This window comes from Kitasatospora sp. NPDC049285, from assembly GCF_040678815.1.
Taxonomy (GTDB): Bacteria; Actinomycetota; Actinomycetes; order Streptomycetales; family Streptomycetaceae; genus Kitasatospora.
Genome location: NZ_JBFAQR010000011.1, coordinates 1 through 57,671 on the forward strand (window position 1 = coordinate 1; position 57,671 = coordinate 57,671).

51 protein-coding genes and 1 pseudogene (1 of these 52 running past the window's edge) are annotated in these 57,671 nt (G+C 72.5%); 25 read left to right on the forward strand and 27 right to left on the reverse strand.

Going from position 1 to position 57,671, the window contains the following annotated elements; translation table 11 throughout:
* Positions 1-91 precede the first annotated feature (91 nt).
* The 4 genes from AB0K51_RS10350 to AB0K51_RS10365 are packed head-to-tail and all read right to left on the reverse strand — an operon-like array spanning position 92 to position 2,634.
* The gene (locus AB0K51_RS10350) at positions 92-445 is read right to left on the reverse strand and encodes a hypothetical protein (protein WP_363452689.1); all 354 of its coding nucleotides are present in this window, start codon (positions 443-445) and stop codon (positions 92-94) included.
* A gap of 15 nt (positions 446-460) precedes the next feature.
* A complete protein-coding gene (locus AB0K51_RS10355) occupies positions 461-790 on the reverse strand; it encodes a hypothetical protein (protein WP_363452691.1) in 330 nt (109 codons plus the stop codon).
* Between the two features lie 9 nt (positions 791-799).
* On the reverse strand, positions 800-2,047 hold the full coding sequence (locus tag AB0K51_RS10360) for an FAD-dependent monooxygenase (protein WP_363452693.1): 1,248 nt from the start codon (positions 2,045-2,047) through the stop codon (positions 800-802).
* Positions 2,044-2,634, reverse strand: a complete 591-nt coding sequence (locus AB0K51_RS10365; RefSeq protein WP_363452695.1) for a hypothetical protein — start codon at positions 2,632-2,634, stop codon at positions 2,044-2,046. The genes AB0K51_RS10360 and AB0K51_RS10365 overlap by 4 nt, the downstream gene beginning before the upstream one ends.
* Positions 2,635-2,841: 207 nt before the next feature.
* Between AB0K51_RS10365 and AB0K51_RS10370 the strand changes: the two genes are divergently transcribed.
* Positions 2,842-3,486, forward strand: coding sequence for a DUF2461 domain-containing protein (locus AB0K51_RS10370; RefSeq protein ID WP_363452697.1), 645 nt, complete (start codon positions 2,842-2,844; stop codon positions 3,484-3,486).
* 40 nt (positions 3,487-3,526) lie between these two features.
* On the opposite strand, the gene AB0K51_RS10375 is transcribed toward AB0K51_RS10370, so the two are convergent.
* Entirely contained in the window at positions 3,527-4,468 is a 942-nt protein-coding gene (locus AB0K51_RS10375; protein ID WP_363452699.1) for a heme o synthase, read from the reverse strand.
* Between the two features lie 402 nt (positions 4,469-4,870).
* Between AB0K51_RS10375 and tkt the strand changes: the two genes are divergently transcribed.
* The 6 genes from tkt (at position 4,871) to AB0K51_RS10405 (ending at position 13,579) form a co-directional block, all read left to right on the forward strand.
* Positions 4,871-6,967, forward strand: a complete 2,097-nt coding sequence (tkt, locus tag AB0K51_RS10380; protein WP_363452701.1) for a transketolase — start codon at positions 4,871-4,873, stop codon at positions 6,965-6,967.
* 96 nt (positions 6,968-7,063) lie between these two features.
* On the forward strand, positions 7,064-8,197 hold the full coding sequence (gene tal / locus AB0K51_RS10385) for a transaldolase (RefSeq protein ID WP_363452703.1): 1,134 nt from the start codon (positions 7,064-7,066) through the stop codon (positions 8,195-8,197).
* A gap of 88 nt (positions 8,198-8,285) precedes the next feature.
* Complete coding sequence (gene zwf / locus AB0K51_RS10390; RefSeq protein ID WP_363452896.1) at positions 8,286-9,830, forward strand: glucose-6-phosphate dehydrogenase; 1,545 nt, start codon at positions 8,286-8,288, stop codon at positions 9,828-9,830.
* Positions 9,827-10,954 (forward strand): glucose-6-phosphate dehydrogenase assembly protein OpcA, encoded by a 1,128-nt coding sequence (gene opcA, locus AB0K51_RS10395; RefSeq protein WP_363452705.1) that lies wholly within the window; start codon positions 9,827-9,829, stop codon positions 10,952-10,954. The genes zwf and opcA overlap by 4 nt, the downstream gene beginning before the upstream one ends.
* Entirely contained in the window at positions 10,951-11,703 is a 753-nt protein-coding gene (pgl, locus tag AB0K51_RS10400; protein WP_363452707.1) for a 6-phosphogluconolactonase, read from the forward strand. The genes opcA and pgl overlap by 4 nt, the downstream gene beginning before the upstream one ends.
* Before the next feature lie 67 nt (positions 11,704-11,770).
* A complete protein-coding gene (locus AB0K51_RS10405) occupies positions 11,771-13,579 on the forward strand; it encodes a hypothetical protein (RefSeq protein ID WP_363452709.1) in 1,809 nt (602 codons plus the stop codon).
* A gap of 24 nt (positions 13,580-13,603) precedes the next feature.
* Here AB0K51_RS10405 and AB0K51_RS10410 read toward each other — a convergent pair whose 3' ends face one another.
* From AB0K51_RS10410 to uvrA, 13 genes are all read right to left on the reverse strand, one after another.
* Positions 13,604-13,891 carry an RNA polymerase-binding protein RbpA gene (locus AB0K51_RS10410; RefSeq protein ID WP_014138616.1) on the reverse strand — a complete coding sequence of 96 codons (288 nt, stop codon included), beginning with the start codon at positions 13,889-13,891 and terminating at the stop codon, positions 13,604-13,606.
* A gap of 161 nt (positions 13,892-14,052) precedes the next feature.
* Entirely contained in the window at positions 14,053-14,289 is a 237-nt protein-coding gene (gene secG, locus AB0K51_RS10415; RefSeq protein WP_363452711.1) for a preprotein translocase subunit SecG, read from the reverse strand.
* A gap of 89 nt (positions 14,290-14,378) precedes the next feature.
* Entirely contained in the window at positions 14,379-15,164 is a 786-nt protein-coding gene (gene tpiA / locus AB0K51_RS10420; RefSeq protein WP_363452713.1) for a triose-phosphate isomerase, read from the reverse strand.
* 7 nt (positions 15,165-15,171) lie between these two features.
* On the reverse strand, positions 15,172-16,377 hold the full coding sequence (locus AB0K51_RS10425) for a phosphoglycerate kinase (protein WP_363452715.1): 1,206 nt from the start codon (positions 16,375-16,377) through the stop codon (positions 15,172-15,174).
* A gap of 159 nt (positions 16,378-16,536) precedes the next feature.
* Positions 16,537-17,544, reverse strand: a complete 1,008-nt coding sequence (gap, locus tag AB0K51_RS10430; RefSeq protein ID WP_363452717.1) for a type I glyceraldehyde-3-phosphate dehydrogenase — start codon at positions 17,542-17,544, stop codon at positions 16,537-16,539.
* Between the two features lie 231 nt (positions 17,545-17,775).
* Positions 17,776-18,756, reverse strand: a complete 981-nt coding sequence (whiA, locus tag AB0K51_RS10435; RefSeq protein ID WP_363452719.1) for a DNA-binding protein WhiA — start codon at positions 18,754-18,756, stop codon at positions 17,776-17,778.
* Positions 18,747-19,718 (reverse strand): uridine diphosphate-N-acetylglucosamine-binding protein YvcK, encoded by a 972-nt coding sequence (gene yvcK, locus AB0K51_RS10440; protein WP_363452899.1) that lies wholly within the window; start codon positions 19,716-19,718, stop codon positions 18,747-18,749. The genes whiA and yvcK overlap by 10 nt, the downstream gene beginning before the upstream one ends.
* A 151-nt stretch (positions 19,719-19,869) precedes the next feature.
* On the reverse strand, positions 19,870-20,748 hold the full coding sequence (gene rapZ, locus AB0K51_RS10445) for an RNase adapter RapZ (RefSeq protein WP_363452901.1): 879 nt from the start codon (positions 20,746-20,748) through the stop codon (positions 19,870-19,872).
* 2 nt (positions 20,749-20,750) lie between these two features.
* Complete coding sequence (gene uvrC, locus AB0K51_RS10450; protein ID WP_363452721.1) at positions 20,751-22,769, reverse strand: excinuclease ABC subunit UvrC; 2,019 nt, start codon at positions 22,767-22,769, stop codon at positions 20,751-20,753.
* Between the two features lie 45 nt (positions 22,770-22,814).
* Positions 22,815-22,967, reverse strand: a complete 153-nt coding sequence (locus tag AB0K51_RS10455) for a hypothetical protein (protein WP_363452722.1) — start codon at positions 22,965-22,967, stop codon at positions 22,815-22,817.
* Positions 22,968-22,983: 16 nt separating this feature from the next.
* Positions 22,984-23,745, reverse strand: a complete 762-nt coding sequence (locus AB0K51_RS10460) for a hyaluronoglucosaminidase (protein ID WP_363452723.1) — start codon at positions 23,743-23,745, stop codon at positions 22,984-22,986.
* A gap of 38 nt (positions 23,746-23,783) precedes the next feature.
* On the reverse strand, positions 23,784-24,215 hold the full coding sequence (locus tag AB0K51_RS10465) for a Rieske (2Fe-2S) protein (protein WP_363452724.1): 432 nt from the start codon (positions 24,213-24,215) through the stop codon (positions 23,784-23,786).
* A gap of 73 nt (positions 24,216-24,288) precedes the next feature.
* Positions 24,289-27,165, reverse strand: a complete 2,877-nt coding sequence (gene uvrA, locus AB0K51_RS10470; protein ID WP_363452726.1) for an excinuclease ABC subunit UvrA — start codon at positions 27,163-27,165, stop codon at positions 24,289-24,291.
* Positions 27,166-27,401: 236 nt separating this feature from the next.
* Between uvrA and AB0K51_RS10475 the strand changes: the two genes are divergently transcribed.
* Together AB0K51_RS10475 and AB0K51_RS10480 are read left to right on the forward strand one after the other, a co-directional pair.
* Positions 27,402-28,154, forward strand: a complete 753-nt coding sequence (locus AB0K51_RS10475; RefSeq protein ID WP_363452728.1) for a maleylpyruvate isomerase family mycothiol-dependent enzyme — start codon at positions 27,402-27,404, stop codon at positions 28,152-28,154.
* Between the two features lie 52 nt (positions 28,155-28,206).
* Positions 28,207-28,860: an MBL fold metallo-hydrolase gene (locus AB0K51_RS10480; protein ID WP_363452730.1), complete on the forward strand. Its 654-nt coding sequence runs from the start codon at positions 28,207-28,209 to the stop codon at positions 28,858-28,860.
* Between the two features lie 52 nt (positions 28,861-28,912).
* Here AB0K51_RS10480 and AB0K51_RS10485 read toward each other — a convergent pair whose 3' ends face one another.
* The 4 genes from AB0K51_RS10485 to zapE form a co-directional block, all read right to left on the reverse strand.
* Entirely contained in the window at positions 28,913-29,893 is a 981-nt protein-coding gene (locus AB0K51_RS10485) for a TerC family protein (RefSeq protein WP_363452732.1), read from the reverse strand.
* 243 nt (positions 29,894-30,136) lie between these two features.
* A complete protein-coding gene (locus tag AB0K51_RS10490) occupies positions 30,137-30,718 on the reverse strand; it encodes a TerD family protein (RefSeq protein ID WP_363452734.1) in 582 nt (193 codons plus the stop codon).
* A gap of 161 nt (positions 30,719-30,879) precedes the next feature.
* Positions 30,880-32,970 carry an excinuclease ABC subunit UvrB gene (gene uvrB / locus AB0K51_RS10495; RefSeq protein WP_363452736.1) on the reverse strand — a complete coding sequence of 697 codons (2,091 nt, stop codon included), beginning with the start codon at positions 32,968-32,970 and terminating at the stop codon, positions 30,880-30,882.
* 57 nt (positions 32,971-33,027) lie between these two features.
* Positions 33,028-34,077 carry a cell division protein ZapE gene (gene zapE / locus AB0K51_RS10500; RefSeq protein ID WP_363452738.1) on the reverse strand — a complete coding sequence of 350 codons (1,050 nt, stop codon included), beginning with the start codon at positions 34,075-34,077 and terminating at the stop codon, positions 33,028-33,030.
* Positions 34,078-34,179: 102 nt separating this feature from the next.
* Here zapE and AB0K51_RS10505 point away from each other — a divergent pair, with 102 nt between their 5' ends.
* From AB0K51_RS10505 to AB0K51_RS10530, 6 genes are all read left to right on the forward strand, one after another.
* Complete coding sequence (locus tag AB0K51_RS10505) at positions 34,180-34,956, forward strand: pyrimidine reductase family protein (RefSeq protein ID WP_363452740.1); 777 nt, start codon at positions 34,180-34,182, stop codon at positions 34,954-34,956.
* 103 nt (positions 34,957-35,059) lie between these two features.
* Positions 35,060-35,524: an indole-3-glycerol phosphate synthase gene (locus AB0K51_RS10510; RefSeq protein WP_363452742.1), complete on the forward strand. Its 465-nt coding sequence runs from the start codon at positions 35,060-35,062 to the stop codon at positions 35,522-35,524.
* A 109-nt stretch (positions 35,525-35,633) separates the two neighbouring features.
* The gene (gene murC / locus AB0K51_RS10515; RefSeq protein WP_363452744.1) at positions 35,634-37,040 is read left to right on the forward strand and encodes a UDP-N-acetylmuramate--L-alanine ligase; all 1,407 of its coding nucleotides are present in this window, start codon (positions 35,634-35,636) and stop codon (positions 37,038-37,040) included.
* Between the two features lie 25 nt (positions 37,041-37,065).
* Positions 37,066-37,470, forward strand: a complete 405-nt coding sequence (gene msrB, locus AB0K51_RS10520; RefSeq protein WP_363452746.1) for a peptide-methionine (R)-S-oxide reductase MsrB — start codon at positions 37,066-37,068, stop codon at positions 37,468-37,470.
* A gap of 112 nt (positions 37,471-37,582) precedes the next feature.
* Positions 37,583-39,664, forward strand: a complete 2,082-nt coding sequence (locus AB0K51_RS10525) for a restriction endonuclease (protein WP_363452748.1) — start codon at positions 37,583-37,585, stop codon at positions 39,662-39,664.
* Between the two features lie 55 nt (positions 39,665-39,719).
* The gene (locus tag AB0K51_RS10530; RefSeq protein WP_363452903.1) at positions 39,720-40,517 is read left to right on the forward strand and encodes a methyltransferase domain-containing protein; all 798 of its coding nucleotides are present in this window, start codon (positions 39,720-39,722) and stop codon (positions 40,515-40,517) included.
* Between the two features lie 32 nt (positions 40,518-40,549).
* Here AB0K51_RS10530 and AB0K51_RS10535 read toward each other — a convergent pair whose 3' ends face one another.
* Positions 40,550-41,737, reverse strand: coding sequence for an NAD(P)/FAD-dependent oxidoreductase (locus tag AB0K51_RS10535; protein ID WP_363452750.1), 1,188 nt, complete (start codon positions 41,735-41,737; stop codon positions 40,550-40,552).
* 74 nt (positions 41,738-41,811) lie between these two features.
* Between AB0K51_RS10535 and AB0K51_RS10540 the strand changes: the two genes are divergently transcribed.
* The gene (locus AB0K51_RS10540) at positions 41,812-42,396 is read left to right on the forward strand and encodes a PadR family transcriptional regulator (RefSeq protein ID WP_363452752.1); all 585 of its coding nucleotides are present in this window, start codon (positions 41,812-41,814) and stop codon (positions 42,394-42,396) included.
* A 40-nt stretch (positions 42,397-42,436) separates the two neighbouring features.
* Here the strand turns inward: AB0K51_RS10540 and AB0K51_RS10545 are convergent, their stop codons facing one another.
* Positions 42,437-43,348, reverse strand: coding sequence for a GNAT family N-acetyltransferase (locus AB0K51_RS10545; RefSeq protein WP_363452754.1), 912 nt, complete (start codon positions 43,346-43,348; stop codon positions 42,437-42,439).
* Between the two features lie 200 nt (positions 43,349-43,548).
* Here AB0K51_RS10545 and AB0K51_RS10550 point away from each other — a divergent pair.
* The 3 genes and pseudogenes from AB0K51_RS10550 to AB0K51_RS10560 all read left to right on the forward strand — a co-directional run bounded on the left by AB0K51_RS10550 (position 43,549) and on the right by AB0K51_RS10560 (position 46,795).
* Positions 43,549-44,842, forward strand: a pseudogene (locus AB0K51_RS10550) (DUF692 domain-containing protein).
* Between the two features lie 55 nt (positions 44,843-44,897).
* The gene (locus tag AB0K51_RS10555; protein ID WP_363452756.1) at positions 44,898-45,953 is read left to right on the forward strand and encodes a TIGR04222 domain-containing membrane protein; all 1,056 of its coding nucleotides are present in this window, start codon (positions 44,898-44,900) and stop codon (positions 45,951-45,953) included.
* Between the two features lie 80 nt (positions 45,954-46,033).
* On the forward strand, positions 46,034-46,795 hold the full coding sequence (locus AB0K51_RS10560) for a TIGR04222 domain-containing membrane protein (RefSeq protein ID WP_363452758.1): 762 nt from the start codon (positions 46,034-46,036) through the stop codon (positions 46,793-46,795).
* Positions 46,796-46,965: 170 nt separating this feature from the next.
* On the opposite strand, the gene hemQ is transcribed toward AB0K51_RS10560, so the two are convergent.
* Together hemQ and hemG are read right to left on the reverse strand one after the other, a co-directional pair.
* On the reverse strand, positions 46,966-47,676 hold the full coding sequence (hemQ, locus tag AB0K51_RS10565) for a hydrogen peroxide-dependent heme synthase (protein WP_363452760.1): 711 nt from the start codon (positions 47,674-47,676) through the stop codon (positions 46,966-46,968).
* Positions 47,673-49,091 (reverse strand): protoporphyrinogen oxidase, encoded by a 1,419-nt coding sequence (gene hemG, locus AB0K51_RS10570; protein ID WP_363452762.1) that lies wholly within the window; start codon positions 49,089-49,091, stop codon positions 47,673-47,675. Before hemG ends, hemQ begins: the two co-directional genes overlap by 4 nt.
* Before the next feature lie 205 nt (positions 49,092-49,296).
* Between hemG and AB0K51_RS10575 the strand changes: the two genes are divergently transcribed.
* A complete protein-coding gene (locus AB0K51_RS10575; protein ID WP_363452764.1) occupies positions 49,297-50,274 on the forward strand; it encodes a DUF4349 domain-containing protein in 978 nt (325 codons plus the stop codon).
* Between the two features lie 206 nt (positions 50,275-50,480).
* Here the strand turns inward: AB0K51_RS10575 and hemE are convergent, their stop codons facing one another.
* Positions 50,481-51,563, reverse strand: a complete 1,083-nt coding sequence (gene hemE, locus AB0K51_RS10580) for a uroporphyrinogen decarboxylase (protein WP_363452766.1) — start codon at positions 51,561-51,563, stop codon at positions 50,481-50,483.
* Positions 51,564-51,777: 214 nt separating this feature from the next.
* Here hemE and AB0K51_RS10585 point away from each other — a divergent pair, with 214 nt between their 5' ends.
* The 5 genes from AB0K51_RS10585 to AB0K51_RS10605 form a co-directional block, all read left to right on the forward strand.
* The gene (locus AB0K51_RS10585) at positions 51,778-52,425 is read left to right on the forward strand and encodes a DUF3000 domain-containing protein (RefSeq protein ID WP_363452768.1); all 648 of its coding nucleotides are present in this window, start codon (positions 51,778-51,780) and stop codon (positions 52,423-52,425) included.
* Positions 52,426-52,782: 357 nt separating this feature from the next.
* Positions 52,783-53,508, forward strand: coding sequence for a response regulator transcription factor (locus AB0K51_RS10590; RefSeq protein WP_363452770.1), 726 nt, complete (start codon positions 52,783-52,785; stop codon positions 53,506-53,508).
* Positions 53,509-53,729: 221 nt separating this feature from the next.
* Complete coding sequence (locus AB0K51_RS10595) at positions 53,730-54,965, forward strand: ribonuclease D (protein ID WP_363452772.1); 1,236 nt, start codon at positions 53,730-53,732, stop codon at positions 54,963-54,965.
* 180 nt (positions 54,966-55,145) lie between these two features.
* Positions 55,146-56,363, forward strand: a complete 1,218-nt coding sequence (locus AB0K51_RS10600; RefSeq protein WP_363452774.1) for an acetyl-CoA C-acyltransferase — start codon at positions 55,146-55,148, stop codon at positions 56,361-56,363.
* A gap of 2 nt (positions 56,364-56,365) precedes the next feature.
* Positions 56,366-57,671, forward strand: partial view of a 3-hydroxyacyl-CoA dehydrogenase NAD-binding domain-containing protein gene (locus AB0K51_RS10605; protein ID WP_363452776.1) — the 5' portion only. The gene runs 821 nt beyond the window's last position; only the first 1,306 of its 2,127 coding nucleotides appear in the window; it begins with the start codon at positions 56,366-56,368; its stop codon lies off the right edge, out of view.

Here is a 57,671-nt window from a genome sequence, read left to right on the forward strand (position 1 = left end):
TCCTCCACGCCTACAACTACCATCGCAGCCACACCGCACTCGGAGGCCAACCGCCGATCAGCCGCGTCAACAACGCTTCAGGTCAATACACCTAGCGGGCGGGCCCGACGAACGCCAGGGCCTCCTCGGCCAGTGCGTCCCAGTCGAGCTGCGACCCGGGGTCCAGGCTCAGCCACTCGCGCATGAGCCGCCCGTGCCCCGGGTCGAAACGCTCGCCCTCACCGGCCGCCACCAGCTCGTCGACCCGGGCGCGCGGGAGCTTCACCACCAGGCGGCCGTGCGCGAGCATCGCGAAGATCTTCCCGCCGACCTTGAGCGCGGCGGCGCCGAACCTTCCCTCCCGCCCCGGCTCGTCACCGGGCACGGTCACCCCGTCCAGCTCCGCGAACCGGGCGACCAGCTGCTCGTACCGCTGCTCGGGTGGGACTGCTCGGCGCCGCCGCATCGGCTCCTCGATTCGTCAGATCTGGATGCCCGCCATCCGCTTCCACTCGTACGGGCCGGTCTTCACCTTCAGGCCGAGCTCGCCCTCGAAGTCCTCGTGCAGGGTCAGCCCGGCCAGCTCGGCGGCCCGGCGGCCGATCGCGTAGGTCGGCGCGACCTGGTCGCCCCAGGTGCCGTCGGCGCCCACCACGACGATCCGGGTGGCGGTGGCGCCGACGTACTCGACGACGCCGTCGGCGCTGCCGCCGTGCTGCGCGGCGAAGCTGCTGAGGTGCTTGGCGATGCGCTTGGCGCGGCGCTCGGCGCGGGCGTCCGGCGCGGCGGTGGTGGCGGTGTCTGCGCTCATGCCCGCATGCTACCGACCGGTAGCGGAGCTGGCGACGGCAGCGTGCTGTGCCGACGGCCACACGGGCGCGGGCGGCGGGGTCAGCTCGCCGGCTCCGGCGTAGGCGCGGGCGAAGTCGACGCCCTCCGGGCCCGGCGCGGCGATCCGGTGGATCCGCTCCAGCCGCAGCCGCAGCGCGAACTCCCGCTCCTGCGGCGGGCACCCGGCCGGCAGGTGCAGCAGGTCGAGCAGCCGGTCGGAGAACTCCTGGACCTGCCAGGCCGCGGCCAGCCGGCGCCGCTGGTAGCCGTCCAGCACGGCGTCGTCGCCGTCCCGGTCGTGGGCGACCAGCACGGCGGCGAGGTCGGCGGCGTCGGCGACCGCCGAGTTGAGGCCCTTGGCACCGGACGGGGTGACGGTGTGCGCGGCGTCCCCGGCCAGGAACAGCCGGCCGGCCCGCAGCTGCCGGGCGACCCGGCCGCGCATCCGCAGCATGCCGGTCTCCAGCAGGCCGCCGATCGCCGGGTCGTCGGCGTCGAGCTCGAGGCGGCGCTCCAGTTCGGCGCGGATCCGCGGCTCGTCCCAGCCGTCCAGCCGCTCCCCGGCGGGCACCTCCAGGTAGAACCGGCCGACGTCGGCGGTGCGCGGCATCATCCCGGCGAAGCCGTCGGTGTGCACCGCGTAGCGGATCCCCTCGACCGGGCGGGAGATCCCGGCCAGCACGGTCAGCCAGTCGTACGGGTAGCGGCGGCCGGGCCCCTCCGCGCCGGGCGGGAAGGCGGTGGCGACCACGCCGTGGGCGCCGTCGCAGCCGACCGCGAAGTCGGCCCGCAGCTCGCCGGCGGCGGTGTGCAGCACCGGGCGGCCGTCGCCGTCCGCGGTGACGGCGGTGACCGGCGAGTCGAAGGCGATCTCGCCGCCGGCCCGCAGGTACGAGTCGATCAGGTCGCGGACCAGCAGCTGCTGCGGGTACACCCAGTGCCGGATCCCGCCGGACAGCGCCCCGTAGTCGACCAGCACCCGCTCGCCGAGGCAGGCGATCTCGCACCAGCCGTGCCGCTCGCCCGCGGCGGTCAGCCGGTCGGCGAGGCCCAGCGTCCGCAGGTACTCCACCACCCGGTGCTCCAGCACCCCGGCCCGCGGGGTCTGCTCCAGCACGGTGCGCGGCAGCCGCTCGTGCACGGTCACCGCGAGGCCGGCGCGGTGCAGCACGTGGGCGAGCACCAGTCCGGCGGGTCCGGCGCCGACCACGGCGATCCGGGTGCTGCGGGTGGTCATCGGTGTCCTCCGGCGGTGAGCAGCGGGGCGGTGCGGGCGGCGGGCACGACGGCCGGGTTGAACACCTCGGTGATCGCGGCCAGCGGCCACGACCCGTGCCACATCAGATAGGTCTTGTAGGCGGCGGGCTCGCCGTCCCAGTCGAGCACCCCGGCGTCCAGCACGGTGCGCCGGTACGCGGTGCCGGCGGCGTGCAGGCCGGGGCCGATCGGCGCGCTGGTGTCGGTGAGGTGCCGCTCGGCCACGCCGGACAGCCCGGGGCGGGCGACCACGACGTTGCGCGACAGTTCGGTGCCGTCGCCGGCGGCCAGCACCGAGCGGCGCACCAACAGCTCCTCCTCGGGCGGGCACTCCAGCAGGCCGGCCGAGCCGCCGGGCGCGTCGGCGGCACGTACCCGGCGGTGGTCGGCCTGCGCTATCCGGGCGGGCGCGCCGGTCCAGGCCTCCAGCAGGGTGGTGGTCAGCCCGTCGGCGGCGAGCAGCATCCGGGTCGGCGCGGCGACGAAGGCCTGGATCCGCACCGCCGTCTCGGCGGGTCTGCGGGCCGCGAACTCGTGCGCGGACGCGACGATCGACTGCAGTGGCATGGCTCCCCCAGGTGTGGCGTCGGTGTGCGCGGACGCGGCGGAGCGGCCGCACCGCGCCCCCGACAGGGCCCGGCCACCCCCCGTGACTCGGCCATCCCGCCTGGTGACGGCGGGTGCAGCCCGAATCTACCCGACGAAGGTTTCAGCTGACGCACCGTCACCCGCCAGGAGTACCCGCCCGGTCGGTGCGGGCGGGATACTGGGCGGGTGACCGAATTCCGCGGCTGGCCCGCCGAGGCGCTCGAGTTCTACGAGCACCTGGAGGCCGACAACTCGAAGTCCTTCTGGAGCGCGCACCGCGCGGTGTACGACGAGGCGGTGCGCGCGCCGATGGAGGCGCTGCTGGTGCGCCTGGAGCCGGAGTTCGGGCCCGGCAAGGTGTTCCGGCCCAACCGGGACGTCCGCTTCAGCGCCGACAAGTCGCCGTACAAGACGCACATCGGCGGCTACCTGGAGTCCGGCGGCTACGTGCAGCTCTCCGCCGACGGCCTGGCCTGCGGCCTCGGCTACTACCAGCTGGCCACCGACCAGCTGGCCCGCTACCGCACCGCGGTCGCCGAGGACGTGGCGGGCGCCGAGTTGGAGCGGGTGGTGGCGCGGGTGCGCGCCGACGGGCCCGCGGTGGTCGGCCGGGACAGCCTGAAGACCGCCCCGCGCGGGTTCCCGAAGGACCACCCGCGGATCGAGCTGCTGCGCCACAAGGGCCTGATCGCCTGGCAGGAGTGGGAGCCCGCGGCCTGGCTGGGCACCCCGAAGGCGTACGACCGGATCACCGGCTTCCTGCACGCCGCCCGGCCGCTGCACGAGTGGCTGGAGAACCACGTCGGCCCCAGCGAGCTTCCGCCGCGCTGAGGCCGAGGGGGGTGTCCCGAGGGGGTGTCCTGAGGGGGCGTCAGCCCACGAACGGGTCGATCGCGACGACCAGGAACAGCAGCGTCAGGTAGGTGATCGACCAGTGGAACAGCCGCATCTCCTTGAGCTTGGCGCCCACGATGCCGGCCTTGGCGCGCGCCTGCAGGGCGTACGCCTCCTTCATCCACAGTCCGCCGAGGACCGCGGCGACCGTCGGGTACAGCCAGCTGGTGTGCGCGGCGGGCCACAGCAGCATCGAGGTGGCCACCATCACCCAGGAGTAGACGACGACCTGCTTGGCCACGCCGATGTTGCCGCGGATCACCGGCAGCATCGGCACCCCGGCCTTGGCGTAGTCGTCGCGGACCTTCATCATCAGCACCCAGGTGTGCGGCGGGGTCCAGAAGAACACCACCAGGAACAGCACCAGGGCCGCCCAGGACAGCGAGTTCGTGACCGCCGACCACCCGACCAGCACCGGCATGCAGCCGGCGATGCCGCCCCAGACCACGTTCTGCGAGGTGCGGCGCTTGAGGCCCAGCGTGTAGACGAAGACGTAGAAGAGGAGCGCGCCCAGCGCCAGCGCCGAGGACAGCCAGTTCACCAGGGTGCCCAGCCAGATCGTGGAGACCACGGCCAGGGTGACGCCGAAGACCAGCGCCTCGCGCGGGGAGACCATGCCGGTGACGATCGGCCGCCGCTCGGTGCGGGACATCACCGCGTCGATGTCGCGGTCGATGTACATGTTCAGCGCGTTGGCGCCGCCCGCGGACAGGTAGCCGCCGACCACCACCGCGAGGACCCGCAGCAGGTCGGGGACGCCGCCCTGGGCCAGGAACATCACCGGCACCGTGGAGATCAGCAGCAGCTCGATGATCCGGGGCTTGGTCAGTGCGACGAACGCCCCGATGCGGGCCCCGATCGGCCGGCGCGCGGTCCTCGTCCCTACCACCCCGGCGGGGCGGGATTCGACGGCGGTCACGGACACCTCAACAGTTGATGAACTTCCACAGGCGACCCGGAGACCCGCAGGGTGCCCGCCGTCCGCGCTGCGCGTACCAGGACACCATAGGCGCTCCATATCTCCCGATCCGCCCCGGGGTCCCCCGGCGAGCCGCCCGCCGACTCGTCTTGCCCCTCGGACGGGCAAACCCTCCCTGGTCGGGTGAAGGTAGGACAGAGCAGTTGACGCCCCGGCAGGGGAATCCCGCGCCGCGCGCTCACGTTGGCCCAGCACGCAGGGTGAGGTGCCCCGGTGACGGTAGGCTCGCACAGAGAAGCGGGATGAACCCTCCGTGATCGGCATCAGCCACAGCGGCGTGGCCGACGGATCCCCTTCACGGGGTGACACTTCACAAAATTCCGGAAGGAGCCCTGAGTCAGGGTGAGCACGACGCCGAACGTATTCGAGTGGAGCGAGCTGGACCAGCGAGCCGTCGACACGGCCCGAGTCCTGGCCATGGACGCCGTGCAGAAGGTGGGGAACGGGCACCCCGGCACCGCGATGTCACTTGCCCCCGCTGCGTATCTGATTTTCCAGCGCTTCCTGCGCCACGACCCGACCGACCCGACGTGGGTCGGCCGCGACCGCTTCGTGCTCTCCCCGGGGCACACCTCGCTGACGCTGTACACCCAGCTCTTCCTGTCCGGTTACGGACTTTCGCTGGACGACCTGAAGGCGTTCCGCGTCGCGGGCAGCCGCACCCCGGGACACCCCGAGCACGGCCACACCGCCGGTGTCGAGACCACCACCGGCCCGCTCGGCCAGGGCATCGGCAACGCGGTCGGCATGGCGATGGCCGCCCGCTACGAGCGCGGCCTGTTCGACCCGGAGGCCGCCGAGGGCGCCTCCCCGTTCGACCACACCATCTGGGCGATCGTCTCCGACGGCGACCTGGAGGAGGGCATCTCCGCCGAGGCGTCCTCGCTGGCCGGCCACCAGAAGCTCGGCAACCTGGTCGCGCTCTACGACGACAACCACATCTCGATCGAGGGCGACACCGCCACCGCCTTCTCCGAGGACGTGCTGGCCCGCTACGAGGCCTACGGCTGGCACGTGCAGCGGGTCACCCCGAAGTCCGACGGCGACATCGACGTGCACGCCCTGGCCACCGCGCTGGACGCCGCCCGCGCCGAGACGACCCGTCCGTCGATCATCGCGATGCGCACGATCATCGCCTGGCCGGCCCCGAACGCCCAGGACACCGCCAAGGCGCACGGCTCCGCGCTCGGCGACGCCGAGATCGCCGCCACCAAGAAGGTGCTGGGCTTCGACCCGACCAAGACCTTCGAGGTCACCGAGCAGGTCATCGACCACGCCCGGATGGTCGTGCAGCGCGGCAAGGCCGCCCGCGGCGAGTGGGAGCAGGCGTTCCGCGGCTGGCGCGAGGCCAACCCGGAGCGCGCCGCCGAGTTCGACCGGATCCAGATCGGCGAGCTGCCGGACGGCTGGGAGAAGGCGATCCCGTCCTTCCCGGCCGGCAAGGACATCGCCACCCGCAAGGCCTCCGGCGACACCCTCGCCGCGGTCGGCAAGCTCGTCCCCGAGCTGTGGGGCGGCTCGGCGGACCTCGCCGAGTCCAACCTGACCACGATCGACGAGGAGTCCTCCTTCCTCCCCGAGGGCAACCCCCTCAAGAGCGCCTCGCCGTACGGCCGGACCATCCACTTCGGCATCCGCGAGCACGCCATGGGCTCGATCATGAACGGCATCGCGCTGCACGGCGGCACCCGCGTGTACGGCGGCACCTTCCTGGTGTTCTCCGACTACATGCGCCCCGCGGTCCGGCTCGCCGCGCTGATGAAGCTGCCGGTCACCTACGTGTGGACGCACGACTCGATCGGCCTCGGCGAGGACGGCCCGACCCACCAGCCGGTCGAGCACCTGGCCGCGCTGCGCGCCATCCCCGGCCTCTCGGTGGTCCGCCCGGCGGACGCCAACGAGACCGCCGTGGTGTGGCGCACCGTGCTGGAGCGGCAGACCAGCCACCCCGGCCCGGTCGGCCTGGCGCTGACCCGCCAGGGCGTGCCGACCTTCGACCGCGAGGTGTTCCACTCGGCCGAGGGCGCGGCCAAGGGCGGCTACGTGCTGGCCGAGGCCTCCGGGTCCTCCCCGAAGGTGATCCTGATGGGCACCGGCTCCGAGGTGCAGCTGGCCGTCCAGGCCCGCGAGGCGCTGGAGGCCGACGGCATCCCGACCCGGGTGGTCTCGATGCCGTCGATCGAGTGGTTCAACGAGCAGGACCAGGCGTACCGCGACAGCGTGCTGCCGCCGAACGTCCGGGCCCGGGTCTCGGTCGAGGCGGGCATCGCCCAGGGCTGGCGCGAGCTGGTCGGCGACGCCGGTCGGATCATCAGCCTGGAGCACTTCGGTGCCTCCGCCGACTACAAGGTGCTCTACCAGGAGTTCGGCATCACCGCCGACGCGGTCGCCGGCGCGGCCCGCGCCTCGCTGCGCACGGTCGAGGCCGTCTCCCGCTAGCGCGGCACCCCGGCCCGGGGGACCGCACTCCCCCGGGCCGGGCCCCGAACTCCACCAGACCGGACGAAAACAGCAGAAGAAGAGGGACTGAGCACCATGACTGACGCATTGAAGCGCCTCAGCGACGAAGGCGTGGCGATCTGGCTGGACGACCTCAGCCGGGAGCGGCTGAACACCGGCAACCTGGCCGAACTGGTCCAGGAGAAGCACGTCGTCGGCGTCACCACCAACCCGACCATCTTCCAGAAGGCGATCGGCGGCAACGGCGCCTACGCCGCCCAGCTGGAGGACCTCGCGGTGCGCAAGGTCACCACCGACGAGGCCGTCCGCATGATCACCACCTCCGACGTCCGGGACGCCGCCGACGTGCTGCGCCCGGTGTACGACGCCTCCAACGGCCGCGACGGCCGGGTCTCCATCGAGGTCGACCCGCGGCTGGCCCACCAGACCGCGCCGACCGTCGCCGAGGCCAAGCAGCTGTGGTGGCTGGTCGACCGCCCGAACGTGCTGATCAAGATCCCCGCCACCCTGGCCGGCCTGCCCGCGATCACCGCGGTCCTCGCCCGGGGCATCAGCGTGAACGTCACCCTGATCTTCTCGCTCGAGCGCTACAAGGCCGTCATCGACGCCCACCTCACCGGCCTGGAGCAGGCCAAGGCCGCCGGCCTCGACCTCTCCCAGATCGAGTCCGTCGCGTCCTTCTTCGTCTCCCGCGTGGACACCGAGATCGACAAGCGCCTCGACGCGATCGGCGGCGCCGCCCTCGACCTGCGCTCGAAGGCCGCCGTCGCCAACGCCCGCCTCGCCTACCAGGCCTACGAGGAGGTGTACGGCTCCGTCGACGGCGCCAAGCCCGCCTCCGCCCGCTGGCAGGCCCTGGAGGCGGCCGGCGCCAAGCCGCAGCGCCCGCTGTGGGCCTCCACCGGCGTCAAGGACCCCAAGCTCCCCGACACCCTGTACGTCACCGAGCTGGTCGCCCCCGGCACCGTCAACACCATGCCCGAGGCCACCCTGGACGCCACCGACGACCACGGCCAGATCACCGGCGACACCATCACCCCGAACTACGCCGACGCCCAGGCCGTCCTGGACGCCGTCGCCGCGGCCGGCGTCGACTACGACGACGTCGTCAAGGTGCTGGAGGAGGAGGGCGTGTCGAAGTTCGAGGTCTCCTGGACCGAACTGCTCGACACCGTCACCGCCGCGCTCGCCGCGCACGGCGCCAACTGACTCCCCCTGCTCACGATCTGACGCACGGAAAGCGGAGCACACCACAGTGAGCAACACTGAGCCGTACCCGGACGTGGTGGGTCCGGACCTGACCGAGGTCGACGCCCCCAGCCGGCCCGCCAACCCACTGCGCGACCCGGTCGACCGGCGCCTGCCGCGCATCGCCGGCCCGTCCGGGCTGGTGATCTTCGGCGTCACCGGCGACCTGTCGCGCAAGAAGCTGATGCCGGCCATCTACGACCTGGCCAACCGCGGCCTGCTGCCGCCGGGCTTCTCGCTGGTCGGCTTCGCCCGCCGCGAGTGGGAGGACGAGGACTTCGCCAACGAGGTCCACGACGCCGTCAAGGAGCACGCGCGGACGCCGTTCCGCGAGGAGGTCTGGCAGCAGCTCGCCAAGGGCATGCGGTTCGTCCAGGGCGACTTCGGCGACGACGAGGCCTTCGACACGCTGCGCCGCACGATCGAGGAACTCGACCAGGCGCAGGGCACCGGCGGCAACTTCGCGTTCTACCTCTCGGTGCCGCCGAAGTTCTTCCCGACCGTCGTCCAGCAGCTCAAGAAGCACGGGCTGGCCGACCCGCCGAAGGGCTCCTGGCGGCGCGCGGTGATCGAGAAGCCGTTCGGCCACGACCTGGCCAGCGCCCAGGAGTTGAACCGGATCGTGCACGAGGTCTTCCCTCGTGACGAGGTCTTCCGGATCGACCACTACCTGGGCAAGGAGACGGTCCAGAACATCCTGGCGCTGCGTTTCGCCAACCAGATGTTCGAGCCGATCTGGAACCGGTCGTACGTCGACCACGTGCAGATCACCATGGCCGAGGACATCGGCATCGGCGGCCGGGCCGGCTACTACGACGGCATCGGATCCGCCCGTGACGTGATCCAGAACCACCTGCTCCAGCTGATGGCGCTCACCGCCATCGAGGAGCCGGCGTCCTTCCACCCCAAGGCCCTGGTCGCCGAGAAGCTCAAGGTGCTCAGCGCCGTCAAGCTCCCCGCCGACCTGGGCCGGCACACCGTGCGCGGCCAGTACGCGGCGGGCTGGCAGGGCGGCGAGGAGGTGCTCGGCTACCTGGACGAGGACGGCATCAACCCCGAGTCCAAGACCGACACCTACGCGGCGATCAAGCTGGAGATCAACAACCGGCGCTGGGCGGGCGTCCCGTTCTACCTGCGCACCGGCAAGCGCCTGGGCCGCCGGGTCACCGAGATCGCGGTGGTCTTCCAGCGCGCCCCGTACCTGCCGTTCGACTCCTACGCCACCGAGGAGCTCGGCCAGAACGCCCTGGTGATCCGCGTCCAGCCGGACGAGGGCGTCACCGTGCGCTTCGGCTCGAAGGTCCCCGGCACCGCGCTGGAGGTCCGCGACGTCACCATGGACTTCGCCTACGGCGAGTCGTTCACCGAGTCCAGCCCCGAGGCGTACGAGCGCCTGATCCTGGACGTCCTGCTCGGCGACGCCAACCTCTTCCCGCGTCACCAGGAGGTCGAGCTGTCCTGGCAGATCCTCGACCCGATCGAGCAGTACTGGGACACCCACGGCAAGCCCGCGGAGTACCCGGCCGGTACCTGGGGCCCGGTCGAGGCGGACGAGATGCTCGCACGAGACGGCAGGAGCTGGCGCCGCCCATGAAGATCGACCTGACGGACACCACGTCCAGCAAGATCAACGCTGCCCTGATGGACGCCCGCCGGGCCAGCGGCTCCACCGCCGCCGGCATGGTGCTGACCCTGGTCATCGTGACCGACGAGGGCAGCGCCTACGACGCCCTCAAGGCCGCCAACGACGCCTCCCGCGAGCACCCCTCGCGGACCCTGGCCGTCATCAAGCGCGCCGGTCGCTCGCCCCGGGCCCGCGCCGAGACCCGGCTGGACGCCGAGATCCTGGTCGGCACCGACGCGGGCAGCGGCGAAACGGTCATCCTGCGGATGCACGGCGAACTCGCCGCGCACGCCCAGTCCGTGGTGCTGCCGCTGCTGCTGCCGGACGCCCCCGTGGTGGTCTGGTGGCCGGAGAACGCGCCGCTGCACCCGGCGCAGGACCCGCTCGGCGCGATCGCCCAGCGCCGGATCACCGACGCGGTCACCGCCGAGTCCCCGGTCGGCCAGCTCGCCCAGCGGGCCGCCAGCTACACCCCCGGCGACACCGACCTGGCCTGGACCCGGATCACCGGCTGGCGCTCGATGCTCGCCGCCGCGCTCGACCAGCGCGACGTCAAGATCATCTCCGCGGTGGTCGAGGGCGAGTCCTACAACCCCAGCGTCGAGCTGCTCGGCCTGTGGCTGCACAACCGGCTGCGGGTCCAGGTCGAACGGGTCGTCACCGGCGGACCCGGCATCACCTCGGTCACCCTGCGGACCAAGGACGGCGACATCGTCCTGGACCGTCCCGACGGCCTGCTCGGCACCCTCTCGATGCCCGGCGCGCCCGACCGGATGGTCGCCCTCAAGCGCCGCGACACCGCGGAGCTGATCGCCGAGGAACTGCGCCGCCTCGACCCCGACGACATCTACGCCAACGCCGTCCGCACCCCCGTGGACCGGCTGCGCGAACGGGTCGCCGGAGTCGAGCACGCGGGCCCCGGCGGCACCGTCGAGGCCGCCGTCGCCCCGCCGGTCCGGGTCACCGCCAAGGTCCCGGACACCGCCGAGGCCCCCGCCGCGCAGCAGGAGCCGGCTGCGGCTCCGAAGAAGGCACCGGCGAAGAAGTCCGCCACCGCCAAGAAGGCCGCCCCCCGCAAGCGGAGCGGCCAGTGAGCACCCGTCAGCTGATCGTCCACCGTGACAAGGAGCTGATGGCGCAGGCCGTCGCCGCCCGGCTGATCACCGCGATCGTCGACGCGCAGGCCGCCCGCGGCACCGCCTCGGTGGTGCTCACCGGCGGCCGCAACGGCAACGCCCTGCTCGACGCCGTCGCCGCCTCCCCGGCGCGCGACGCCGTCGACTGGGCGCGGGTCGACCTGTGGTGGGGCGACGAGCGCTACCTGGCGCACGACGACCCGGAACGCAACGCCGTCCAGGCCGCCGCGTTCCTGGACGCCGTGCGACCGCTGGGCGCCCGGGTGCACGAGATGCCCGCGGCGGACGGCCCCGACGGGCCGGACGTGGAGGCCGCCGCCGCACGCTACGCCGAGGAACTGGCAGCCGCCGCCGAACCCGGTCCGGGCCTGCCCGTCCCGGCCTTCGACGTGCTGCTGCTCGGCGTCGGCCCGGACACCCACGTCGCCTCGCTGTTCCCGCAGCACCCCGGCGTCCGGGAGACCGAACTGACCGTGATCGGCGTCCGCGGGGCCCCCAAGCCCCCGCCCGTCCGCATCTCGCTCACCCTCCCCGCGCTGCGCACCGCCCGGCAGACCTGGCTGCTCGCCGCCGGTGAGGACAAGGCCGACGCCGTCGCCCTCGCCCTCACCGACCCCGGCCCGCTCCAGGCTCCGGCCTCCGCGGCCGTCGGCACGGAGCGCACGCTGTGGCTCCTCGACGAGGCGGCGGCTTCCAAGTTGTCCTGACGCCGCGTCAGCCCCGGAAGGCCCGGACCCGTCCCACGGGTCCGGGCCTTCCTGCTACAACTCTCCTGTGGGGACGGAGAACAGCATCACCGGGGGCAGCATCGGGAGCGTCGTCCAGGCCGGCACCATCACCACCCTGGTCCAGGCCGGCCCGGCCAGCCTGCCCCGCCCTGCCGTCCGCCCCGCCGGGCTGCCGAGACGCGGCGTCTTCGTCGGCCGCGAGGAACTGCTCGGCGCGTTGCTCGACGCCCTGGGCGAGCCCGGCGAACCGCTCCTGGTCTCCGCGATCGCCGGACTCGGCGGCATCGGCAAGACCGCACTCGCCGTCGAGACCGCCCACCGCGCCGCCGACCGCTTCCCCGGCGGCGTCCTCTTCGTCGACCTGCACGGCTACGACGACCACCCCGTCACCGCCGAGCAGGCCCTCGACACCCTGCTGCGCGCCCTCGGCGAGGACGTCCCGCCCGGCCTCCCCGCCCGCGAACACCTCTACCGCTCCCGGCTCGCCGCCCTGGACGGCCCGCTGCTGCTGATCGCCGACAACGCCTCCTCCCCCGCCCAGGTCACCCCGCTGCTGCCCGGCGACCCGCGCCACCGCGTCCTGGTGACCAGCCGCCACCGGCTCGCCGACCGCACCCTGACCCCGCGTCACTTCCGGGTGGACGTGCTCAGAATGGCCGAATCCCGCACCCTGCTCACCCAACTCACCGGCATCGACGACGAGTTGCTCCCGGAGCTGGCCGAACTCTGCGGCCACCTCCCGCTCGCCCTGCGGATCACCGCCGCGCTGCTCACCGACCGCAGTCCCGCCGAGCTCGCCGGCGACCTCGCCGACGCCAGGGAACGCCTCACCGAACTCGACCACGGTCCCGACCTCGCCGTCCGCGCCGCGTTCGGCCTCTCCCACCGCCGCCTCACCCCCGCCGAAGCCCGCCTCTTCGCCCTCCTCGGCCTCCACCCCGGCCCCGACCTCCCACTGCCCGCCGTCAGCGCCCTCGCCGACCTCCCCGAACGCGACACCGCCCGACTCCTCCGCGCCCTCACCGGAGCCCACCTGCTGGATGTCGCCGACGGCCGCTACCGCTTCCACGACCTGGTGAAGCTGTACGCGTCCGAGCAGCCGGTGGACGACCCGGAGGCCGCCGTCCGACGACTGCTCGGGCACTACGACGCCCGGGCTGCGGACATCCGCTCCAGCCAGGGTGCGTCGGACGCCTGGCTCAAGTCCGAGGCAGCGAACCTGCCGGCCGTACTGCTGCGCGCCGACGAACTCGGCCTGGCCGACGCGGTGCCGGAGCTGTACGCGATCATCGTCGAGCAGACCTCGTGGATCACGCTCGAGACCATGTTCAGCTGTGCACTCCTTGCCGTGGTCATCGCCTGCACGGAGGCCCTCGCGATCCAGGTGGCGGCGACGACCCACCTGCCGCAGGAGGCGGGCCCCCGGTCCGACGCCACGCTGGACGGCATCCTGACTGCGCTGGAGTCGTCCGGAACGCACGCCGGGCCCGGCCCCGTGGCTGTCGGCTATCAGCCCCACCTGGCCCGGATCGCCACCCTGGTCGTCGAGTTGACCGAGGCCGCCAAGATCGTGACCGCAGCCTCGGCAGCCACCCTGCTCGATGCCGTCGACGCCCTGCTCGCCCGGCTGTTCACCGTGCAGGTCGCCGCCCAGGCCCTGGACGAGGCCCCGGCGGGCAGCGGGATCCACCTGTCGTTCGGCGAGGTCAACCGTCGCCTCGTCGAGGCGGTCGACAAGACGGCTCTCTACCGCCTCCTGCTCGCGGAACTCGCCGTGATCACCGAGACCCGTCGGTGGGAGGAGGTGTTCGCCCTGATCGACCTCATCGCGAAGGGCGCCACCGGAAACCGGTGACGCCCCTGCGTGGAAAGTCGTGCCTCAGATCTCGCCCCGGAGCTTCGCCAGGGCCTCGGCGAGGATCGCCTCGCCGTCGGCGTCGGTGCGGCGCTCGCGGACGTAGGCGAGGTGGGTCTTGTAGGGCTCGTTGCGGGCCGGGGCGGGCGGATTGTGCTCGTCCTGGCCGGCGGGGAAGCCGCAGCGGGGGCAGTCCCAGGTGTCGGGGATGGCTGCCTCTGCGGCGAAACTCGGGCGCGTCTCGTGCTTGTTGGCGCACCAGAAGGAGATGCGGTTGCGCGGGGCGGATTCGCCGCGCTCCGCCTCTCCCATCGGGCCGGCGCCGACTCTGCTGCCTCGGATCGCGTTGCCACTTGCCACGGTCTGACTCCCTGCGTGCTGGTGCCGTCCGGCCGCGGCTGGGCGGACGGTGGCGAAGTCGTCCTAGTGTAAGCGGGAGTTAAGGCTGTGCCACCATCGCCCGCCGACTGGTTTCAGCTCTTGTACTTGAGCAGCAGTCCGAGCACCACGATGCAGGCGAACCAGGCCACGCCGATGATGACGGTGATGCGGTCGAGGTTGCGCTCGGCCACCGCGGAACCGCCGCCGGTGGACATCGCGCCGCCACCGAACATGTCGGACAGACCGCCGCCCTTGCCCTTGTGGAGCAGGACCAGCATGATCATCAGCGAGCTGAGGATGATCAGAGCAATCTCGAACCCGAGAACCACGACGGGACCAACTCTCTCGTATCTTCGGCGAAGGGGCCGGGCCCGCTTCTCCGCGGTCCGGCCCCAAAGCCTACGTTGCTGTGGCGGCGTTAGCCTACTGCCTGCTCGCGGTAGCGCACGATCTTGACGAACTCGTCGGCGTCCAGGGAGGCGCCGCCGATCAGACCGCCGTCCACGTCGGGCTTGGCCATCAGGCCGGCCGCGGACGAGGACTTCACCGAACCGCCGTACAGGATACGGACCTTGGCGGCCAGGTCGGCGCTGTAGAGCTCGGCGAGGCGGGCCCGGATCGCGCCGCAGACCTCCTGCGCGTCCTCGGGGGTGGCGACCTCTCCGGTGCCGATCGCCCAGACCGGCTCGTACGCGACGACGATCTGCTCGGCCTCGGCGGCGGGGACGCCGTCCAGGGCGCCGTCCAGCTGCGCCAGGGTGAACTCGACCTGGGCGCCGGCCTTGCGGACGTCCAGCGGCTCGCCGATGCACAGGATCGGCACGACGCCGTTGCGGAAGGCGGCCTTCACCTTGGCGTTGACGATCTCCTCGTTCTCGCCGTGGTACTGGCGGCGCTCGGAGTGGCCGATCACCGCGTAGGCGCACTTCAGCTTCGCCAGCATCGGGCCCGACACCTCACCGGTGTAGGCGCCGCCGTCGTGCTGCGAGATGTCCTGCGAGCCGTACTTGATCTTCAGGCGGTCGCCGTCGACCAGGGTCTGCACCGAGCGCAGATCGGTGAACGGGACCAGGACCGCGACCTCGACGGCCTCGTAGTCCTTGTCGGCCAGCGCGAACGCCAGCTTCTGGGTGTGCTGGATGGCCTCGAGGTGGTTGAGGTTCATCTTCCAGTTGCCCGCCATCAGCGGGAGACGCTCAGTCATGTCTTTCTCAGTCCTCCAGGGCGGCGAGACCGGGAAGGGTCTTGCCCTCCAGGTACTCGAGGCTCGCGCCACCGCCGGTCGAGATGTGTCCGAACTTCGCCTCGTCGAAGCCGAGGGTGCGCACCGCCGCCGCCGAGTCGCCGCCGCCGACCACGGTGAAGGCGTCCGAGTCCAGCAGCGCCTGGGCGACCGCGCGGGTGCCGTCGGCGAACGCCGGGTGCTCGAAGACGCCCATCGGGCCGTTCCAGAAGACCGTCCGCGCGTCGGCGATCTTCTGCGCGAAGAGCTGCGCGGTCTTCGGGCCGATGTCCAGGCCGAGCGCGCCGTCCGGGATGGCGTCCACGTCGACGACCGCGTAGTCCGCCACCGGGGCACCGGTCTTGACGTCCGGGAAGCTGCCGGAGACCGCGGTGTCCAGCGGGATCACGAACTCCACGCCCTGCTCGGCGCCGCGCTTCAGGTAGTCCTGGACGACCGGGATCTGGTCCTCCTGCAGCAGCGAGGAGCCGACGCCGTGGCCCTGGGCCGCGATGAAGGTGTACATCATGCCGCCGCCGATCAGGATCCGGTCGGCCTTGCCGAGCAGGTTCTCGATCACGCCGACCTTGTCGGAGACCTTCGAGCCGCCGAGCACCACCACGTACGGGCGGGCGACGTCCTCGGTGAGGCGCTTGAGCACGCCGACCTCGGTGGCGATCAGGTCGCCCACCGCGTGCGGCAGGCGGGCCGGCAGGTCGTAGACCGAGGCGTGCTTGCGGTGCACCGCGCCGAAGCCGTCACCGACGTACAGGTCGGCGAGCGAGGCGAGTTCGTCGGCGAAGGCGCCGCGCGCGGCGTCGTCCTTGGAGGTCTCGCCCGCGTTGAAGCGCAGGTTCTCCAGCAGCGTGACCTCGCCGTCGCCCAGGGCGGCGACGGTGGCCTTCGCGCTGTCCCCGACGGTGTCGGTGGCGAAGGCCACCGGGCGGCCGAGGATCTCACCGAGGCGGACCGCCACCGGCGCGAGGGAGTACTGCGGCTCCGGCGCGCCCTTCGGACGGCCCAGGTGCGAGGCGACGACCACCCGCGCGCCGCGCTCGACCAGCTTGGCGATGGTCGGCGCGACGGCCCGGATCCGGCCGTCGTCGGTGATGGTGTCGCCGGACAGCGGCACGTTGAGGTCGGCGCGGACGAACACCCGCTTGCCGGAGACCTCCAGGTCTTCGATCGTCTTCACGGTCTTGCTCCTCAGGGGGTGGAACGGTGCGCAGACGGCGACACGACGGCGGGCCACCGGTTGGGTAGGACGGGACGAGGGTGGGCGCAGCGGCAGGGCCCGGCGGCGGTGACAGCCGTCCGGGCCCTGCCCCTTACGTCACGTCGACTACCGCTGGGGTCAGAGCTGCTCGCCGACCAGGGCGACCAGGTTGACGAGGCGGTTCGAGTAGCCGAACTCGTTGTCGTACCAGCCGAGCACCTTGACCTGGTTGCCCTGAACCATCGTCAGCTGCGAGTCGAAGATGCAGGAGTGCGGGTCGTTGACGATGTCCGAGGAGACGATCGGGTCCTCGGTGTAGGCCAGGATGCCCTTGAGCGGGCCCTCCTGCGCGGCCTTCTGGAAGGCGGCGTTGACCTCGTCCTTGGTGACCTCGCGCTCGAGGGTGACCACCAGGTCGGTGATCGAGCCGGTCGGGACCGGGACGCGCAGCGAGGTGCCGTCCAGCTTGCCCTTCAGCTCCGGCAGGACCAGGGCGGTGGCCTTCGCGGCACCGGTCGAGGTCGGGATGATGTTCTGCGAGGCGGCGCGGGCGCGACGCAGGTCCTTGTGCGGGAAGTCCAGGGTGACCTGGTCGTTGGTGAACGCGTGCACCGTGGTCATCAGACCCTTGACGATGCCGAAGTTCTCGTTCAGCACCTTCGCCATCGGCGCCACGCAGTTGGTGGTGCAGGAGGCGTTGGAGATGATGTCGTGCGCGGCCGCGTCGTACTTGTCGTCGTTGACGCCCAGGACGATGGTGATGTCCTCGTCGGTCGCGGGCGCCGAGATGATGACCTTCTTCGCACCGGCGGTGATGTGCTTCTTCGCAGCATCGGCCTTGGTGAAGATGCCGGTGGACTCGACGACGATGTCGGCGCCCAGGGCGGCCCAGGGAAGGTTGGCGGGGTCGCGTTCGGCGGTGACCTTGAAGGTGTGGCCGTCGACGGTGATGCTGTCCTCGGTGTGCGAGACCTCGCCGGGGAAGGTACCGAGAGTGGTGTCGTACTTGAGCAGGTGAGCCAGAGTCTTGGTGTCGGTCAGGTCGTTGACACCGACGATCTCGATGTCCGCGCCCTGGGACTTGACCGCACGGAAGAAGTTACGGCCGATGCGGCCGAACCCGTTGATGCCTACCCGGATCGTCACGAACCGATCTCCTCTTAGGTACGCCGGGCCGGAGCCCGACGGGGGTGAAATTTGGGTTGTCCCCGACCACTGCTGACCCTACCTCCCCCAAGTGTCGCAAGGCACATCGCCTCACCGGTAGGGCGCAATGGCCCGGGCGCAGCAAAGGGGCGTGCGGAGTTGGCCGCGGCGGCTTGCCGCGACCCGCTCCGCACGCCCCTCGGGCGGCGCCACGGGACGGTTGACGACCCGTCAGTTCAGGGCCATCTCCTCGGTCAGGTTGGCCTCGGTGTTGGGCAGGCCGAGTTCGGCGGCCCGCTTGTCGGCCATCGCCAGCAGGCGGCGGATCCGGCCCGCGACCGCGTCCTTGGTCAGCGGCGGGTCGGCGAGCGCGCCGAGCTCCTCCAGCGAGGCCTGCTTGTGCTGCATGCGCAGCGCGCCGGCCGCCGCCAGGTGCTCGGGCACCTCGTCGCCGAGGATCTCCAGCGCCCGCTGCACCCGGGCGCCGGCCGCGACCGCGGCGCGGGCCGAGCGGCGCAGGTTGGCGTCGTCGAAGTTGGCCAGCCGGTTGGCGGTGGCGCGCACCTCGCGGCGCATCCGCCGCTCCTCCCAGGCCAGCACCGACTCGTGCGCGCCGAGCCGGGTGAGCAGCGCGCCGATCGCGTCGCCGTCGCGGATCACCACCCGGTCGACGCCGCGCACCTCGCGGGCCTTGGCCGGGATGCCCAGCCGGCGGGCCGCGCCGACCAGGGCGAGCGCCGCCTCCGAACCGGGGCAGGTGATCTCCAGCGAGGAGGAGCGCCCCGGCTCGGTGAGCGAGCCGTGCGCCAGGAACGCGCCGCGCCAGGCCGCCTCCGCGTCGCAGGTCGCCCCGGACACCACCGCCGGGGGCAGTCCCCGGATCGGCCGTCCGCGTCCGTCCACCAGCCCGGTCTGCCGGGCCAGCAACTCGCCGTCCTTCACCACCCGCACCACGTACCGGCTGCCGCGTCGCAGACCGCCGGGGGCCATCACCACCAGATCCGAGGAGTGTCCGAAGATCTCCAGGAGGTCCTTGCGCAGCCGCCGTGCCGCAATGCCGGTGTCCAGCTCCGCCTCGATCACGATGCGGCCGCTCACAATGTGCAGTCCGCCCGCAAAACGCAGGATCGCCGAGACCTCCGCCTTGCGGCAGCAGGCACGGGTGACGGGAAGTCGGGAGATCTCGTCTTTCACCGCTGCCGTCATCGCCATGGGCCGATCCTTCCATGAGTCCGGAAAATCCGGTCGTACGCCGCGGCCAAGAGCTCCGGGTCGTGTCGCGGCGTGCCGTCGGCCCGGGCCACCGAACCGAGCACCAGTGCGGCGCCCATCCGCTCGGCGGCCTGCTCCAGGCCGGCCAGGTCGGCGACCCCGAAGGCGCCGCCGGTGACGGCGCGCTCATCCACCAGGATCGCATCCACCACCAGCTGCGGAGCGTGGTCGGCGATCACCTCCAGGTGGCGCTGCGGGGTGAAGCCCTCGGTCTCGCCGGGCTGCGGCGCCAGGTTGAGGGTCAGCAGCCGGCGGGCCCGGGTCTCGGTGAGCGCCTTGGCCAGCTCGGGGACCAGCAGGTGCGGCAGCACGCTGGTGAACCAGGAGCCGGGGCCGAGCACCACCCAGTCCGCCTCCAGCACCGCCTGCACCGCGTCCGGGACGGCCGGCGGCTCGTCCGGCACCAGCCGGATCGACTGCACGGTGCCGGGCGTCACGGCGACCGCGGCCTGGCCGCGCACCGCCGTGACCTCGGCGGGCCGGGCCGGGTCGTGGCCGCGGACCTGCGCCTCGATGTCCAGCGGGACGGCCGACATCGGCAGCACCCGGCCCTGCACGTTCAGCAGCCGGCCGACCCAGTTCAGCGCCTCCACCGGGTCGCCGAGCTTCTCCCACAGCGCCACGATCAGCAGGTTGCCGACCGCGTGGCCGCCGAGCTCGCCGTTCCCGGTGAAGCGCTGCTGGATCACCTCGGACCAGGTGCGGCCCCAGTCGTCGTCGCCGCACAGCGCGGCCAGCGCCTTGCGCAGGTCGCCGGGCGGCAGCACGCCGAGCTCGGCGCGCAGCCGCCCGCTGGAACCGCCGTCGTCGGCGACGGTGACCACCGCGGTCAGCTCGGTGGTCAGCCGGCGCAGCGCGGACAGCGAGGCGGACAGGCCCTGCCCGCCGCCCAGCGCGGCGATCCTGGGGGCCTTGCGCCGGGACTTCTGGGAGGCCCGCTCGGCAGGTCTGGCCTGGAGCTGCTGCCGCGCTGGCACGTATCCCGTCACGCCGACCCCATGTTCCTGTCTCGTGCTCAGCCGGGCGGCGCGGGGACGAGGTGCTCCGCGGCCGTCACTCCCGGCCCATGTCGCGGTGGACCAGCACCGTCTCGACGCCGTCCGCGATCAGACGCTTCGTCAGCTGCTCGGACATCGCCACGCTGCGGTGCTTGCCACCGGTGCAGCCTACGGCAAGCGTCATGTAGCGCTTGCCCTCGCGCCGGTAACCCTCGGTGATGATCCGCATCAGCTCGGCGTAGCCGTCCAGGAACTCCTGCGCCCCGGGCTGCTGGAAGACGTACTCTGCCACGTCCGGGTCGGTTCCGGTACGGGCCCGCAGCTCGGGCACCCAGTGCGGGTTCGGCAGGAAGCGGCAGTCCACCACCAGGTCGGCGTCGACCGGCAGGCCGTACTTGAAGCCGAAGGACATCACGGTGGCCCGCAGCTCCGGCTCGTCGTTGCCGGAGAACTGGGCGTCCAGCTTGGCGCGCAGCTGGTGCACGTTGAGGTTGGAGGTGTCGACCACCAGGTCGGCCTCGCCGCGCAGCTCGCGCAGCAGCTCCCGCTCCTGGGCGATGCCGTCGACGATCCGGCCGTCGCCCTGCAGCGGGTGCGGGCGGCGGACGTTCTCGAAGCGGCGCACCAGCGCCTCGTCGGAGGAGTCCAGGAAGACCACGCGCAGCCGCACGCCGCGCTTCTCCAACTCCTCCAGCGAGGTCAGCAGGTCGTCGAAGAACGACCGGCCGCGGACGTCGACCACGGCGCCGATCCGCGGCACCGAGCCCTGCGAGCGGGCCCCCAGGTCGACCATGGTCGGGATCAGCGCCGGCGGCAGGTTGTCCACCACGAACCAGCCGAGGTCCTCCAGGCACTTGGCGGCGGTGGACCGGCCGGCTCCGGACATGCCGGAGATGATCACCAGCTCGGGGACGGTCTCTCCCCCGTTGGACACTGTCACGTCTGTTCCCCGCTTCTCGGTGCCACTGTGGCGGTGCTGTCATCGATGATCTCGCCGGTCGCGGTGTTGACCGCGAATGCGGCAGGTGTACGGGAGGCCAAGGCTGCGGCAACAGTCTCCGCGGTCCGGCGCCCGATCCCGGGAACCTCGCACAGCTCGTCGACCGTGGCCGCGCGCAGCTTCTTCAGTGAACCGAAGTGCTTCAGCAGGGCCCGGCGGCGAGTCTCTCCAAGGCCGGGGACGGAGTCCAGCTCCCCCGCCGTGAGCCGCTTGGAGCGCTTGGTGCGCTGGTAGGAGATGGCGAAACGGTGCGCCTCGTCGCGCACCCGCTGCAACAGGTAGAGGCCCTCGCTGGAGCGCGGCAGCACCACCGGGTCGTCCTGCCCGGGCAGCCACACCTCCTCCAGCCGCTTGGCCAGGCCGCACACCGCGACGTCGTCGATGCCCAGTTCGTCCAGGGCCCGCTGGGCGGCCGCGACCTGCGGCTGCCCGCCGTCGACCACCAGCAGCTGCGGCGGGTAGGCGAAGCGCCTCGGGCGGCCGTCATCGGTGCGGCCGGTCCCGTCGGTCGGCGCCCCGTCGTCCTCCGGTCCCTCCTCGGGGACCGCCCACTCGCCGGTCTGCTCGCGCTCCTGCAGGTAACGGCGGAACCGGCGGGTGATCACCTCGTGCATCGAGCGGACGTCGTCCTGGCCCTCGAAGCCGCGGATCTGGAAGCGCCGGTACTCGCTCTTGCGGGCCAGGCCGTCCTCGAAGACCACCATCGAGGCGACCACGTCCTCGCCCTGCAGGTGCGAGATGTCGAAGCACTCGATCCGCAGCGGCACCGAGTCCAGCTCCAGCGCGTCGGTGATCTCCTGCAGCGCCCGGCTACGGGTCGTCAGGTCCGAGGCCCGCTTGGTCTTGTGCAGCGCCAGCGCTTGCAGCGCGTTGCGCTGCACGGTCTCCATCAGGTCCTTCTTGTCGCCGCGCTGCGGCACCCGCAGGTCGACGTGGGCGCCGCGCAGCCCGCTCAGCCACTCCCGGGCCGCCTCGCCCGGCAGCGCCGGGACCAGCACCTCGCGCGGCACCTGCTCGGTGCCCGCGCCGTACAGCTGCTGCAGGGCGTGCTCCACCAGCCCGGCGGTGTCCACGTCCTCGACCTTGTCGGTCACCCAGCCGCGCTGGCCGCGGACCCGGCCGCCGCGGACGTGGAAGATCTGCACCGCGGCCTCGAGTTCGTCCTCGGCCAGCGCGAGCAGGTCCGCGTCGGTGCCGTCGGCCAGCACCACCGCGTTCTTCTCCATCGCCCGCTTCAGCGCCCCGAGGTCGTCGCGCAGCCGGGCCGCCTTCTCGTACTCCATGTCGGCCGCGGCGTCCTGCATCTGCTGCTCCAGGCGGCGCAGGTAGTTGCCCGTCCGGCCGGCCATGAAGTCGCAGAACTCCTCGGCGAGTTCGCGGTGCTCGTCGGCGGTGACCCGGCCCACGCAGGGCGCCGCGCACTTGCCGATGTACCCCAGCAGGCAGGGCCGGCCGACCTGTTGGGCCCGCTTGAACACGCCGTTGGAGCACGTCCGCACCGGGAACACCCGCAGCAGCAGGTCCACCGTCTCGCGGATCGCCCAGGCGTGCCCGTACGGGCCGAAGTAGCGCACGCCCTTGCGGTGCGCGCCACGCATCACCTGGACCCGGGGGAACTCCTCGCCCAGGGTGACCGCCAGCTCCGGGTAGCTCTTGTCGTCCCGGTACTTGACGTTGAACCGCGGGTCGAACTCCTTGATCCAGGAGTACTCCAGCTGCAGCGCCTCGACCTCGGTCGACACCACGGTCCACTCCACCGAGGCGGCGGTCGTCACCATGGTCGCGGTGCGCGGGTGCAGGTTGGCGACGTCCTGGAAGTACGAGGAGAGCCGGGGCCGCAGGCTCTTCGCCTTGCCCACGTAGATGACCCGACCGTGCGCGTCGCGGAACTTGTACACCCCGGGAGAGACCGGGATCGCCCCCGGCGCCGGACGGTAGGTGGACGGGTCTGCCATAGCCCTACCGTACCGACTGCCACCGACACTCCGCGGCGACCACCGTCAGCTGGACGGCTCCGGCCGGGTGGCGGCGGCCAGGTGGGCCTTGAGGTCGGCGTTCTCCGCTTCCAGGGCGATGATGCGCTTGCGCGCGAAGTACAGCTCCAGGACGGCGTCCTGGAACTCCAGGACCAGTTCCTCGGGCGTCAGTTGCACGTCTCCCCCCGCCGCGTCACGCCGAGGCGAGCTGGGTGACGGTGCCGTTCGAGCCGCGCCAGTACAGCGCCCCGCCCTGCGCGTACAGCGCGCCGCCGCCGGCGGTGGAATCGACGGAGGTCGGCGCGGTGGCCGTGTTGCCGACCCGCACCACGCCCTCCACCAGCAGGCCCGCCGCGGCGCCGGGCCGCTGCACGATGTGCACCTGGGCGCGCGGGGTGGCGGCGCGGTCGATGCCGATGCCGATCAGGCCGGTGCCGCGGACGATGAAGTCGTCCAGGCCGGTGTTGTTGCGCAGCGCGATCAGACTGCCCCTGGTCGGGCCGGTGGTCGCGGTCAGGTAGATGCCCTGGGCGGCGGTGCCGGAGGTCTGCAGGTCGATGGAGAGGGCGGCGGCGTTCTGGTCGGAGCCGTCGGCGTAGCCCTTGTGCGCGATCTTGAGGGTGCCGCGGCCCTTCTCGGTGCCGGACAGGTACATCGCCGAGGTGTCCGGGTTGTCCGAGGCGACGTTCAGCGCGACGCCGCCGCCGGACGTGCCGGCCTGGTAGACCACCAGCGCGTGCGCGTCGCTGTTGGCCGGGTTGGTCGGGTTGTTCGCCATCGACGCCGTCTTGAAGAACGCCGCCTGCCCGTCCTGCCCGTTGCCGTAGAAGCTCTGCGCGTTGACCTGCCCGTCGAACACCGTCACCGGCGTCGCCGCGGCGGCGCTGTCCGCACCGCCGACCGCCACGGTCACCGCCCCCGCGGTGAACCCGCCCAGGAACAACCGTCGATCCATCCCCGACTCCCCCGCCCTCGAACTCTTCTGACGCCGCCTCAGGCCTTGGTGACCTGGAGCTTCCCGTTCTGCACCGCCACCTGGTACGCGGGCAGCGGCTTCGGCGCCGGACCGTCCTGGACGGCGCCGTCCGCGATCCCGAACCGGCTGCCGTGGCAAAGGCACTGGATCTGGCTGTTGCGCACCCCGTCGACCAGGCAGCCGGCGTGCGTGCAGGTCGCGCTGAACGCCTTGAACTGCCCCTCGCTGGGCTGCGTCACCACGATCTTCTGGTCGCGGTACACCTTGCCCCCGCCGACCGGCACGTCGGACGCGGCGCCCAGGTCGACCGGACCCGCGGCGGGCGACGATGCCTGGCTCGTACCGCCGCCCCCGCCGGACGACGAGCACCCCGCGACGGCCGTCCCGCCGGCCAGGACGGCGGCGGCGCAGCACAGCACGGTACGACGGGAGGCGACGGGCTCGGACACGTGAACTCCTTTGGCGCGGGGGACGGCGCGAGCAACCTAGCACGCACCGCCCCCACGCCCCGGGGCTTCGGTCCTACCGCTTCTTCCGCTTCACCGGCGTCGCGTCCGACACGTCCTTCAGGATGTCCCGGAGGAACTTGCCGGTGTGGCTGACCGTGGAGGCCGCGACCTCCTCGGGCGTGCCCTCGATGACCACCGTGCCGCCGCCGGAACCGCCCTCGGGGCCCATGTCGACCAGCCAGTCGGCGGTCTTGATGACGTCGAGGTTGTGCTCGATGACGATGACGGTGTTGCCCTTGTCGACCAGGCCCTCCAGGACCTTGATCAGCTTGCTGATGTCCTCGAAGTGCAGGCCGGTGGTGGGCTCGTCGAGGACGTAGACCGTGCGGCCGGTGGAGCGCTTCTGCAGCTCGGAGGAGAGCTTGACGCGCTGGGCCTCGCCGCCGGAGAGGGTGGTGGCGGGCTGGCCGAGCCGGACGTAGCCGAGGCCGACCTCCTTGAGCGTCCTCAGGTGGCGGGCGATCGCCGGGACGGCCTCGAAGAAGTCGAGGCCCTCCTCGATCGGCATGTCGAGCACCTCGGCGATGGACTTGCCCTTGTAGTGGACCTCCAGCGTCTCCCGGTTGTAGCGGGCGCCGTGGCAGACCTCGCAGGGGACGTAGACGTCCGGCAGGAAGTTCATCTCGATCTTGATGGTGCCGTCGCCGGAGCAGTTCTCGCAGCGGCCGCCCTTGACGTTGAACGAGAACCGGCCCGGCAGGTAGCCGCGGACCTTGGCCTCCTGGGTCTCCGCGAAGAGCTTGCGCACGTGGTCGAAGACGCCGGTGTAGGTGGCCGGGTTGGAGCGCGGGGTGCGGCCGATCGGCGACTGGTCGACGTGCACCACCTTGTCGACCAGGTCGGTGCCGGTGATCCGGGTGTGCCGGCCGGGGACGCTGCGAGCGCCGTTCAGCTCGCGGGCGAGGTGGGTGTAGAGGATGTCGTTGACCAGCGTCGACTTGCCCGAACCGGAGACGCCCGTGATGGCCGTGAAGGTGCCGAGCGGGAAGGCGACCGTGACGTCCTTGAGGTTGTGCTCCCGCGCCCCGTGCACCACGATCTGCCGTTTCTTGTCGCGCGGGCGGCGCGCGGCGGGGATCGGGATGGCGCGCTTGCCGGACAGGTACTGGCCGGTGAGCGACTCCTCGTTCTTCAGCAGCTCCTTGAGCGAGCCGGAGTGCACCACCTTGCCGCCGTGCTCGCCGGCACCGGGGCCGATGTCGACCACCCAGTCGGCGGTCTTGATGGTGTCCTCGTCGTGCTCGACCACGATCAGGGTGTTGCCGATGTCCCGCAGCCGGACCAGGGTCTCGATCAGGCGATGGTTGTCGCGCTGGTGCAGGCCGATGGAGGGCTCGTCCAGCACGTAGAGCACGCCGACCAGGCCGGAGCCGATCTGGGTGGCGAGCCGGATGCGCTGGGCCTCGCCGCCGGAGAGCGTGCCGGCGGCGCGGTTCAGCGACAGGTAGTCGAGGCCGACGTCGACCAGGAAGCGCAGCCGCTCCAGGACCTCCTTGAGGACCCGCTCGGCGATCTGCTTGTCCCGCGCGTCGAGCCGCAGGGCGCCCAGGAAGTCCGCGCAGTCGCTGATCGACATCGCGGAGACGTCGGCGATCGACTTGTCCATCACGGTGACCGCGAGGACGACGGGCTTCAGCCGGGTGCCGTGGCAGGTCGGGCAGGGCACCTCCCGCATGTACCCCTCGAAGCGCTCGCGGCTGGAGTCGCTCTCCGACTCCGAGTGACGGCGCGTCACGAACGGGACGGCGCCCTCGAAGGCGGTGGTGTACGAGCGCTCGCGGCCGTAGCGGTTGCGGTAGCGGACCTCGACCTGGGTCTTGTGGCCGTACAGCAGCGCCTTCCGGGCGCGCGCGGGCAGCCCGGCCCAGGCGATGTCGGTGCGGAAGCCGAGCTCGCCGGCCAGCGCGTCGATCAGGCGCTGGAAGTACTCCTTGGTGGCGCCCTGCGACCACGGGTGGATGGCGCCCTCGTCGAGCGACTTCTGATCGTCGGGGACGACCAGCTCCGGGTCGACCTCCATCCGGTTGCCCAGGCCCGAGCAGTCCGGACAGGCGCCGAACGGCGAGTTGAAGGAGAACGAGCGCGGCTCCAACTCCTCGAAGGAGACGTCGTCGTACGGGCAGTAGAGGTGCTCGGAGAACATCCGCTCGCGCTCGGGGTCGTCCTCCGCGAGGTCGACGAAGTCGAGCACCACCATGCCGCCGCCCAGCTTGAGCGCGGTCTCCACCGAGTCGGTGAGCCTGCGCTTGGCGCTCGCCTTCACGGTGAGGCGGTCGATGACCACCTCGATGGTGTGCTTCTCCTGCTTCTTGAGCGTGGGCGGCTCGGTGAGCTGGACGGTCTGGCCGTCCACCCGGGCGCGCGCGTACCCCTTGGACTGCAGGTCGGCGAAGAGGTCGACGAACTCGCCCTTGCGCTCGCGGACCACCGGGCTGAGCACCTGGAACCGGGTGCCCTCGGCGAGCTCCAGCACCCGGTCCACGATGGCCTGCGGCGACTGCCGGGCGATCGGGCGCCCGCAGTGCGGGCAGTGCGGCTTGCCGATCCGGGAGAACAGCAGGCGCAGGTAGTCGTACACCTCGGTGATGGTGCCGACGGTGGAGCGCGGGTTGCGGTTGGTGGACTTCTGGTCGATCGAGACGGCCGGGGAGAGGCCCTCGATGAAGTCCACGTCGGGCTTGTCCATCTGCCCGAGGAACTGGCGGGCGTACGAGGAGAGCGACTCGACGTACCGGCGCTGCCCCTCGGCGAAGATCGTGTCGAAGGCCAGCGAGGACTTGCCGGACCCGGAGAGGCCCGTGAAGACGATGAGGGAATCCCGGGGCAGGTCGAGCGAGACGTTCTTGAGGTTGTGCTCGCGTGCACCACGGACGACGAGGCGGTCTGCCACTGCTTCTGGCGCCTTTCTCCGGGTCGAGATGAGAGGTGTGCTTCTTCCAGGATGCGGCAGCCAGCCTACTAGCTCATTCGTTCGAATATCGAGCTCGTCCAGCCGGGTCCACCCGGACGAGTGAACGGCACCCGCACTCGACGGTAGCGTCAACGACTGACAACCGGCCCGGGCAACGGCCCACCCCACCGGGAACCGCCCGGAACCGGTCCACCGCTCGTCGAAAGGCACCGCCGATGACCGACGCCACGACCGCCGCCGAGGGGCTGCGGGCCACCGTCGAGAGCACCGACCTGCTGCTGCACACCGTCGCCGAGCTGAAGCCGGAGGCGCTGTTCGAACCGTCCGCGCTGCCCGGCTGGACCCGCGGCCACGTGCTCACCCACCTCGCCCGCAACGCCGACTCGCTGGTCAACCTGCTGACCGGCGCCCGCACCGGCCGGGACATCCCGCAGTACGACCCGCCGGAGTCCCGGGACGCCGACATCGAGGCGGGCGCCGGCCGCCCGCTGGAGGAACAGCTGGCCGACCTCAAGGAGAGCCAGCGCCGCTTCCTGGACGCCGGCGCGCTGCTCGCCCCCGAGCACTGGCAGGCCCGGATCACCCACCGCACCGGCTACGTCTTCCCCGCCTGGGAGATCCCCTACAAGCGGCTGATGGAGCTTGAGTACCACCACGTCGACCTGAACGCGGGCTACACCCCGGCGCACTGGCCGGAGTCCTTCGCCACCGCCGAGTTCCGGCGGCTGGCCGACCGGTTCGCCGCGCTCGACGGACTGCCGGGCACCGTGCTGGTCGCCGAGGACGCCGGGCTGGAGGGCCGGCTCGGCGGCGAGCAGGCCGTGCAGCTCACCGTGGAGGGCCCGGTTCGGGCGCTGACCGGCTGGCTGTCCGGCCGTTCGAACGGCGACGGTCTGCAGGTGCACCGCGGCGACGAGGGCCTGGTCGACCCGCGCAGCGCGCTGCCGAAGCTCCCCCCGATGGGATGATGACCACGGCAGCAGTTGCACACCTGGCCCAGCGGCAGCGAGGAGCGGCGCGATGACGTACCACGGAGCGGTCAAGGTCGGCGGGGCACCGGACGTCCGCGAGCTGGCGCACCTGATCATCACCAAGGTGGCGGTCGGCCCGTACGACAACAACGCCTACCTGCTGCGCTGCCGGGCCACCGACGAGCAGCTGCTGATCGACGCGGCGGCGGACGCCCCGGTGCTGCTGGAGACGGTCGGCCCGCGGCTGGCCGTGGTGGTCACCACCCACCGGCACCACGACCACTGGGGCGCGCTCGCCGAGGTGGTCGCCGCGACCGGGGCGCGCACCGCGGCCGGGCGGATCGACGCCGAGGGCATCGAGGTGCCGACCGACGTCCCGCTGGAGGACGGCTCGGTGCTCCGGGTCGGCCACGTCGAGCTGACGGTGCGCCACCTGGTGGGCCACACCCCGGGCGCGATCGTGCTGGTCTACGACGACCCGCAGGGCCACCCGCACCTGTTCACCGGCGACTGCCTCTTCCCCGGCGGGGTGGGCAACACCTGGGGCGACCCGGCCGCCTTCGACTCGCTGTTCCGGGACGTCAACGAAAAGGTCTTCGACGTCCTCCCGGACGAGACCTGGGTCTACCCCGGCCACGGCAACGACACCACCCTGGGCGCCGAGCGCCCGCACCTGCCGGAGTGGCGCGAGCGCGGCTGGTGAGGACGCGTGAGGCCCCCGCCGCGGCGTACCCGGCGGGGGCCCTCACGGTGCGTCAGGCGTCGATCCTCGCCGGCTCCTCGGCCTGCTCCCGCTGCTTGCGGGCGGCGACCAGGCTGGTGACGGTGGTGACCGCCAGGGTCAGCCCGATGAAGGCCAGCGAGAAGGCGATGCTGATCTCGGGGACGTGCACGCCGCTCTCGTGCAGCGCGTGCAGGATCAGCTTCAGCCCGATGAAGCCCAGGATCACCGACAGGCCGTACGAGAGGTGGACCAGCTTCTTCAGCAGTCCGCCGATCAGGAAGTACAGCTGCCGCAGGCCCATCAGCGCGAAGGCGTTGGCGGTGAAGACGATGTACGGGTCCTGGGTGAGACCGAAGATGGCCGGGATCGAGTCCAGCGCGAACAGCACGTCGGTGGTGCCGATCGCCAGCATCACGATCAGCATCGGGGTGACCAGCCGGCGGCCGTTCTCCCGGATGAAGAGCTTGGTGCCGTGGTACCGGTCGGTGGAGGGGACGCGCTGCTGGATCGCCTTGAGCAGGCGGTTCTCCTCGAACTCCTCGTCCTCCTCCTCGGCCCGCGCCTCCTTGATCAGCTTCCAGGCCGTCCAGACCAGGAACGCGCCGAAGAGGTAAAACACCCAGGAGAAGCTGGCGACCAGCGCCGCGCCGCCCGCGATGAAGACCGCCCGCAGCACCAGGGCGATGATCACGCCGAACATCAGCACCCGCTGCTGGTAGATCCTCGGCACCGCGAACTTGCCCATGATCAGGATGAACACGAACAGGTTGTCGACGCTGAGCGACTTCTCGGTGACGTAGCCGGCGAAGAACTCGCCGGCCGGCTTCCCGCCGCCGTACCACCAGAGGAATCCACCGAACAGTCCGGCCAGCGCGATCCAGACCGCGGTCCAGATCCCGGCCTCCTTGACGGAGACCTCGTGCGGCTTGCGGCCGCCGATGAAGAAATCGGCCGCGATCAACGCGACCAGCACCGCGATGGTGCCGGTCCAAAGGCCCACGGAAACGTCCACTACTGCTCCTCCGGCAGGTAGGCGAACAACATCGTCACTGCCGGAGGTCTCTTCCGCCGCACGGCACGCGAAAGTGCCCGTACGGCCAGCGCCCCGGGACGCCACGATGGGCGCCCGTGATGACGGGGTCGCTGTACGGGGAATACTCCCCTCCGCTCCTGTCGAGGTTAACAGAAGAACCAAGGGAAGGTAAAGAAGGTAAAGGGCGGCCCTTTACCCGGGGCCCAGGGCCGGAGGGGTCGCCTACAGGAACGGCTCCACGAAGGGCAGCATGTCCCGGAAGGTCCGGCCGCTGGCGGGGGCGCCGATCGCGGTCATCTGCCAGCCCGCGCCGTCCCGGACCACCTTGGCCATGATCTGGCCGGTGTGCGGTCCGCCGCCGGTGAGCTCGTAGCGGGCCAGCTCCCGGCCGGTGGTCTCGTCGACCAGCCGGCAGTGCGCGTTCTGCACCTCCAGGAAGTTCTGGCCGCTGTACGAGCTGACGGTGAAGACGATCTGGGTGACCCGGGCGGGCACCTTCGACAGGTCGACCATGATCGACTCGTCGTCCCCGCCCGCGCCGGCCCCGCCGACCAGGTTGTCGCCGGTGTGGCGGACCGAACCGTCGTTGCTGAGCAGGTGCGAGAAGAAGACCACGTCGCTCATCACCTTGCCGTCGTACAGCAGGGCGGAGGCGTCCAGGTCGATCTCCTTCGGGCGGCGGCTGAACAGGCCGCGCTTGCCCGGTGCGGACTTCCATCCGAGGCCCATCCGGACCACCGTCAGCGTCTCGCCGGTGGACTTCATCAGGCTGACGCTCTGACCCTTGGCCAGATTCACGGACACGCTTCCGACCTCTTCCTCCGGGTCCCCCCGGTGTCTCCCCGAACGGTCGCCCCCGAAGCGTCTGCCCCGACGCCGACCGCGAACACCCTACGCCCCGGGCCCGCCGCCCCGGGGGCGGGGCGGCGAGTCTGTGGCAGAACCACGACAGTCGGACGGGCGGATCAGGCCATCCCGGCTTCCCGCATCTGGCGCAGCTCGCGCTTGAGCTCCTTGACCTCGTCGCGCAGCCGGGCCGCCACCTCGAACTGCAGCTCGGCCGCGGCGGAGTGCATCCGGTCCGTCATGTCCTGGATCAGCGAGGCGAGTTCGGCCGCGGGCAGGCTCTTGGCGGGCTTGCGGTCGATGCCCAGCGCGGGGACCGGCGCCTTGCCCTTGCCCTGGGCGCGGTAACCGGTGGCGAGCAGCTCCTGGGTGTCCACGTCCTCGGAGGACATGGTGGAGAGCAGGTCGCCGATCTTCTTGCGCAGCGGCTGCGGGTCGATGCCGTGCTTCTCGTTGTACGCCTGCTGGACGGCCCGGCGGCGGTTGGTCTCGTCGATCGCGAGCTCCATCGCCGGGGTGATCTTGTCGGCGTACATGTGCACCTGGCCGGAGACGTTACGGGCGGCGCGGCCGATGGTCTGGATCAGCGAGGTGCCGGAGCGCAGGAAGCCCTCCTTGTCGGCGTCCAGGATCGCCACCAGCGAGACCTCGGGCAGGTCGAGGCCCTCGCGGAGCAGGTTGATGCCGACCAGCACGTCGTACTCGCCGGCCCGCAGTTCGCGCAGCAGCTCGATCCGGCGCAGCGTGTCGACGTCGCTGTGCAGGTAGCGGACCCGGATGTCGAGGCCGAGGAAGTAGTCGGTGAGGTCCTCGGCCATCTTCTTGGTGAGCGTGGTGACCAGGACCCGCTCGTCCTTCTCCACCCGCTGCCGGATCTCGTGCACCAGGTCGTCGATCTGGCCCTCGGTGGGCTTGACGACCACCTCGGGGTCGATCAGGCCGGTGGGGCGGATGATCTGCTCCACCTGGCCGTCGCCGCGGGCGAGTTCGTACTTGCCGGGGGTGGCGGAGAGGTAGACGGTCTGGCCGATCCGCTCCTGGAACTCCTCCCACTTCAGCGGGCGGTTGTCCATCGCCGAGGGCAGCCGGAACCCGTGCTCGACCAGGGTGCGCTTGCGCGAGGCGTCGCCCTCGTACATCGCGCCGATCTGCGGGACCGTCACGTGCGACTCGTCGATGACCAGCAGGAAGTCCTCGGGGAAGTAGTCGAGCAGGGTGTTCGGCGGGGAGCCGGGCGAGCGGCCGTCGAAGTGCATCGAGTAGTTCTCCACGCCGGAGCAGGTGCCGATCTGGCGGAGCATCTCGATGTCGTAGGTGGTGCGCATGCGCAGCCGCTGGGCCTCCAGTAGCTTGCCCTGCTTCTCCATCCGGGCCAGGGTCTGCTCCAGCTCGGCCTCGATGTCGCGCACCGCGCGCTCCATCCGCTCCGGGCCGGCCACGTAGTGCGAGGCGGGGAAGACGTAGATCGACTCGTCCTCGCTGATCACCTCGCCGGTCAGCGGGTGCAGCGTGTAGAGCGCCTCGATCTCGTCGCCGAACATCTCGATCCGGACGGCGAGTTCCTCGTAGACCGGGAAGATCTCGATGGTGTCGCCGCGGACCCGGAAGGTGCCGCGGGTGAAGGCCAGGTCGTTGCGGGTGTACTGGATGTCGACGAAGCGGCGGAGCAGCGCGTCCCGGTCGACCTCCTCGCCGACCTTGAGCTGCACCATCCGGTCCACGTACTCCTGCGGGGTGCCGAGGCCGTAGATGCAGGAGACCGAGGCGACCACGATCACGTCGCGCCGGGTCAGCAGGCTGTTGGTGGCGGAGTGGCGCAGCCGCTCGACCTCCTCGTTGATCGAGGAGTCCTTCTCGATGTAGGTGTCGGTCTGCGGGACGTACGCCTCGGGCTGGTAGTAGTCGTAGTACGAGACGAAGTACTCGACCGCGTTGTTGGGCAGCAGCTCGCGGAACTCGTTGGCCAGCTGGGCGGCCAGCGTCTTGTTCGGGGCCATCACCAGGGTGGGCCGCTGCAGCTTCTCGATCATCCACGCCGTGGTGGCCGACTTGCCGGTGCCGGTCGCGCCGAGCAGGACGACGTCCTTCTCCCCCGCGCGGATCCGGCGCTCCAGCTCGGCGATGGCCGCCGGCTGGTCACCATTGGGCTGGAAGGGACTGACGACCTCGAAGGGCGCCACGGACCGCTCGATACTCGTGATGGGACGCACGAGTCCACGGTACGACCGCCCACCGACACTCGGCGGCGCCCGGCGTGATTCCGTCCGCTAGTTCGCGGAGTCGCGGGCCAGGGCGACCAGGCGGGAGACCGCGCGGAGGTACTTCTTGCGGTAGCCGCCGCGGAGCATCTCCTCGGTGAAGACGCGGTCGAACGGGACGCCGGAGGCGGTGATCGGCAGTTCGCGGTCGTACATCCGGTCGGCCAGCACCACCAGGCGCAGGGCGGTGGACTGGTCGTCGACCTGGTGCACGCCGCGCAGGAAGACCGCCTGGACGTCGTCCAGCAGCGCGCCGTAGCGGCTGGGGTGGACCTCCTTCAGGTGCTCCAGCAGGGCGTCGAAGTCGGCCAGCGCGGCGCCCGGCGCGGCCGCGGCGCGGGCGGTCACCTCGGCGTCGGTGTACGGCGGCGGGGCGTCGGGCAGGCCGCGGTGGCGGTAGTCCTGGCCGTCGATCCGGACCGGGCGGAAGTGCGCGGACAGGCCCTGGATCTCGCGCATGAAGTCGGCGGCGGCGAACCGGCCCTCGCCGAGCTTCTCCGGCAGCGTGTTGGAGGTGGCGCAGAGCTTGACGCCGTTCTCCACCAGCTTGCCGAGCAGGGTGGAGACCAGCACGGTGTCGCCCGGGTCGTCCAGCTCGAACTCGTCGATGCAGAGCAGGCGGTGCGAGCTGAGGGTGCGCACCGCGCCCTGGAAGGTGAGCGCGCCGACCAGGTTGGTCAGTTCGACGAAGGTGCCGAAGGCCTTCGGGCCGGGGACGGCGTGCCAGAGCGAGGCGAGCAGGTGGGTCTTGCCGACGCCGTAGCCGCCGTCCAGGTAGATCCCGGCGGGGCCGCTCGGCGCCGGTGCGGAGCGGCGGAACCAGCCGCGCCGGGGCGGCTCGGAGGCGTGGTTGAGCCCGGCGGCGAAGGACTCCAGGACCTGGACGGCCTCGTACTGGCTGGGCTGCGTCGGGTCCGGCAGGTAGCTCCCGAAGCTGACGTCCGCGAACCGCGGCGGCGGCACCATCTCGGCCACCAGCCGCTCGGCCGGTACCACCGGACGCCGCTCGGTCAGGGCTATCGCGGTGTGGACGTCGGATTCCGAAGTAGCTGCAGACACGAGACAACAGGGTACGCCGGGCCGGACACGCCCGGGACTGGCGGGTGTCCAAGGACACACGCCGGGGCCGACCGGACGGCGGGTTCCTGCCAGACTCGAACCATGGAGCAACTGATCGGCCGGACCCCCGGCACCCCCGGTTCGCTGGAGTGGCTGGCCCAGGCGTACGCGTACCCGGAGCAGGGGTCGTGGCTGCGGGCCAACATGGTGACCTCGCTGGACGGGGCGGCGCGGCTTGACGGACTGTCAGAGGGGCTCTCCAGCGAGGCCGACAAGCGGATCTTCGGCGTGCTGCGGGCGCTGTGCGACGTGGTGCTGGTGGGCGCGGAGACGGTGCGCGCGGAGGGGTACCGGCCGGGGCGGGCCCGCAAGGACTTCGCCGAGCGGCGGGCCGCGGCCGGGCAGGCGCCGGCCCCGGTGATCGCGGTGGTCACCCGCAGCCTGCGGCTCGACCTGGACGCGCCGTTGTTCACCGAGCCGCTGGTGCCCACCGTGGTCGTCACCGTCGAGGACGCCCCCGCCGGCCGGCTCGCGCAGGCCGCCCGGCGCGCCGAGGTGATCACCGCGGGAACCGGCTCGGTGGACCTCGCGCTGGCGGTGGCGGCGCTCACCGAGCGTGGCTGGCGGCGGCAGCTCACCGAGGGCGGTCCGCACCTGCTGGGCCAGCTCGCGGCGGCCGGGCTGCTGGACGAACTGTGCCTCTCGGTGGCGCCGTTGGTGACCGCGGGTGATTCACCGAGGATTGTGAACGGTCCGCAAATTCCCGACGCGCAGCGGATGCGGCTGGTCTCATTGATCGAGGAGAAAGGTTTCCTCTTTACCCGCTATCTGCGCCCGACCGATCCGGACCCGTCCCCGCGCGACCAGGCTCGCACGTGATCCAAGTGGCGCGTGTGCAGCGTGAGGAATCCTTCCTCCGGGCACTATGAAGGAAGGATGAGGGACACCGGACCCGGGGGCCCGCACCAGCGAAGGGACTCACGTGTTCAAGACCGTACTGATGATCGAAAAGGCGCTCTCCGACGCCGACGTGGAGCTGGTCACCACGCTGCACGGCGAGGAGAAGGTCTCCTTCGTCGTCCTGATGCAACCGCGCGGCAAGCAGGACGAGTTGCTGCGCGCCCTGGACGACGTGGCCCTCGGCCATCTGGACAAGGCGGTGCACGAGCACGACGACGAGGTGGGCAACGGCCCCACTCTTGCGGGGGAATCGCTCGAGCACAGCCTGCGGCACCTGCACCGGGCCGGCGCGGAGGCGGTCGGCGAGGTGGTCGAGGAGCACCCGCTGGTCCGGCTGCGCGAGGTGGTCGAGGAGAACAAGGCCGACGAGGTGCTGGTGCTGACCTCCCCGCACTTCGTGGAGGAGTTCTTCCACCGCGACTGGGCCTCCCGGGCCCGGCACGAGGTCGGCGTCCCGGTGCTGAAGCTGTTCGCCAGCGACTCCTGACCCCGCCCGCCTTTAGGGCAGAATCGTCCCGTCGTTCGGTGTGCGCGCACACCGGACGGCGGGACGACCCCCTCCCCACCCGCCTCCCACCGCCAGTACGGAGCACGCCTTGAACGACGCCGCCCACGACCTGCACGCCCCGCACTTCATCGGCATCGGCGGCGCCGGCATGTCCGGACTGGCGAAGATCCTCGCGGTGCGCGGCGCCACCGTCTCGGGCAGCGACGCCAAGGAGTCGGAGACCGTCCGGGCGCTGCGCGAGCTGGGCGCCACGGTGTTCGTCGGGCACGCGGCCGAGCACCTGCCGGCCGGCACCAGCAGCGTGGTGGTCTCCAGCGCGATCCGCGCGGACAACCCGGAGCTGGTGGCGGCCCATGAGCGCGGCATCCCGGTGGTGCACCGCTCGGACGCGCTGGCCGCGCTGATGGGCGGCCGCCGGGCGCTGGCGGTGGCGGGCACCCACGGCAAGACCACCACCACCTCGATGCTGGCGGTCAGCCTGGGCGAGCTGGGCCTGGAGCCCTCCTACGCGATCGGCGGCGACCTGGACGCGCCGGGCTCCAACGCGCACCACGGGGCGGGCGAGATCTTCGTCGCGGAGGCCGACGAGAGCGACCGCAGCTTCCACAAGTACGCGCCCGAGGTGGCGATCGTGCTGAACGTGGAGCTCGACCACCACGCCAACTACGCGTCGATGGACGAGATCTACGAGTCCTTCGAGACCTTCGTGCACCGGATCACCCCCGGCGGCACGCTGGTGGTCTCCGCCGACCACGAGGGCGCCCGCGAGCTGACCCGCCGGGTGGCCGGGCGCGCGGGCCTGAACGTGGTGACGGTCGGCGCCGCCGAGGACGCCGACGTGCGGGTGCTGGAGGTCGCGCCGCGCGGGATGACCAGCGAGGTCACCGTCGAGCTCGGCGGCGAGCGGCTGACCTTCACCGTCTCGGTGCCCGGCCGGCACTACGCGCACAACGCGGTGGCCGCGCTGGCCGCCGGCGTCGCGCTGGGCGTCCCGGCCGACGGTCTGGCCAAGGCGCTGGGCGCGTACACCGGGGTGCGGCGGCGGCTGCAGCTGAAGGGCGAGGCGCAGGGCGTGCAGGTGATCGACTCCTACGCGCACCACCCGACCGAGATGGCCGCCGACCTGGAGGCGATCCGCGAGGCGGCCGGCCCCGGCCGGGTGCTGGTGGTCTTCCAGCCGCACCTGTTCAGCCGGACCCAGCAGCTCGCCGAGGAGATGGGCGCGGCGCTGGCGCTGGCCGACTCCTCCGTGGTGCTGGACATCTACCCGGCCCGCGAGGACCCGATCCCCGGCGTCACCAGCGAGCTGATCATCGACGCGGCCGGCCGCGCGGGCGCCGAGGTGCGGGCCGAGCACGACTTCGCCGCCGCCCCGGCCGTGCTGGCCTCGCTGGCCCGCCCCGGCGACCTGGTGCTGACCATGGGCGCGGGCGACGTGACCAACCTGGGCCCGGAAATTCTGGCCGCGCTCGCCGACGTTGCACCTGCTGTCTGAAACCCGCCTGCACGGGGAGAGTGCCGTGAGCTACGAGATCCAGAAGTCCGACGCCGAGTGGCGCGCCGAGCTGTCGCCCGAGGAGTACCACGTCCTCCGGGAGGCGGGCACCGAGCGGCCGTTCGTCGGCGAGTACACCGACACCAAGACGGTCGGGGTGTACAGCTGCCGGGCGTGCGGCGCGGAGCTGTTCAGCAGCGAGACCAAGTTCGACTCGCACTGCGGGTGGCCGAGCTACTTCGCGCCGCTGGCCGGTGACTCGGTGGAGTACCTGGAGGACACCAGCCTGGGCATGCGCCGGGTCGAGGTGCGCTGCAAGAAGTGCGGCAGCCACCTGGGGCACGTCTTCGAGGGCGAGGGCTACGACACGCCCACCGACCAGAGGTACTGCATCAACTCGATCTCGCTGAAGCTGAAGCCCGCCGAGTAGACCGCGCGGACGCCCGCCCCGTGAAAGACTGATGATCTTTCGATCGGTCGGACGGTGTGGGGCGGGCGTGGCGCGGCGGCGGTCATCCGGGGTGTGGTCGGTACTGGCGGAGGTGCAGCACGAGCAGCACCAACGCGCGGAGGCGCAGCGGCGGGAGGCGGCGGCGCGCCAGCGCGAGTACGAACGGGCCCAGCGGGAGGCGCAGCGGGCCGCCGCCCGCGGTGAGCGCGAGGCGCTGAAGGCCTACCAGCAGCAGCGGGACGCCGACGCCGCCCGCCGCACGGCCGAACTCGACCAGCGCGTCACCGAGTTGCGCGGCGTCCTGGCCACCGGCCTGGCCGGGCCCGGGTTCTCGCTGAGCGGCCTGGCGGGCGGCGTCGCGGCCGCGATCCCGCCGTTCGACCCGGGCCCGCTGGGTACCCCGGTGCCGATGCCCGATCAGAACTGGTACCTGGTGCCGCCGTTGACCGGCCCGCAGGCCTACCAGCCGGCTGCCCGCCGGCACTGGGACGAGCAGGCGGCGCAGGCCCGGGCCCGGTTCGAGCACGACTGGCAGGCCGCGTGGGCCGCCGAGCAGCAGCGGCAACGTCAACTCGCCGACTACCGCGTCCAGTTCGACGCCTGGGCGGCCGAGCGCCGACGGCTGGTCGCCGGGCAGTCCGCGCAGGCGGCGCAACTCGCCGCGCGGGTCGGGTCCGGCGAGGCCGCCGCGGTCACCGAACTCTTCGAGACGGTGCTGGACTGGCGGGAGGACTGGCCGGACGGCTTCCCCACCGAAGGCGAGGTCTCCTGGGACGGAGCCGCCCGCCGGCTGACCGTCGGCTGGGAGCTGCCGCCGTACGAGACGGTGCCGGCGGTCGGCCGCTACCGGTACGTCCGGACCGACGACCGCGAGCAGGAGGTGGCCCGGTCCGCCGCCGAACGCAAGTCGCTGTACCGGGAGGTGCTGGCCCAGTGCGCACTGCGCGTGCTGGCGGAACTCTTCCGGGCCGACGAGAGCGGGCTGGTGGCGTCGATCGCGCTCAACGGCACCGTGACCGCGGTCGATCCGGCCACCGGGCTGGAGGTGCGGCGCTGCCTGCTGGCAGTGGAGGCCGGGCGGGCCGCGTTCGACCGGGTCGCGCTAGACCGGGTCGCGGCCGTGGACTGCCTGGTCGACGCCCTGGGCGGACGGCTGTCGGCGCGGCCGGAGAAGGCCGAGGCGGTGGCGCCCGTCGCCGCTCCGGCGCCGGTCGCGGTCGACGAGGACGGGCCGGACCTGTTCACCATGGACCCGATCGCGTTCGAGGAACTGCTCGCCGAGCTGTTCCGCCGCCGCGGCTTCCGCACCAGTACCACCGCGCGCAGCGGTGACGAGGGCGTGGACGTGCTCGCCGAGGACCCGGACCCGATCACCGGCGGGAAGATCGTCATCCAGGCCAAGCGCTACCGGCACACCGTCTCCCCCACCGCCGTCCGCGACCTGGACGCCACCATGCGCAGCCACGGCGCCAACCGCGGCATCCTGGTCACCACTTCCGGCTTCGGGCCGGGCTCCCGCAGGTTCGCCGAGGGACGCCCGCTCACCCTGGTGGACGGGCCGACGCTGCTCACGCTGCTCCGCGAACACGGCCTGCCGGGGCGGCTGGGTCCGGCGGTTCCGGCTCAGCGGCCCGCGCCCCCGTCCGGCCCGGCGCGCGACCGCGGGGCTTTGGACGCCCGCGAGTTGACGCCAGGTCAGAACGCGCCGCTGCCCGCCGCCGACCTGCAGGTGGAGTTCCGGGCCGGCGGGGCCGACGCCGACCTCACGCTGCTGCTGCTCGGCGCGGACGGCCGGGTCCGCGGCGACGACGACTTCGTCTTCTACCACCAGCCGACCGCCGAGCGCGGCGCAGTCACCCTCGACCCCGAGCAGCGCACCGCGACCGTCCGCACCGCCCGGCTCCCCGCCGCCGTCCACCGGATCGCCCTCGCGGTCAACCTGGACGCCGACACCACCGCCACCTGCGCCGACCTCACCGACCCCGCCGTCCACCTCTCCTCCGGCCCCACCCGCTGGGTCTTCCACCCGCCCGCCGACCCCGCGATCTCCGCCATGCTGATCGCCGAGCTGTACCGCCACCCCGCCGACGGCTGGAAGCTCCGCGCCCTCGGCCAGGGCTACGCGGACGGGCTGGCGGGGCTGGCCCGCGCGCACGGGGTCGAGGTGGAGTAGGCGACCGGGTCGTAGGGTGGCGACCGAAGGGCTGGACGACGGGGAGGGGCGGACCATGGCCGGGGAGTTCGACACGCACGAGCGGCGGATGTGGGCGGGTGCGGCGCAGGCCTACGCGGGGAGCTTCGCGGCCCTGTGCGGGGCGACCGCCGAGGCGCTGCTGGACGCGGCGGAGGTGGGCGCCGGGACGCGGGTGCTGGACGCCGGCACCGGACCGGGGACCGTCGCGGCGGCGGCGCTGCGCCGCGGCGCCGAGGTGGTCGCGGTGGACGCCGAGCCGAGCATGGTGGCGCTGGCGGCCGCGAACGCCCCGGGGGCGGAGGTCCGGCACGCGGTGCTTCCGGACTTCCCGTTCGCGGACGGCGCGTTCGACGCCGCGGTGGCCAACTTCGTGGTCAACCACGTGGAGGACCCGTGGGCGGCGCTGACCGAACTGCGCCGGGTGGTCCGGCCGGGCGGCCGGCTCGCGGTGACGGTCTGGCACGACACCGGCAACGAGGCGATGGCGCTGTTCAACCGGGCACTGGACGAGGTCGGGGTGCAACGCCCGGTCTACCCCGCCCCGTTGGCCTTCGCCCGGACCGCCGACGGCCTTCGCGGGCTGCTGGAGCAGACGGGGTGGGCCGGGGTGGCCAGCGGCGAGGTGGCCTGGACGCATCGGACCGATCCGGAGGTCTGGTGGTCCGGTCCGGCCGGCGGGGTGGCCAACATCGGCCTGGTGGTGACCGGGCAGCCGCCCGAGACGTACGTCCGGATCAAGTCCGCCTACGACCGGCTGGCGGCCGACCGGGCCGCGGAGGACGGCCTGCTCGGTCTGCCCGCCCTGGCGGTGCTGGCGTCCGGCCGGGCCTGAGTCCAGGGCGCCGGGGTCCGTCCCGCCCGCCGCTACGGCGCCGGGACCGGGGCGTCCCAGTCGATGCGGTGGTCGAACTTCCAGGCGGTGCGCGCCGGGGTCTCCAGGCGGGCGAAGAGCGGGAGCAGCGCGTCGCGGACCACCCGGCCGACCGGACCCGCGGCTTTGCCGCTGTTGGTGCGGTGCCCCTCCGCGATGACCTTCTCCACGCGGGCGCGGCGGACGCGCTCGTAGGCGGCGAAGGCCTGAGGGTACGGCAGGTCCCTGAGGGCGCGGGCGATTTCGACGGCGCTCTCCGCGGCCAGTGACGCGCCCTGGCCGGAGCTGGGCGAGGTGGCGTGCGCGGAGTCGCCGACCAGCACCATCCGGCCGCGGTGCCACCGCGGCACGTGCGGCAGGTCCTCCATCGGCCCGGCGAGGATCAGCTGTCCGGGCTCGGTGAGCCCCAGCAGTCGGAGTGCGGGCAGGTCGTCCCCCTCGAAGGCGGCGGCCAGCCGGCGCAGCCACTCCTCCTCGGGGGTCCGCCGGATCTCGTCCCCGTCCGCGTACGGGTGGGGCAGGTTGACGAACCAGACGCCGCTGCCGTCCGGGAAGGACTGCCAGCCGAGGAAGGCGCGGCTGCCGAAGGCCATGTACATCCGGTCCCCGGTGGGCGGCAGCGTCGCGCCCTCGACCCGCGCGCCGAAGCCGAGCATCCCGGAGTAGCGGGGCTGCGGCGCGGCCGGGTCGATCAGCCGGCGCACGGCGGACCGGATGCCGTCCGCCCCGACCAGGACGTCGGCCTCCGCGCTGACGCCGCCGTCGGCGAAGACGGCGCGGATGCCGGTGGGGCTCTCCTGAACGTCGACCAGCTGCCGCCCGTGGTGCACCGGGATGCCCGCGCCGGCGGTCAGGTCGTAGAGGCGCCGGTAGAGGTCGGCCCGCCAGCTGAACTGCATGGGCTGGCGGAACTCGGCGACCGTACGGCCGCGGTGGTTCTGCAGCACGATCGCGTTCATCGCCTCGCCGACCCGGTCCAGGCCGACCAGGCCCAGCGCGGCGCGCCCGTTGGGAGCGACGCTGAGCGCCCCGCCGACGCCGTCGGCGGTGTCGCGGTGGGACTCGTAGACGGTGGCCTCGATCCCGGCCCGGCGCAGCGCGAGCGCTGCGACCGGGCCGGCGATGCCGCCGCCCACGACGATCGCGGTGCGGATGGGGGTCTTCCCCGTCGTTGTCGTCATGAGTAGATAGTTGCAATGAAACTAGTCTCAGGTCAACTAGTTCGGTCGTGATCGGCGCGCACTAGACTCACGCCATGCGGAGTTCCCCCCTTGCGCTCACCGTCCTGTCGCTGCTGCACCTGCAGCCGCTGCACCCGTACGGGATCCAGCGGCTGATCAAGCAGTGGGGGAAGGACCAGGTCGTCAACGTCAGCCAGCGGGCGAGCCTGTACCGGACGATCGACCGGCTGCTCGAAGCGGGGTTGATCGCGGTCCGCGAGACCGGCCGCGACCAGCAGTACCCGGAGCGGACGGTCTACGAGCTGACGGACGCCGGGCGGGCGGCCACCCGGGAGTGGCTGCAGGAGATGCTCGCCGCGCCCAGGGCGGAGTACCCGGAGTTCCCGGCGGCGCTGTCGTTCACGATGATGCTGCTGCCGCAGGAGGCGGAGCAGGTGCTGGCCAGGCGGGCGGAGACGGTCCGCGAGGCGCTGGCCCGCCTCGAAGCCGTCGGCGAGCAGTACCCCCTGCCGCGGGTCACCATGCTGGAGGACGAGTACCGCCGGGCGATGCTCGCGGCGGAACTCGGCTGGCTCGACGGCGTCCTCACCGATCTGCGCTCGGGCGCGCTGAGTTGGGACTTCGAGACCCTCGCCGCCCTCGCGGCGGCCAGTTCCTGACGGAGCGACGGCCGCCGCCGGAGGGCGGCCTTACCAGCCGTCAGAGCGACCGGGTGTGCTTCCACTCCTCGGCGCATTGGCGGTAGCCCAGCCAGTCGTTGATGGCGAGCATCGGGGCGTTGGTGCCGTCGTTCTGGGTGTAGGCGGCGGTGAGGCCCCGGGCGCGGGCGCGGTGCAGTGAGTCGGTCTTGGCGAGCTTGGCCAGGCCGCGGCCGCGGTGGGCGGAGCGGGTGGCGGTGAACGAGGACCAGTAGGCGCCTCGGCCGTCGGTCTGGGCCGCGGAGAACGCGGCCGGTTCGCCGTCCACCAGGGCGACGGTGGTCAGGGCGTAGTCGAGGTCGGGGCGCTGCCAGATCTCGGTGAGCCAACTGTCGTAGCTCTGGTCGTCGAGGTCGAGGTCGCCGGGTTCGGCGCGGGTGCCGTCGATGTCGACCAGGTAGACGGGGTACGGGTCGTCCAGGTAGTCCGCGGCGGTGCGCAGTTCGACACCCGGTGGGACCGGCGGGACGGGGCGCAGCGGGAGGGTCAGGTCGAGCGCGGAGAACTGGGCGCGGCGGCCGCGCCGGTAGCCGCGGGCGGCGGCGAAGCCGAGCGCCTCGGGGGTGCCGTCGGCCCAGCCGTGCGCGTCGGTGCAGCCCTGGGCGGCGAGTTCGCGCTCGGCGGCGGTGAGCAGGGCGGTGCCGAGGCCGGCGCCGCGGAGCTCGGGGAGCACGGTGACGTTCAGGAAGGCCTGGCCCGGGGTGGTGCTCTCGATCACCGGGCCGAACCTGGCGGTGCCCGCCACCCGGCCGTCGACCTCGGCGACCAGGACGTGGAAGTGCGGCAGTCCGGCCTGCCAGGCGGTGGTCCCGGGGGTGGTGACCAGGTGCGGGCGGCCGGCCCGGTAGGCGTCGGCGGCGCCTTCGGCGTCGGAGGGTCGGAACGGGCGGATGCTGAACGGCTGCGAAGTCATAGGCATGTCACGTTAGTCAGCCGTTCGCCGGATCGCCGCTGAATTTCCCCCCACCGCCGCGGCGCGAGTTCAGTCCCGGTGAAAGCTCAAGTTCAGCTCTGAGATTGCCGTGCGCCGCTTGGCACCGGGCCTCCGCGGACACACCCTCGTCATCGGGGGAACGGGGCGGTTCGGTCGGCCCGTGGGAAAGGGGGACGGAAATGGATCTCGGAACAATTCCCCGGCTCGGGGTGGGCGTCGGCTGGCGCACCGAAATCGACACCGCGGTCGAGCGGCTGCCCGGCCTGGACTGGGTCGAGGTGGTGGCGGAGAACGTCTGCGCCGGCCACCTGCCGCCCTCGCTGCGGCTGCTGCTGGAGCGCGGCGTGACGGTCGTCCCGCACGGCGTCTCGCTCGGCCTCGGCGGCGCCGACGAACCCGACCCGGCCCGGCTGGCCCGGCTCGCGGAGGTCGCCGCGGCGGTCGGCGCGCCGCTGGTCAGCGAGCACCTGGCGTTCGTCCGGGCCGGCGGGCTGGAGGCCGGGCACCTGCTGCCGGTGCCGCGTACCCGGGACGCGCTGCGCGTGGTCGCCGCCAATGTGCGGATCGCCCAGCAGGAGCTGCCGGTGCCGCTCGCGCTGGAGAACATCGCCGCCCATCTCGCCTGGCCCGAGGACGAGTTGACGGAGGCCCAGTTCCTCGCCGAGCTGGTCGAGCGGACCGGCGTCCGGCTGCTGGTCGACGTGGCCAACCTGCACACCAACCAGGTCAACCTGGGCGTCGCCGCGACCGCCGAACTCGACCGGCTGCCGCTGGAGGCGCTCGCCTACGTGCACGTCGCCGGCGGGATCGAACGCGACGGCGTCTGGCACGACACCCACGCCCACCCGGTCACCGCGCCGGTGCTCGACGTGCTGGCCGCCCTCTGCGCGCGGGTCGACCCGCCCGGGGTGCTGCTGGAGCGCGACGACCGGTTCCCGCCGCCCGCCGAACTCGCGGGCGAACTCGACGCCATCCGCCGGGTCCACCAGGCCGCCCGGCAGCCCGAGGAGGCACCCGCCCATGTCTGAACGCGACGAGTACCTGATCCGCGACCGCGCCGAGGCCGAACGCGCCCTCACCGAACTCGCCGCCGCCCGCAGGCGCCTGGCGCTCCGTCAGGGCGAGCTGCTGACCGCCCTGACGGTCGGCGGACCGGCCCCGACCGGCTTCCGCCCGGAGCAGCTGCGGATCCAGGCCGACGGCCTGCTGGCCAAGCGCCGGGAGACCGTCGGCCACCTGATGCCGGAACTCCCGGAGCTGCTCGGCACCGAGTTCGCACCGCTGTTCCGCCGCTACGCCCACGCCCACCCGCTCACCGGCGGCTACCGCGCCGACGCCCGGCAGTTCGCCGCCTGGGCCCTCGACCACGCCCCGGCCGCCCCCTGGCGCACCGAACTGCGCCGCCTGCTCCACCCCTCCGGCAGCCGGTGGAGCCGCCTGCTGCCCCGCCGCACCGCCAGGACGCACGGCTAGCCGTCCCGCGCCGGCCCCGGCCGGCCGCGGGACCACACGAAAGGACAACGGGGGTATGTGGCACCACCAGTTCGTCATCGCTCTGCTCCTCACCACGGCGGCCGTGGCGATCGCCGCGGTCGCCGCGGCCCGCAGCCGCCGGGTCACCGACGTCCAGGGCCTGCCCGGACGCGGACTCCCGCTGCTGGACGCGGCCTTCCTGGCCGGCGGCCCACTCCGGGTCGTCGACACCGCACTGGTCCGGATGGAACGCGAGGGCCGCGCGGTGATCTCCCGCGCCCACCGCGTCACGGTCACCGACCCGGCCCCGCGCGACGAGGTCGAGGCCGCGCTGATCACCGCCGCCGGCGGTCGCGCCGGCCGCAACCTCGCCGTCCTGCGGGTCTCGCTCGTCAAGGCCCCGGCGATCCAGCAGATCGGCGACCGGCTGGCCGCCCGCGGACTGCTCCGCAACCCGGCCGCCCTGCGCGCCGCCTGGCGGGCCCGCCGCCTCGTGCTGCTCGCCCTGCTCGCCACCCTCGGCCTCGGCATCGCCGCCACGGTCGGCTGGCTGGACCTGCCACTGGCCGAACGGGACGCCACCACACCGCCGTTCTTCGCCTTCGGCGCCCTGCTGGTGGTCACCGTGATCTACCTGGTCGTCGGCCGCCCCGCGAAGCGCCGGATCACCCCGGCCGGCGAACGCCAGCTCCAACTCCTCCAGGACGGCGGCCCCTGGCGGCCGCACGACCTCGACCCGGCCGTCGCCGCGCTGCTCGGCGGCGTCGCCCTCGGCGGCGCGCTCACCCTCGCCGCGGAGGAGCTCCGGCCACTGCGCGAAGCCCTCGGCGGGCGGCTCACCGGCGGGACGATGAACTCCTCCGGAATCGACACCGAGGGCTACACGACGGTCGGGGTGATCGACTCCTCGCCCGGCAGCTGGTGCGGGACGAGCAGCTCCTGCGGCTCGTCCTCGACCTCCTGCGGCTCCTCGTCCAGCTCCTGCGGGTCGTCGTCCAGCTCCTGCGGGTCGTCGTCCAGCTCCTGCGGGTCGTCGTCCTCGTGCGGGTCGTCGTCCAGTTCGTGCGGGTCCTCGAGCTGCGGCGGATCGAGCTGCGGCGGCGGTTCCTGAACGGTTCCTGAGTCACAGTTCGGTATCGCGAACCGGGGATTCGTTCCTTTGCGGCACGGGGCGGGACTAGAACAAAACCCATGTGGGTGCTGCTCCTGATCCCGTCCTGTGCCGCCGCCGTGCTGACCTGCCTGCGGCTGGTACGGGTCGCCGCGATCGCGGACTCGCTCACCGGGCACCTGCCCGTCCCCGCCGAACCCACCGGGATCGGCCTCTTCGAGACCGCCTACCTGGCCGGCGGCCCCGGCCGGGTGGTCGAACTGGCCCTGGTCCGGATGGCCGGCCGGGGCCGGCTGCACCTCGCGCACACCGGCTGGACCACCGTGGTCGACCCGCAGGGCCGCAGCCGCCTGGAACGCGCCCTGATCAGCGCGATCGGCCCCGAGGGCCAGTGCCGCACCGCCGCACTCAAGTCCGCGCTGGCCGTCGACCCCACCGTCCACGACATCGCCGACCGGCTCGCCCTCGCCGGGCTGGCCACGCCCGCGATCGTCCGCGACCGCGCGCTGCTGGCGATCCGTCACGTCCGTTACGCGCTGCTCGGCACCGCCGCGCTGCTGGTCCTCTCGGTCCTGCTCAGCGCCCCCGACGGTGGCACCGCCCGCGCCGCGGTCGCCTGGTTCGCGCTGCCGCTGGTGCTCACCGGCGGCACGCTCCTGATGGCCCGCGTCGACGTCCACGCCTACACCGCCTGGGCCACCCCCACCGGCCAGGCCGTCCTCCGCACCGTCCCGCACACCTGCACCACCGAGGACACCGAGCACGACCTCCTCACCGCCGTGGCCATCAGCGGCCCGGACGCGGTGACGGACCCTCGACTCAGGGCTGCGCTCGGCGACTGACGCAAGGTTGCACTATCCAGGGGCTCGGGGAACTGCGAGGCGAGTGGCTGGCGGTCTCGGTCCGGCTGTGCGTCTCGGAGACCTCCATGCGCCCGGACCTCGCAGCGCCCCGGAGCCCTCGCCGCCACACGCCCCCGCCGTTCCCGGGCCCCTGAAGGGGCCCGAAGGGCCTAGTACAGGCCCGCGATCAGGTCGCCGACAGGCTTGCGGCGGCCCGTGAAGAACGGGACCTCCTCGCGGACGTGGAGGCGGGCGCGGGAGGGGCGCAGGTCTCGCATCAGGTCGACGATGCGGTGCAGTTCGTCGGCCTCGAAGGCCAGCAGCCACTCGTAGTCGCCGAGGGCGAAGGAGGCGACGGTGTTGGCGCGCACGTCGGGGTAGCCGCGGGCCATCATGCCGTGCTCGGCGAGCATCGCCCGGCGCTCCTCGTCGGGGAGCAGGTACCACTCGTAGGAGCGGACGAAGGGGTAGACGCAGACGTACTCGCGGGGGTGCTCGTCGGCGAGGAAGGCCGGGATGTGGGACTTGTTGAACTCGGCGGGGCGGTGCAGCGCCATGTTCGACCAGACCGGCTCCAGCTGGCGACCGAGGGCGGTGCGGCGGAAGCGGTTGTAGGCCTCCTGGAGGTCGTCCGAGTTCTCGGCGTGCCACCAGATCATCAGGTCGGCGTCGGCGCGCAGGCCGGAGACGTCGTAGGTGCCGCGGATGGTGACGTCCTTGGCGTTGAGCTGCTCGAAGAGGTCGTCCACCTCGGCGGCCAGCGCGGTGCGGTCCTCGGGGAGGCCGCCCTTGAGCTTGAACACCGACCACATGGTGTAGCGGATCACCTGGTTGAGGTCGCGGGCCTTCTTCTTCACGGGCTGCTCAGTGGTCTCAGTCATGTGCCCATTGTCCCTTCGGTACGGGGGGTGTCGGTGCTCGGGGTCTTGCTGGTCCTGCCGGTCTCGGCGGCGGCGCGGCGGGCGCCGGCGATCACCGCGGGGATGCCGACGCCGTCGTAGGCGGCGCCGCAGACGGCGATCGGGCCGAGGTCCGCGAGGTGGCGGCGGATCCGGTCGACCCGGTCGAGGTGGCCGACGGGGTACTGCGGGAGTCCGTCGGTCCAGCGGGTGACGGTGTGGTCGTACGGGGTGGCGCGCAGGCCGACGGCGGTGTGCAGGTCGGCGAGCGAGCGGTCGACGAGTTCCCGGTCGGGGAGTCCCAGCGCGGCGTCCTCGCGGTGGCGGCCGAGCGAGGTGCGCAGCAGGAAGGTGTCGGGGGCGGAACGCTCCAGCCAGCCCCACTTGTTGGTGGAGAAGGTGGAGGCCTTGATGGCGCGGCGGTCGACCGGGGGGACCAGGAAGCCGCTGCCGGTGAGCGGGCTGTCGGCGAGGTCGGCGCGCCGGAAGGCGAGGGTGACCAGGGCCATCGAGGCGTACTCGATCTGCCGGAGCTCGGCCGCCGCGGCGGGGGCGTCGGCGCCGAGCAGCCGGGCGGCGTGCGGGGCGGGGACGGCCAGGACCACGGCGTCGGCGTGCAGTTCGCGGCCGGCGCCGGCGATCCGCCAGCCGTCGGGGGTGCGGCGCAGTTCCTCGACGGGGTGGTCGGTGCGCAGGTCGACGCCGTGGTCGCGGCAGTAGGCGGCGATCGCGTCGGGGAGGGTGCCGAGGCCGCCCCGCAGGCCCTGGAAGACCGGGCCGGTGGCGGTGGAGCCCGCGCTGAGCTTGCCGATCGCCTCGGTCAACGAGCCGCCCTGCTGGGCGAGTCGGAGCAGTTGCGGGACGGCGGCGCGGATCGAGATGTCGTCGGCGTGGCCGGCGTACACCCCGCCGAGCAGCGGTTCGACCAGCCGGTCGACGACCTCGCGGCCGAGCCGGGCCGCGACGTACGCGCCGACCGTGGCGTCCTCGCCGATCTCCGCGGGCTGCTCGTGTTCGGCGCGGTCCAGGCCCTCGGGGGTGAGGACGCCGGAGGCGCGCAGCGCGTCGAGGTCGCCGGGGACGCCCATCAACTGGCCGCCGGGCAGCGGACGCAGGCCCTCGCGGGTCCAGATCGCCGCCTTGGCGGTGGTGGGCGGCTCCAGCCGGTCGCCGAGGCCGACCAGTTCGGCCAGCTCGACCGCTTCGGGGCGGCGGGCCAGCATCGACTCGGCGCCGAGGTCGACCCGGACCCCGCCGACCTCGCCGCCGCGGAGCTTGCCGCCGAAGCGTTCGGACGCCTCCAGCACGGTCACCCGCACCGGTTCGGCACTGAGGAAGGCGGCCGCGGCCAGGCCCGCGACGCCGCCGCCGATCACCACGATCTCGGGTTTCGCCATGCCTGCAGTCTCGCAGTCTTTACCCCGCTGACCGGCATCGCCCGCCTGCCGGCGGTAGCGGCCCGAGACCGAGGTGTTGCCTCGGCGTGATCGAGCCGGGACCGGGCGGGCGGGTCCGGTCCGCCGGTCGGCACGTCCAACTCCCGTAGGGGACGGGCACGGAGCCCGTTCCGGGTGAACGGGGAGGGACACCATGGGAGTACGGGTGAACAGAGCCGCTGCCGCGGCCGCGGTGGCGGCGGTCCTGCTGGTGGGGGGCTGCAGCGCGTCGTCGGACAGCTCCTCCGCGATGTCGGACAAGCGCTCGCTGGCGGGCCCGGCAGCGGCCGGGGACGCGGCCAAGCCGGCCGCCGCGGCCACCCCGGGCGGCGGGACGGCGGCGTCCGCGGCGCCCGGGGCGGTGGCGCCGACGAACCGTCAGATCGCCTACCGGGCGCAGCTGACGGTGCGGGTGGACGCGGTGGACCCGGCCCGCCGGAAGGCGGTCGACCTGGTCACCCAGGCGGGCGGCTTCGTCGCCGCGGACAACCTGCGCGGCGGTTCCGGGGACGCCCAGCAGGCGGCGCTGACGCTGAAGGTGCCGTCGGAGGCGTACCAGCGGACGCTGGACGCGCTCGGCGGGCTGGGCAAGCAGCTGGACCTGGACAGCCAGGCGGAGGACCTGACCCAGCAGGTCGCCGACGTGGACAGCCGGGTGAAGTCGATGCGCGCCAGCGTCGACCGGGTGCGGGCGCTGATGGCGGACGCCAAGTCGCTCGCCGAAGTGGTGTCGCTGGAGGGCGAGTTGACCCGGCGCGAGGCGGACCTGGAGTCGCTGCTGAGGCAGCAGCAGGAGCTGTCCGCCCGCACCTCGATGTCCACCGTCACGCTCACCCTGGTGACGGAGTACCACCCCGCGGAGCCGCAGTCCGCGCCCGAGCGCGGCTTCTGGGGATCGGTCGGCCATGCGCTCGGCGGCGGCTGGCACGCCCTGGTCTCGGTGGTGCGTGCCCTGCTGATGGCCGTTGCGGCCCTGCTGCCGTTCCTGCTGGTGCTGGTCCCGCTCGGCTGGGTGCTGTGGCGCCGCCTGCGCCGGAACTCCACCGGCCGCCCGCGGCCCACCCCGGCCGAGTGGACCGGGGAGACCGCGGAGGCCGAGGACGCCACGGAGACCGACGAGGCTGCGGAGCAGCGGCAGGACTAGGGCCTGTCTTCACACTGCCGTCGCAGCCCCGCGTCGTCTGGTGCCTGCTCTCGGCGTGCCGGGCGGAAGTCCTCGTACTGGGTGTACTTGGGCTTTCGCCCGGTGCGGCGAGAGTGCGTGCTTGGGGGCACCTCCCAGCCCCCCTTGGGGCTGGGGGAGCGGCGTGGGGCAGACGGGAGTGTGAAGACAGGCCCTAGGGACCGGGGCTACCGGGCGCTGGCCTCGTGGACGAAGGCGACCAGGCGGGTCAGCGCGTCGGGGTCCATGGTCGGCATCACGCCGTGCCCGAGGTTGAAGATGTGGCCGCTGCCGCCGAGCGCCTGGGCGGCGTGCAGCACCTCGCGGGCCTTGGTCTCCACCACGTGGGTGGGGGCGTAGAGGACCGCGGGGTCGAGGTTGCCCTGGAGTCCCTTGCCGGGGCCGACCCGGTCGGCGGCGACGTTCAGCGGGACCCGCCAGTCGACGCCGACGATGTCGGCGCCGGCCTGGCCCATCAGGCCGAGCAGTTCGCCGGTGTTCACGCCGAAGTGGATCCGCGGCACCTGGTAGGGCGCGACCGCGTCGAACACCTTGGTGCTGGCGGGCAGCACCGAGCGGCGGTACTCGTCGGGGGCGAGCGCGCCCGCCCAGGAGTCGAAGAGCTGGATCGCCGAGGCGCCCGCCTCGATCTGGATCTTCAGGAAGGCGGAGGTGATGTCCGCGAGGCGGTCGACCAGCTCGGCCCACAGCTCGGGCTCGCCGTACATCATCGCCTTGGTGTTCTCGTACGAGCGCGAGGGGCCGCCCTCGACCAGGTAGCTGGCCAGCGTGAACGGGGCGCCGGCGAAGCCGATCAGCGGGGTGGCGCCGAGCTCGGCGACCAGCAGGCCGACCGCCTCGGTGATGTACGGCATGTCGTCGGGCTCCAGCGGGCGCAGCCGCTGGAGGTCGGCGCGGGTGCGGATCGGGTCGGCGATCACCGGTCCGACGCCGGCCTTGATGTCGACGTCGATGCCGACCGCCTTCAGCGGCACGACGATGTCGGAGAAGAAGATCGCCGCGTCCACCTTGTGCCGGCGCACCGGCTGCAGGGTGATCTCCTTGACCAGCTCGGGCCGCATGCAGGACTCGAGCATGGGGATGCCCTCGCGCACCTTCAGGTACTCGGGGAGCGAGCGGCCGGCCTGGCGCATGAACCACACCGGGGTGTGCGGCACCGGCTCGTGGCGGGCGGCGCGCAGGAAGACGGAGTCGTACGCGGCGCCGCGGGGCCGCTGACCGGACGGGGCTGCGGGGATGCTCTCACTCACGGGCGCCATCCTCGCACGGGCGGCGACGGCCGTGGGGCGGGGACCTCGGCCGCTCCGGCGGAATCCGGCCCGGTGTCGAACAGGCGGACCGGGGAGGCAAATCGGGCACCCCGGCAGGTTCCGCCCCGCACCCGTCGCGGCCTGCGCGATTTTCGGCACGCCGGAGGGACGAAAGTGCTCGGCTTGCGGCCCCGGGCCACCTAGGCTTCCGGACATGGCAGCGGTCGGCGGGCAATCCGCACAGGGTGGAGGAACGGGCAGGGAGTCGGCGCCGATCGAGTTCCGCGACGCGGTCGAGGCGCTGACCGGGGCGCGGCTGCGCCCCGAGGTACGGCTGTCCCAGCAGCCCGCCCCCCGTCGGCTGGCGCCGTACGCCGTCGCCCTCTCGGCGACCGTCGAGGTGGACGGCGAGGAACTCGCCGACGGCACCCTGGTGCTGCTGCACGACCCGTCCGCGCCGGAGGCGTGGAGCGGCGACTTCCGGGTGGTCACCATGTCCCGGGCCGAGTTGGAACCCGAGATGGCGGGCGACCCGGTGCTCTCCGAGGTCGGCTGGACCTGGCTGCTGGACGCGCTGCAGGCGCACTCCGCCGGGTACGCCGAGCCGAGCGGCACGGTGACGCGGTGTCACTCGCAGTACTTCGGCGGCCTGGCCGAGCGCGGCGCGTCCACCGAGATCGAGCTGCGGGCGTCCTGGACGCCGGCCGACCGCCGGTTCGATCGCCACCTGGCGGCCTGGGTCGACCTGCTGTGCGTCTGCGCCGGGCTGCCGCCGACCGCGGCCGCGCCGTTGGCCGAGTCCGGCTCGCTCGGCGGGGTGGTCCCGATGCCGGCCCGCCGCCGGCCGCGCAACTCGCACTGAGGCCCGTTCCGCACCGACCCGTCGTCAGGGCCCGCCGACACCCCCGGGGGACATCACCGTTCGCCGCGCGGCACGCCACCCGCACGACTGACGGAGTGTGACTTCGTATGCGCTCCCAGTCAACTACCCGCCCGCTTGCGATCGTTGTGGCGCAAATGCCGATCGAATCTGTGCGAATTCCGGGCATGTCGTACCGGTCATCTGCGCGATTTGTCCGTATTGTTACTCACCAGATCGTGATCACTCGCTAAAGCCGGGCACGGTTGATGCCGAAGGTGTCAGTGACCCTTTCCACACGCGGAACACTCCGACCGCCCCCTCGGGGTTCCGTCCGCCACTCCCCCGCAGGAGGTCTCGGTGTCGGTCCTTCTTGAGCACCCCGCAAACGTGGTCGCCTACCGCCCGACGAAGCCCACCGCGATGGTGGTCATCGCTGATCCCCGGGTCCGGAACACGGTCACCCGCCACCTATGGGCGCTCGGTGTCCGCGACGTCATCGAGGTCTCCTCGATCGCCGAGGCCCGCCCCCGGATCACCACCCCGCGCGACATCTGCATCGCCGACGTCCACCTCCCCGACGGCTCCGGCCTGACCATCCTGGCCGAGACCCGCGCCGCGGGCTGGCCGAACGGCCTGGCGCTGTCCGCGGCGGACGACATCGGCGCGGTCCGCTCCGCGCTGGCCGGCGGCGTCAAGGGCTACGTGGTGACCGGGACCCGCACCAACGTGGCGCTGCCCGGCCGTCCCGGCATGCCGCTCGGCGCGGCGGGCCTGGCCGGGCGGATGCGCCGTCCCGGCATGCCCGGCCACCACCACCAGGGCGCGCCCGGCCAGCCCGGCGCCGCCCCCGGTGCGCCCGGTGCCCCCGGCGCCCAGCCCTCCGCCTACCGCGAGCTGTCCGGCCGCGAGGTCGAGGTGCTCCGCCTGGTCGCCGAGGGCCAGTCCAACAAGGCGATCGGCGTGGCGATGGGCCTGTCCGCGCTCACCGTGAAGAGCCACCTGGCCCGGATCGCCCGCAAGCTCGGCACCGGGGACCGGGCCGGCATGGTCGCGGTGGCGCTGCGCACCGGCATCATCCACTGACGCCCGCATCGTCCCTGGTGGCGGCCCGGAGGAACGTTTCCTCCGGGCCGCCGTCGCATCCGCTTCGCTGACGGTCCGTCAACGGCCCGCCACCGCGCGCGACTCTCCCGACCCCGTGGACGGCCGGAAACGGCCCGCCAACCACAGCTGGCATATGTCCGAACGCGGTCCGACCAGTCAGACAACACTCCCGGCGGCGAGCAACGACGTACCCTTGGGGGGTGACCGACGCCGTAGCCGCCATCCCCGAAGAGACCGCCCCGGTTCCGCTGCTCGAACCCCGGGACGGGCTCCCACCGGTGGTGTCCGACGAGGCCGCCCTCGCCGAGACCGTCGCCGCCTTCCGCTCCGGCACCGGCCCGGTCGCCGTCGACGCCGAACGCGCCTCCGGGTACCGCTACGGCCAGCGCGCGTACCTCATCCAGCTGCGCCGCGAGGGCGCCGGGACGGCGCTGATCGACCCGATCGCCTGCCCCGACCTCTCCGAGCTGAACGACGCGCTCGCCGACACCGAGTGGGTGGTGCACGCCGCCACCCAGGACCTCCCGTGCCTGGCCGAGGTCGGCATGAAGCCGTCGCTGCTCTTCGACACCGAACTCGCCGGCCGGCTGGCCGGCTTCCCCCGGGTCGGCCTCGGCCCGATGACCGAGAGCGTGCTCGGCCTCTCGCTCGCCAAGGAGCACTCGGCGGTCGACTGGTCCACCCGCCCGCTGCCCGAGCCGTGGCTGCGCTACGCCGCCCTCGACGTCGAGGTGCTGGTCGACCTGCGCGACGCGCTGGAGCGCGAACTCGACGGCCAGGGCAAGCTCGACTGGGCCCGCCAGGAGTTCGCCGCGCTCGCCGACGCGCCCCGCCCCGCCCCCCGGGTCGACCCCTGGCGCCGCACCTCCCAGCTGCACAAGGTCCGTCGCCGCCGCCAGCTCGCCGCCGTCCGCGAACTCTGGCTCACCCGCGACCGGATCGCCCGCGAACGCGACGTCTCCCCCGGCCGCGTGCTGCCCGACGCCGCCATCGTCAACGCCGCGCTCGCGATGCCCGCCGGCGCCCCCGCGCTGCTCGCCGTCCAGGGCTTCGGCCCGCGGGTGAACCGGCGTCAGGTGGAGCAGTGGCTGGCCGCGATCGAGCGGGCCCGCGAGTTGCCGGAGGCGACGCTGCCGCCCGCCACCGCCCCGCACGACGGCCCGCCGCCGCCGCGCGCCTGGGCCGAGAAGGACCCGGTCGCCGCCGCCCGCCTCACCGGGGCCCGCGCCGCCGTCACCGCGCTCGCCGAGGAGCACCACCTGCCCGCGGAGAACCTGATCACCCCCGACCTGGTCCGCCGCGTCTCCTGGGAACCGCCCGCCCCCGCGGACGCCCCCGCCATCGCCGCCGCGCTGCGCGCGATGGGAGCCCGCACGTGGCAGACCGAGCTGGTCGCCCCGGCCCTCGCCGAGGCGTTCGAGGCTGCGGCCGAGTAGCCGCCGGGGGCTCGGGGAACCCCGCGGAGCGGCAGGCTCCGACCGGGCGACGGGCGCGGCGCACGTGACGGCCCTCACGGTGCTTGCTCCCCGTTGTTACTCACGGGTAGATTGGCGGAGCAGCAGCAGCGCCGCGCGCATCTGCGCACATCGCCATGTCCCCCTGGGAGGAGAGCCCCCGTGCCTCGTACCGCGAGGGACGTCGTCTTCGTCGACGGCGTCCGCACCCCGTTCGGCAAGGCAGGCCCGAAGGGCATCTACCACGAGACGCGCGCCGACGACCTGGTCGTCAAGTGCATCCGCGAGCTCGTGCGCCGCAACCCGAACCTGCCCGTCGAGCGCATCGGCGAGGTCGCCATCGCCGCGACCACGCAGATCGGCGACCAGGGCCTGACCATCGGCCGCACCGCCGCGCTGCTCTCGGGTCTGCCGAAGTCCGTCCCGGGCTACGCGATCGACCGGATGTGCGCCGGCGCGATGACCGCCGTCACCACCACCGCGGGCGGCATCGCCTTCGGCGCGTACGACATCGTCGTCGCCGGTGGCGTCGAGCACATGGGCCGCCACCCGATGGGCGAGGGCGTCGACCCGAACCCGCGCTTCGTCTCGGAGAAGCTGGTCGACGAGTCCGCACTGTTCATGGGCATGACCGCGGAGAACCTGCACGACCGCTTCCCGCACATCACCAAGGAGCGCTGCGACGCGTACGCGGTGCGCTCGCAGGAGAAGGCCGCCAAGGCGTACGCCAACGGCGACATCCAGCCGGACCTGGTGCCGATCGCGGTGCGCAACACCAACCCGGACGCCGGTGAGACGGGCTGGGGCCTGTCGACCACCGACGAGCCGATGCGCCCGGGCACCACGATGGAGTCGCTGGCCGGTCTGAAGACCCCGTTCCGCCCGCACGGCAACATCACCGCCGGCAACGCGGCCGGTCTGAACGACGGCGCCACCGCCTCGCTGCTCGCGGCCGAGGACGTCGCCGAGGAGCTCGGCCTGCCGGTCAAGATGCGCCTGGTCTCGTACGCCTACGTCGGCGTCGAGCCCGAGGTGATGGGCATCGGCCCCGTCCCGGCGACCGAGAAGGCGCTGGCCAAGGCCGGTCTGACCATCGACGACATCCAGGCCTTCGAGATCAACGAGGCCTTCGCCGTCCAGGTCCTGGCCATGCTGGACCACTTCGGCATCGCCGACGACGACGAGCGGGTCAACCCGTACGGCGGCGCGATCGCGTTCGGCCACCCGCTGGCCTCCTCGGGCGTGCGCCTGATGAACCAGCTGGCCCGCCGCTTCGAGCAGCGCCCCGACGTCCGCTACGGCCTGACCTCCATGTGCATCGGTTTCGGCATGGGCGCCACGGTCATCTGGGAGAACCCGCACTTCGAGGGTGGTAAGTGACCATGAGCACCACTGAGCTGCTGAAGCGCGCCGCCGAACTGTTCCCCGGCGAGGTCGTCACCACCGCGCACGTGCGTCACCTGGACCTGCCGCTGCAGGCCGGCAAGCTGGCGCTGATCACCCTGGACAACGGCTTCGACCACACCAAGCCGACCACCTTCGGCCCGGGCTCGCTGGCCAAGCTCTCCGAGGCCCTCGACCAGGTCGAGGCGGAGGCCGCCGAGGGCAAGGTCGTCGCGGTCGCCATCACCGGCAAGCCGTTCATCTTCGCGGTCGGCGCCGACCTCAAGGGCGTCGAGGTGCTCAAGGAGCACTCCGACGCGCTGGCCATCGGCAAGGGCGGCCACGACGTCTTCAAGCGGATCGCCGCGCTGCCCGTCCCCACCTTCGCGTTCTACAACGGCGCGGCGATGGGCGGCGGCGTCGAGGTCGGCCTGCACGCCACCTACCGCACCGTCAGCTCGGGCGTCCCGGCGTTCTCGCTGCCCGAGGTCTTCCTCGGCCTGGTGCCCGGCTGGGGCGGCTGCACCCTGCTGCCGAACCTGATCGGCCCGGCGAAGGCCGTCAAGGTCATCGTCGAGAACTCGATGGCGCAGAACAAGCAGCTCAAGGGCGCGGAGGTGTTCGAGCTCGGCATCGCGGACGCGATCTTCGAGCCGGCCGACTTCCTGGAGCAGTCGATCCTGTGGGCCGCCAAGGTCCTCAAGGGCGAGGTCGTCGTCGAGCGCGAGGAGATCGACCGCGGCAAGGCCTGGGACGACGCCGTCCTCTGGGGCCGCTGGGTCGCCGACGCCAAGGTGCACGGGGCCGCTCCGGCCGCGTACAAGGCGCTCGACATCATCCAGCAGGTCAAGGACCAGGACGTCCAGGCCGGCTTCGACGCCGAGGACGCGGCGCTGGCCGACCTCATCATGACCGGCGAGCTGCGCAGCGGCCTGTACGCCTTCAACCTGGTGCAGCGCCGGGCCAAGAAGCCGTTCGGCGCGCCGGACAAGTCGCTGGCCCGCCCGGTCACCAAGGTCGGCGTGGTCGGCGCCGGCCTGATGGCCTCCCAGCTGGCGCTGCTGTTCGCCCGCCGCCTCGAGGTGCCGGTGGTCCTCACCGACATCGACCAGGAGCGCATCGACAAGGGCGTGGGCTACGTCCACGGCGAGATCGACAAGCTGCTCGGCAAGGGCCGGATCGGCAAGGACAAGGCCAACAAGCTCAAGGGCCTGGTCTCCGGACACCTCGACAAGGCCGTCGCCTTCGGTGACGCCGACTTCGTGATCGAGGCCGTCTTCGAGGAGATGGGCGTCAAGCAGAAGG

Bases quoted from the DNA above. Each gene is read 5' to 3' on its own strand.
- AB0K51_RS10545 (WP_363452754.1), bottom strand. From the start codon at position 43,348: ATGACTTCGCAGCCGTTCAGCATCCGCCCGTTCCGACCCTCCGACGCC.
- uvrC (WP_363452721.1), bottom strand. From the start codon at position 22,769: ATGGCAGACCCGTCCACCTACCGTCCGGCGCCGGGGGCGATCCCGGTC.
- tpiA (WP_363452713.1), bottom strand. From the start codon at position 15,164: ATGACTGAGCGTCTCCCGCTGATGGCGGGCAACTGGAAGATGAACCTC.
- AB0K51_RS10540 (WP_363452752.1), top strand. From the start codon at position 41,812: ATGCGGAGTTCCCCCCTTGCGCTCACCGTCCTGTCGCTGCTGCACCTG.
- AB0K51_RS10475 (WP_363452728.1), top strand. From the start codon at position 27,402: ATGACCGACGCCACGACCGCCGCCGAGGGGCTGCGGGCCACCGTCGAG.
- AB0K51_RS10355 (WP_363452691.1), bottom strand. From the start codon at position 790: ATGAGCGCAGACACCGCCACCACCGCCGCGCCGGACGCCCGCGCCGAG.
- opcA (WP_363452705.1), top strand. From the start codon at position 9,827: ATGAAGATCGACCTGACGGACACCACGTCCAGCAAGATCAACGCTGCC.
- AB0K51_RS10365 (WP_363452695.1), bottom strand. From the start codon at position 2,634: ATGCCACTGCAGTCGATCGTCGCGTCCGCGCACGAGTTCGCGGCCCGC.
- AB0K51_RS10555 (WP_363452756.1), top strand. From the start codon at position 44,898: ATGTGGCACCACCAGTTCGTCATCGCTCTGCTCCTCACCACGGCGGCC.
- tal (WP_363452703.1), top strand. From the start codon at position 7,064: ATGACTGACGCATTGAAGCGCCTCAGCGACGAAGGCGTGGCGATCTGG.
- AB0K51_RS10530 (WP_363452903.1), top strand. From the start codon at position 39,720: ATGGCCGGGGAGTTCGACACGCACGAGCGGCGGATGTGGGCGGGTGCG.
- AB0K51_RS10535 (WP_363452750.1), bottom strand. From the start codon at position 41,737: ATGACGACAACGACGGGGAAGACCCCCATCCGCACCGCGATCGTCGTG.
- AB0K51_RS10505 (WP_363452740.1), top strand. From the start codon at position 34,180: ATGGAGCAACTGATCGGCCGGACCCCCGGCACCCCCGGTTCGCTGGAG.
- AB0K51_RS10480 (WP_363452730.1), top strand. From the start codon at position 28,207: ATGACGTACCACGGAGCGGTCAAGGTCGGCGGGGCACCGGACGTCCGC.
- hemQ (WP_363452760.1), bottom strand. From the start codon at position 47,676: ATGACTGAGACCACTGAGCAGCCCGTGAAGAAGAAGGCCCGCGACCTC.
- whiA (WP_363452719.1), bottom strand. From the start codon at position 18,756: ATGGCGATGACGGCAGCGGTGAAAGACGAGATCTCCCGACTTCCCGTC.
- AB0K51_RS10460 (WP_363452723.1), bottom strand. From the start codon at position 23,745: ATGGATCGACGGTTGTTCCTGGGCGGGTTCACCGCGGGGGCGGTGACC.
- AB0K51_RS10410 (WP_014138616.1), bottom strand. From the start codon at position 13,891: ATGGGAGAGGCGGAGCGCGGCGAATCCGCCCCGCGCAACCGCATCTCC.
- AB0K51_RS10585 (WP_363452768.1), top strand. From the start codon at position 51,778: ATGGCAGCGGTCGGCGGGCAATCCGCACAGGGTGGAGGAACGGGCAGG.
- AB0K51_RS10350 (WP_363452689.1), bottom strand. From the start codon at position 445: ATGCGGCGGCGCCGAGCAGTCCCACCCGAGCAGCGGTACGAGCAGCTG.
- AB0K51_RS10560 (WP_363452758.1), top strand. From the start codon at position 46,034: ATGTGGGTGCTGCTCCTGATCCCGTCCTGTGCCGCCGCCGTGCTGACC.
- hemG (WP_363452762.1), bottom strand. From the start codon at position 49,091: ATGGCGAAACCCGAGATCGTGGTGATCGGCGGCGGCGTCGCGGGCCTG.
- AB0K51_RS10360 (WP_363452693.1), bottom strand. From the start codon at position 2,047: ATGACCACCCGCAGCACCCGGATCGCCGTGGTCGGCGCCGGACCCGCC.